Here is a 57,671-nt window from a genome sequence, read left to right as displayed (position 1 = left end):
GCCAAGCCCCATAAAAAAGCTTTTATCTTGCTCTTCATAAACCAGTATATCATCAGCTTGCGAGGTGCCTAAAACATGGCGGTAAACCTGAAAACCCAATAAGGTTTGTAGGTCTTTTTTTACATAAAAAACGGTTTTACTGTCATTAGCCCACACTACTTGGCCTTCGGTGTTTTCCAGCACATCGCTAAACATCTCACCGCTGGCAATATTTTTAAAACGCACAGTGTAAATACGGCGCCCTTCGGTGTCTTCAGAGTAAGCAAGTAGCTGCTCGTCAGGGCTAATTGCAACTTCGCCTAATTCATAAAATTCGTAGTCGCCAGCTAATTGGTTTACATCTAACAACAGGTGCTTGTCGTGCGCTTCTATTGAGCTGCTGCGATAATGGCGTGCATATTCATCGTCGCCACGTACTTCTGAGTGATACCAATACTGGCCATCTTTTACTGGTACCGTGTTGTCGTCTTTAACAATACGGTCTTTTAGCTCATTAAATAGTTGTTCGCGCAGTGGTTTTATATCGGCTAGTTGCTTATCACAATAATCGTTTTCGGCATTTAAGTGCGCTAATACATCCTCATTTTCACGCTCATCATCACGCATCCAATAATAGTGATCGGTGCGAGTCTGTTGGTGAGTCGTTAATGGATGAGGGTGTTTTTTGGCAACAGGAGGATGCGCGAGTAAAGACAAAGAATACGATTTTGATGACACAGGGAAAAACCAAAATAAAAAACGAATTGCTAGCAGTTTATCACAGAATTATACCAATCAGCTTAATTAAGTAGTCTATTTTGAGGCAATGAAACCTCGTTGATAACAAGGCAAAAATTTCGTTATTTAGTTGTTCTAAATGAGAAATTTATAACGCAGTTAGCGACAGGTTTAATCCCTCAAAATGATTAAGTATTATTGCGGGTTGGTATTAAAAAAGCCCACTCAAATTGAGTGGGCTAAGCAATGCTAAAATAGCATTTAGGGGGAAACTGTTAATGCGATACTTGCTGCCAAGCCATAGCCCAGCTTTTTCCTACACCTGGCTCAAACAGCGGGTTGTGTGAATCTTTAACACGACAAAACTCGCTAAATGGCCACGGTTTACACATATAAATATGACCCGTTTTTGGCTGTAGTACTTTAACACCCGCACTGTAATCGCTGCATGCTTGTGGGTAGACATAGTCATAATCTTGCAGACTATCTTGCACTCGCTCTTTACATTTTGCGATGCAATTAAACGCCACTTTTACCTGCGTAATGCCCGACCCTTCTAGGCCATAAATTTGGTTTGAACGGTACGCAACCACTAAACCTTGTTCGGTCATTTTGCCCGCTTTAACCAGCGGAATATGCACGTTAATATGCTCGGCAACAGAACGTGGCCAATTATGAGGCTCACCCTGATCAGAACTGCTGATCGGGTATTCGAATGATAAATCGACTAGCTCTCCTTGCATGTCATAAAAGGTCACAATCACCCTATCACCAACAAACAGTTGGGTATGATGATTTAAGCAACCAATCGGCAACCACTTCCCGGAGGCCATTGACGTATGCATAAACAAAATATCACCCTAAGAACAACTAATAGGCATTATCTAACAACCGAACAAAATAAATACTTTTAGTTTGAGGCAAGAGATCCAAAGCACTAGATTATGTGCTTATCAGCGGCCCCGCTATCATAGTTTAAAACCTTAGACCGGAAACTTTGCGTCCTAACCTTTCAGTTAGTTTGCCAAAAACAAGACTGAGTATAATCGTGACCGAATCACAAATCAAACAAAAGAATGTAACCAAACGTCTTATATAGCAAATAGTTACTAGCAAAAACGAATGATACAAAAAAGCCAACCTTTAGGTTGGCTTTTAAACTGAGGGGGTATTAATCCCTTGCTAGTTTTCTTCTGGTCGTTACTCGGTGCCCCGCACGGAATACTTTCAAGAAGATATTACCCACATCACTCATGATGATGTACAAACAAGGTACAAGTACTAGCGTGATTAGGGTTGCAAACATAACCGCAAAACCAAGGGCTACTGCCATTGGAATGACAAATTTAGCTTGTAAGCTGGTTTCGAACATAATCGGTAGTACACCAGCAAAGGTTGTAATTGAAGTCAGGGTAATTGCTCTAAAGCGTGCACAACCTGCTTCGATAACTGCTTCGCGAGTTGAAATACCTTCACGGCGCGCTTGGTTTACAAAGTCAGTCATAACTAACGAGTCGTTAATTACCACACCCGCTGCCGCAATCAAACCAAAGCCCGACATCAAACTAATGTCTAAACCAAACCAGAAGTGACCCCAAATTGCACCGGTTAAGCTAAATGGAATAACCGACATAACAATAAGAGGCTGTGAATAGCTCTTAAGCGGTACTGCGAGCAAGATATACACTAAAATCATACCGCCGATGAAGAACATGATTTGCTCATTAGCTTGCGCTTGTTGCTCTTCAATAGAACCACCTAACTCAGTTTTAACTGATGGGTATTCTTCTTTAAGTTGCGGTAACAGAGTCTCTTTAACTTGCTTAACAACTTCGCCCGGTTCAATCGCTTCTTCATCGATACTGCCGTAGATATACACAGTACGATAGCCACCTTCACGGCGAATATAACTAATACCTGGCGTTTCATTCAGCTCGACAACATCACCTAGCATGACCTCTTTACCAGCAGGTGTTGTAATAACGGCATGCTTTAATGAGGCAAACGCTTCACGTGTTAGTTTCGGATAACGAACCATGACGCGCACTTCTTCACCACGGCGAATAACACGTTGAGCTTCACCACCGTAGAAACTTGCGCCTACTTGATTAGCAATATTGGCAAGGTCTAAACCTAGATCATATGCCACAGGTTTTAAGCTTAATTGTACTTCTTTGCTCGCCGGATCGATGGTCGAACTAATATCAAACAAGCCTTTTTGCTGTTGTAATAGTTGGATGAAACGACGACCTGCATCATTTAAGGTATCGATATCTGGGCCGTAAAGTAAGTAACCAAACTCACCATCCATACCACCGCCATTCACGTCATCGTAAATTTGCAGTGATTTCACACCCGGGATACTTGGCATTTGTTCACGCCAACGGCGAGATAATTCAAATGCGTTATACGGACGTAACTCTTCATCGACCAGCGGAGCCAGTAGCTGTGCTTCAGTACGGCCTTGGTTAAACACTAAGATATCGCGAATCAGCTTTTGGCCAAACTCACGCTCTGTCTCTTGGTCGACTTTGTGTACCATGGCTTCGATTTCACGGATCGCATTAATTGTTTGCATATCCGAGGCATTTTCATTCATCTCTAAACGAATTTGCGGAAAATCATGAGGTACTTTAGGTGTTGGTACAACACGCACTTGGTTTGAAGCAATCAGACCAAAGGTCATAATTAACAAGCCAACAAACGCAAACAACACAAACCAGCGCCATTCAACACAACGCACAATAAAGCGTTTATACGGACCATTTACAAAGTTAAAGAAACGCTTGTTAAAGCGCGCTCGCCAGCTATTAGGATTAATTGGCGGGAACTTAGTATGGGCAATGTGCGCTGGTAAAATAAGTTTCGATTCAATCAAACTGAATACCAAACACAGAATTACCACCACAGCGATACCAAAGAAGAATGCGCTCTCTGGTCCACTTGATAACGTAAACGGTGCAAATACAGCAATCGTAGTTAAAACACCAAATGTTGCCGGGGTAGCAACGCGTTTTGCGCCATTGACTACGTTAACAACACCACCGCCTTTTTTCTCAATTTCGGTGTAGGCGCTCTCCCCTATGACTATGGCATCGTCGACCACGATCCCCAGTACCATAATAAAGGCAAATAACGACACAATATTAATACTGATACCAAATAATGGCATCATCATCATTGCACCTAAGAAACACACAGGTAAACCAATCATTACCCAAAGTGCTAGCTTAAAGCGCAAGAAGATAGACAACATAATGGCAACCAAGATAGCCCCTTGAAAAAGGTTGGTTTTCATCATGTCTAAACGGGCATTGAGGTAGTAAGTCATGTCCATTAGTGGCACAAGACGAATACCGGCAGGTAATTCTTTATTCTTTAATTCAATAAACGCTTTAACTGAGTCTGCAACCGGGATCATGTTTTGCTCTTTAGTTGCTTTTACAGATAAATAAACGGCATTTTCACCATTAAATTTAAAGTAACGTTCACCTTCTGTGAATTGGTCTTTGATCACCGCGATATCGTTCAGCAGCACTTTCGCGCCATTCGCGCCAATTTTTACAGGGATCTGGCGGAACTCATCACCGTTGTAATACTGGTTTTCAACACGTACCGAGATAATACCTGCGTCAGTACGTAATTGGCCTGCTGAAATATTCGCAGAGTAACGACGTACCGCACTGGCCACATCACTCAGAGTCAGATTGTATTGACGCAGTGAATCTGGATCGATTTCAATCGCAATCTCATCAAGTGGTACATCGTTTTGCACCAATGACACATTAGATAGTTGCAGTAACTCATTTTCGATTTGGTTCGCAACTGGCTTTAGCTCAGTCAGTGGAATATCACCGACTAAGCTCATGCCAATCACGTCTTGGCGAAACTCAACCTGACTAATTGTCACAGGCTCCATGCCTGCTGGGAACGTCGCAATACTGTCTACACGTAGCTTCACTTTATCAAGCACATCCGTGAGCTCTGCGTCTGTATTGATCTCTAAGCTTGCACGACCATTATTTCGAAACGCACGATATACACCACGTTTAATTTCAGTGACATCTTTGAGCGATTCTTCAATTTTGATCAGAATACTTTCTTCAATTTCCTGTGGCGAGGCACCCGGGTAATTGGCTTGTATCTCGATGTAGTTAATTTCAATATTCGGGAACATTTGGCGTTGAATAGTGAAATAACTAATAATCCCCATGATGATGATAAACACCATCATTAAGTTAGCAGCGACCGAGTTATTGGCAAAATAGGCAATAAGGCCAGACTGTTTTTCTGTATTTGCGTCTGTCATAAAGTTACCTTACAGCTTATCAACCGCTGCAGTTTCTGCATCGCTTGTCATTTCTTTCATACCAGCAATCTTCACTTCCATGCCCTCTTGCGGGTACTCAGGTAAGGTAAGTACTAGCTGGTCATTCACTTCAAGGCCATCACTTACATAGAAGAATTCGCCTTCTTCACGCACAACAGTTACTTTACGTGGCTCAAGTTTATTTTCGCCATTCACAATCCATACTGTTTGGTTATTCACTAAAGACTGCGGTAAGCGATAGATGTTTTGTAATGTCGCACCTGCAAAGTTGACTTGTACATAAGCACCAAATTTAATTGGCTGTACGTCGTGCTTTAAGCCGTATGGGTCATCAACACGAACCACTAAGTTGCTCATACGCGTTGCGTTATCAACAACGCCTAGGTCACGGTCAATTTCAGCTTCACGAGTAAAGCTATTTAAGCCTTTATTAATAATGGTTGCTTTAACGCCTTTTAAGCGTTTTGGTAAAAATACACTGTCAAAGCCAGCGATTGGCACGATGATCTCAGCACTTTCAATATTGTTAATTTCAGCAACTTGGCTACCCACATTGATGTATTGACCGACACCAATTTCACGGCTGATCACCAGTGCATCATAAGGCGCTCTGACTTCACAACGAGCAAGGTCACGCTCGGCACGTTTTAATGCAGCCTGCGCTGATTTAACAGCCGCTTGCGCGCTTAAAACTTGAGGTTTACGTAGGAATAAGTCAGTGCGTTCACGCTCTGGGTAGCGTCTTGCTTCATCCTGTGCCACTTTAGCTTGGGCTTGCTCTTCAATCAGTGCCGCTTGTGCACTTGCAAGCGACGCTTCAGCTTGTAGTACAGCCGCTTCGTAGTTATCTTTTTCGATGGTAAATAACACTTCGCCACGAGCTACGATGCCACCCGCAACAAAGTTTGGATGCCAGCTCGTTACTTCACCAGCCACTTGTGAGGCAATCAAAGTACTTTCTAGCGGTTTAACTTCACCGTAACTGTTAATAATCACTTGATGATCATCGCTTGCTACCGGCTCAACCTGTACCAAAGGACGCACATCAACTACATCCTTGTCTTTAGGCTCTTGAGCAATAGCGTTGATTGCCATAAAACCAGCAATACCAACGATTAATGCAACAAATGGTAAGATCCATTTTAATAAACTTGTGCGCATAACTTACACCTATAATATTTTCACTGGCCCTATCATACCAAAGCTGACAGAAACATTAATGTGACATTTGTAAGGAACTGTTACAAAAACAGTTAAATTGGCAATACAAAGCAAAAATTCCACCTAAGAACAATTTGTTACAAACAAAAAATACCTAATATCAAAAGCTTACACATTCACTTTCACACTTGTTAACAAACACTCTTTTATCAAAGGGTTAATTCATTAAACTTGATTGAGAAATAATTAAAGGAACGAGTTAACAATGAAAATAACAAACATTGCGCTGGCACTAAGCCTAGCGTTTGCCATGAATGGCCACGCCGCCGAAGCGAAAAAAGAAGAAAAGAAGCCAAAAACTCTGGCTGAAATGATCAAAGATAAAAGCGAGTTTGCCGGTGTTTTCAGCATTTACCAAGATGCGAAAACGGGCGACAACTTAATGGTGATCGACCAATCTCAACTCGATACGCCGTTTGTGTATTTTGCTCACACCGTTGATGGTGTTACTGATGCAGGTCACTTCAGAGGAGCATACCGCGAGACAAAGCTAATTGAATTCCGTAAATATTTTGACCGCATTGATATTATTAGCAAAACGCCGCGCTATAAATTTGATGAAAACTCAGCCTTAGCACGCTCTGCCGATGCCAACATTAGCGAAGCTGTCCTTGCGAGTATCAAAATCGAAAAAGAAGAAGGCGGCAAAATAGCCTTTAATGTTGATAAGCTATTTTTAAGTGAAGCACTGCATAAAGTCTCACCTTGGGCGAACCCAAAAGATAAAGATGCCAGCAAACGCTTTAAACTTGGTAAATTAGACGACAAAAAGTCGCGTATCATTAAACAGCGCCCTTACCCAAATAACCTAGATGTTGTGGTTGATTATGTATTCAATAATGCCAACCCAACTGTACGAGGCTCTGGTGCCGTAAGCGACCCTCGTAATGTTTCAATTAAAGTCCAACATTCATTCGTTGCGTTACCAAAAAATGATTATCAAGCTCGCCAAGATGACGCGCGTATTGGTTATTTTACTAACGAATTCGACAATATGACATCAGCAGACTGGGCACCTTATGAAGATGTCATCAAACGCTGGGACTTGCAAAAGAAAGACCCATCAGCTGCACTTTCTGAGCCAGTTAAACCGATCACTTGGTGGATTGAAAATACCACGCCTGTTGAGTGGCGAGACACCATTCGTGATGCCGTGCTGGCATGGAATAGCTCATTTGAAAAAGCGGGCTTTAAAAATGCCATCGAAGTAAAAGTACAACCTGATGACGCAAATTGGGATGCGGGCGATATTAACTACAACGTATTACGTTGGACTGCATCACCACGCCCACCATTTGGTGGTTACGGCCCAGCCCTTGCTAACCCGTTGACTGGTGAGATCTTAGGCTCTGACATCATGTTAGAGTATGTTTTCATGAAAAACCGTTGGATGTACGACACCTTATACACGCAAGGTGCAGCAACACTTCAAAGCAGCCCAAGCACCTCAGAACTGCATTGTTCACTGGGTCACAGTATTCAAGAAAACATGTTACTTGCTAAAGGCTTAGGCACAGGTGCGAGCATTGAAGACAAAGAGATTTTACGCCAAGGTTTAACTCAGCTGGTGTTACACGAAGTAGGTCATACCCTTGGTCTTAACCACAATATGAAGTCGTCTATTTTGTGGGATGAAAAAGAAGTTCACGATAAGAGTAAAACACAAGGTATCGTAACTGGCTCGGTGATGGATTATGCACCAGCAAACATTGCCCCTATTGGCATGCAGCAAGGTGATATTTTCCAAACCAAACCTGGCCCTTACGATGATTGGGCGATTGAATACGGCTACAGCCAAGCATTAGCTGATAAAGCGGCTGAGCAACAACGCCTTGAGAAAATTCTCGCTCGCTCATCAGAGCACGGTTTAGCGTTTGGTAATGATGCTGATGACATGCGCGCCCCTGGTCGTCATATCGACCCTCGCGTGATGATTGGCGATATGTCATCGAATCCTGCCGCATATGCTGATGATCGTATGGCACTTATCAATAAGTTATTTACTGAACTTAAAGACAAAGCCACCGTGAATGGCGAGTCATACCAACAACTTGTTACCTCAGCAAACATTCTATTTGGTAGCTACAGAACACAAGCCGGCGTAGTGTCACGTCAAATCGGTGGTGTTTATGTAGAGCGTAATGTTGTAGGCGATGATAAAAATGGCACGCCACTTACACCAGTGCCACTTGAGCGCCAACAACATGCAATGCAAGTGTTAGCCGACAAAGTATTCTCGCCAAATGTGCTTGCTAGTATGCAGCCACTTTATAACTACCTGCTACAGCAACGTCGTGGTTTTAATCATTACGGTAAGAACGAAGACCCTAAACCACATGGCATGATTTTAGGCATGCAAAAGCTGGTACTTGCCCAGTTATTACACCCGGCTGTCATGCTGCGTATTTCAGACAGCGCAATGTATGGTAATGAGTATTCACTTAACCAATTTATGAATGACTTAACAGCAAGCATTTTTGTAGACAGCAAAAAAGCAAATACCTTAAGTCACAACCTACAAATTGAATATGTGAATCAGCTAATCGCGATTGCTGGTTTAGGCAAACCGAGTAAGCACGACAACCTAGCCAAAGCAGCTGCGCTTTATCAGTTAAATCAAATTGCTGATATGAGCGTGCCTTGGGGCGCAGACACCGCAGCTAAAGCGCATAAGCAATATATCGATCGCTTAATTAGTAAAGCCCTCGAAGCTTAAGCTTAGCAACACAAAAAAGGCTGCCACTTAGTAGCCTTTTGTTTTTAAAGTTAACGTCTATCAATACACGACGAAGGTAATATGTCTTTTGGCACAGTCGTTTTATTCTCACCAACCGCTTGCATACCCGTTACAGGTTTATCAAACCCACAAAGCCAAGCGATAGGGCTTGTAGGGCTTCCGACAACAACCGCAGGGCGAAAAGTTAATACTGTATTTTGCAAAGGCATCGATACCTTATTACCCAAACTAATATGAATCGCTCCGTCTTCAACAGTGATCCCCGTAACCCGATTACCAATTAAAAACTTACTTGCAGGGACACCTGCTTGCTCATTGTTTTTTGGAAAGCGGCCGTGCTCCAAATAAAAGGTTGTAACGTCTTCTCGAATGGTTGACGCCATAGCTAAGGGATCCGCTAGTTCACTGCGCTGAATATATTGACTGTATTGTGGTAATGCAACAGAAGCTAAAATGCCGATGATGGCGACTACAACCATTAACTCAATCAGCGTAAATCCTTTATTTTTCATACTATCTCTCCCATTAAGAATAGAGGCTCATATGCTCCCATTAAGAAATGGGCAATTAATATCACCAATAAAATACTAAATATAGTGATGAGTCTGTTGGTATGCGCGGTGATATCGCCGCGTAAGCTTTCAAGCTTATTGACTACAAGGAGCTCTAGCTCTTCGGCAATATCCAAGCCATTACTTTGACATGTTTTTAAATGAGATAACTCACGAGTATCGTTCTGTAGTGTTCCATACAATGGAAACTCAATTAGAGCGACTAAAGCGTCATAATTGTGCCTAATTTGTTTGGGGATTATTAGCCCTAATTGGGCTGATGAAGCATTCAGTAAAGTCAGATTTGCAAACTGTCGAAGTGCATTTACAGTAAATATAATAACCATCAAGAACAAGCCGAGCGCAATACTTGCTACCAGCCAGAACCTAGCTAAATTAGCCATGTGCTCTGTAACTTGCACATCAAATTGGCTAAACACATTTGAGAATGAAGGAATAACAAATTGCTGATAAATAAAGTTAACGAGGATGAAAACTGAGAAAAGTACACCCAGATAAAGCAACTTGGTTTTATAGTCGAAAGAGTGCTCTTTTAGTGTTGATGATAACGCTGCATAACTTAACGCTAACCTTTGCTGCTGTTCACCTTCAGCTTCTTTAAGGTCATTTGCAAGCTTAGTGGCTAATGGACTATTTTTTTGTCCATCATTATAAATTTCTAAGTGTTGCGGGGCACTAAGCGCTTCTTGCTGTGCTTTATTTAGGCCACTTATTGGCGATAATAATCGACATAAATAGCCTAATTGATTCCAATTCATATCTTATCCTTTCGATAGCGATAAGATAATGTGCCATAAAGCAACGAGTTAATAAACGGAATATTACTTAGGCATTTAAGCCATTGCTGGGCGTGATTTATAATACTGAATACATCCTAATTGCGCTGCATTAGTCAGTAATATCATCACAAAGGTTAGTATGTGAGACACACTCGGTGTAGTCATAGCAAGCTCGGCAGCGAGGCCGCAGCTTCCAGCAACAAACTGTAGGCTAAAGTAGCGCGCACTTAAATTACTAATATCACCACTTTTAATGGTTTTATAAGTCTGCGGCATAACACGAATAGAGCTCATGACTAACCCCACATAGGTTAACCAATTAAGCACTGTTGCCGTTTCATAATAAGGGTTCAGCAACAAACTAAAAGGCACGAATGACATGGCTAATAACCCGGCTAGTTGCATACGTTGCTTTCGCTCAGCATTGTAACGAACAAAGTAATAAAGGATCACACCACTTAGCATGCCAGTAACAACGAACGGCAAAACCATGTAAAAGCGCTGAAAGAACAAGTTATAGGTGATGAAATACACACTTTGCGCGACCCCAAAGCTCATCATTAACAGCGACACGCCCGACACACTGCGATTTTTACGGATCTTATTTAAAAGCGGATAAAAGCTAAACGCTAAAATAAAGCATGAAATAATCGGCAAAAAGTGCGCCAAAACAGACCTCTCTCGTTACAATTTAGTTAATAAGTTAGCAGTTTATAAACCGCCTATAAAACTAGAGTAAACCCATGTTTTTTAAGCGATTTAAAGGAGCGCGGCATTGTAATGAGAGCGTTTTAGAATGCAATAAAGAATAAAAAACAAACAACAGTCTATTGGCAAAATAACCATACAGGGTGTTTACAATCCATGACACTCATTAGCTGCTTGAATAGTCTCTGCGATCTGGGTACATTGAGTAATTAGTGTTCAGGAGGGTAATGCTATGAAGTCGATTTTATATGCGCTTGTTTTGAGTGCTTTTTTAGTTGGATGTAAAAGTACAAAACAACAACCAACGCCACCACCGAGTGTAGCCAGCTTACTCAACACCACACATTTTAAACACGTTGAACTTAGCGACCCTGAACTCTTTACACTCCCTGCAGATGAGCAACAGCGTTTTCTTGATTATTTTACCGCGCGTCAAGGGGGTGATTTAAGAGACGACCAAATCCTGTATAGCTACTTAGAAAGTAAACTCACTAATTTTAATTACTTTAGCGCTACGCTCAATGCCCAGCAGACTCTTCAAGGTCATCAGGGTAACTGTATCAGTTTAGCAATCTTAACCCATGCCTATGCCCAACTAGCAGGACTTAAAACCAGCTTTCAAGCAGTGTCGAGTGAACCGGTTTACAGTAAACAAAGTAACATCGTGTATGTGTCAGGCCATTTTCGCACCAAAGTCTACGCGCCTTTAAATGAGGACGGTAATTACTTGGTTCCACCAGGTACAGTCATCGATTACTTTCCAGCACGTGGCAGTTTTTACTCTGGTCGAGCTGAACTAAAAGACTTGATCAGCCGTTATTATAGTAACTTGGCCGCAAAAGCGCTGGCCTTGAAAGAATTCGATTTAAGCTACAGCTATATCTTAAAAGCCAATGAATACACCCCAAATGCGGCATCACTTTATAATTTAGCCGCCGTATTACATCGCCAAGCGGGTGATTTAGCAGGGGCAAAACATATTTATCAAACAGCAATGCAGCATGGCTTTAAAGATACTAATTTACTACATAATTACGCAGTATTGGCCGAGCAACTGAATGATCAGGTTTTGGCAGAGCAGCTCAATTCAGAATTGGCGATGCTTGAGCAAGATCCGTTCGAGTTACTGGCAACGGCAATTAACGCCCGTAACAATGGCCAACTTTACAAGGCGAAACAACAGCTCGAAGATGCCATTGCATTAGCCCCTTATTTATCTGAACCCTATATCGAATTAGCGATTATTAGTTATCAGCAAGGAAATGAAAAAAGCACTAAGGAGTGGCTAGAAAAAGCCATTGAGATAGAAAATAAAGACGAAAAACTGGCGCTGTATCACGCCAAGCTTTTCGCCTTAACTGATCAACACTAGGCTATAACGAGTAATAGAAGCTTAGCCAAGCCCGTAAATCATTTTCGAAGTCGTCGCCTTCTACCCGGGCGACGCCAAAATCAATATTTACATCGTTCAAACCAGCGGGCCCCATACCAAAGCTAAAGTCACCTTGCCACTTGAGACCATAACTTTGTGCATAGACTCGGTTATCAACTTGATGTTGCTGGTAATAAAGCCAAGGTAATGAATCTTTGTAACTAATGCCCCCGCCATACCCTTTATAGCGGTTACCTGCTTGACTAATAAACGGCAGCTCAGGAGCAACAACAAAGCCACTTTGCGTGTCATTATTAATTAAGTTTGACTCATAACCGCCAAGCGCAAGGGTACTGTCATCGCGATATTGCTGTGCAAAATTAACATAAACAGGAATATCAAAAGCATAACCGCTCAATACGGTGGCAAAGTTATAGCCCTGCCAATTATTCGAGTTGGCATCACCGGATAGCCACTGAGCACTCACAGACTGAGCAAAACCGTATCGCTGTCTATCATGTTGCCATTTTTGTTCAAGTCCAAGGGTTAACCATTGATCATCCCCCTTACTAAAATCACTGTAGTTATAGCTCAAACTCGGTGTAATACTAAGCTGCTGAAACTGCAACGGGTAGCTCATGGCTAGATGCGCCCCCGTGTTACTTATGTTCACCGGTATTTGTGAATGGTACTGTTTTGCCGATTCAAGGTCGTAATCAAATAACAGCGCTTTAAATTTTAAATCAAACGCTGAGTACTTAGCGGCCGCGAACACCCCCTCCAATGCTTTGTCATGTAAATCAGCACTGTAGCCTGCTTGTAAATCGAGCTGCTTTAAAAAGTCGTTACTTTTTACTCCAAGGGTAAGCAGCGAAGATGATGCCGAATAATACTGAGATGCCAGCGAAAAGGTGGGTTTTTGCTGCCAAATATCATAATCAGCTGGCTCAGTTGGGCTTTGCGGGTAGATTTTCGCCTCAGGTAATACTTCGCTCGTTACTTGCCCTCGTGGTGGCGCTGCACTTTTAGCAAATTCAACAACCTCTAACCCTTGTGGTTGCTCAGCAAAATGCTTGATATTCGGCCCTTCAGCAGTGATCGATAAATACAAAAGTTCACCATTATTCATTGCCATTGGGTGTGCAATAGCTTCTTGGCCTTGCGTTAATTGGCGGAGTGAATTGCTTTGTAGATCATAATGATATAAATCGAGAGCTTTATTTTTACCCGCGACAAAATATAGCCCTTTGCCATCTGCTTGCCAATTAGGTTGTGACACATACTGATAGCCCTCAGGCATAGGCACAGCTATTGATTGCTGAGAATTCACATCTTGTATATACAACTGCCAATTGGCATTCAATGTCGCTTTTAAATAAGCAAGTTGAGCTTTATTAGGGCTTAGTAATGGATAGTCATAAACCGTTTCTAGGCTTTTCTCAAACAAAGACGTAGCGACACCCGTATTGAGGTCAAGACGTACCAACTCAGAGAAGCCATGCTTAGTTTGCTCAGCATAAACAGTTTGCCCGTTATCAGTGATACTAAAGCGGCGCAGCCCTGCATGATGCGTCAAAGCACTCACTTCACCTGTATCAATATCATAGCGATATAGATCTGAAATACCTTGAATGGAGCCTTTAGCAACGGTTGTGGTGGCGGTGAAAAACAGTGTATTTTCGTCTAACCACTGCGGGTTTTTTATACCTTGCCTATTAATTTGCTGAAGCACATGTTTTTGCTTACGTTTAAAAACACTTGGGGCTTTATCAACAATATCGACGGGATCATCATCAAGTAACGCTTGTTGCTGCTTTGCAAAATCATCGGCAGCCTGTTGATTATCATCCGTGCTATAAATGACTAAACGGGTTTCATCATCTTTGTTGCGCTCAACAATAGCAAGTTTACTGTTATCTAAACTTAAAACAGGGTTCGAGGCGTATAAATCAAGTTCTAACCAAAGCTTACTTGTGAGTGCTTGCTCACTTACCTCTTTAGCCATTGCTTTATAGGTATATTCGGCAATAAAACGACGATAGAGTCGCTCAGGTGAGTCGCCAAATACCCCGCTAAAGGCCTCATCAAAATCACGTGCTTTAACCGCTTGCATACGTGTCCAAACTGCATCAAGAGTTTGCGCGGAATAGTTCTCTTCTAACCATGCTAGAAAGCGAGAACCCATTAAGTACGCCATTGAGCCAGCTAAAAAGCCCCCTTCTGTACTACTCAATTGGCTATATCGTGGCAATGCACCTTGCTGTGCAAATTCAACCAATATTGCCTCTGAAAGATTATCGTATAAACGACCCCGCCCTGTCATTTTCGACTCAAGCAGCGTTGCATACCCTTCGGCAGCCCAGCGCGGCATCTCGCCATCAACTAAATCATAAATATCCCAACTATTGCGAATAGCCTGACGCACGTCGCTTCGAGTAGGCTGAGCAAGATGCACCAAATGAATATATTCGTGCAAAATTAATAACTGCTGCCAACCATCGGTGTTAGAAATCACCGTGTCGGATTGTGGAGGCGTGGTAAACAAAGCCATTAGAGGCTTGTTAGTCACCGGCAAAGCAAAGCCATTGGAGGCGTTAAATGGGTCGAAAACCAGAACATCGACCACTTCATCAAGAGCACGGTTTTGCTGTTTTAGTACCTTATCGCGAACAATTTCAAGCTCTGTTGCCGCTGAGCGGGCCCATTGCTGATTCTCAGTACTAAAATGCACATTAAAGTGTTCGGTATGAATAGTTTGCCAAGTCTCTTGGCTTGAAGCGTGACCAGCGGCAAGTAGTGCCGCAGTTAACAGGGCTTTTTTCATCACAATCCTTGATTAGCATGTTGCTTAATTTAAGAATTAGTATGCGATGCTTTTTTAAAAGCCTGAAGTTAAAAAGTGTAAGAAATTACTCCAGTCTGATCGGTCGTACTAGACCGAGTAATTGATAAATAATAAAAATAGTCACAGCAAACATTAGGCTGCTTCTTAATGCACCGAGTCCCGCGATGACTAAAGCTGCGGTTACGAGTAACGCGATTGCAGTCACAGCGACACTCACACACAAGCCCTTACACTCCTGCTGCGAACGTGCATAACACAATAAGGCAACGACACCCGAAATAGCTAAAATAGGTAGTAAATAAATCATTGCGCACCCGTGGTTATTGACGTTGCGCTAGTATACCTCAATATTAAAACGAATCAATGATATTGAGAATTATTTTCATTTAAAACCAATTCCGCTCAACGCCTTCTATTTCATATAGGGCGAAATCAGCAAGCTGCTCAGCCAGTTCCGCTTTTAAGTAAGGCATTGATACAGAGCCAGAAGCTAGTTGTATATACAAGCTTTTAAGCTGTGAACGACGCATTAAATAAGTGCTTATTGTGGTGACACTTTGCGCTTTATAGATTTCAAAAACACGATACTGCACACCCAGCATGCCAGTCTTAAATACGGCAAAAAAACGGCCGTCATGTTGATACAAAGCTACACCCGTTTTTTGATAATTCAAAAACACACCGATCATCAAAACTAAGCCCACGACAATGCTCCACAGCATCGTAGCTGCATCAAATAAGGCATTGAAAATTAAAGCAGAAAATACAGTAGGTAGGATTACATATAAAAACGTATTTTTATAAAGTAAAGCTCGCTCAGGCTTAATAAAGTTAAGCTCTGTTAAATCAACAAACCATGGAAATAACCAGCCACACACGGCTTGTACTTGCTCTTTAGTGATTACTGGCATCACTAACGTTTGTTTATTTTTATGAGCCGCAACCCCAGCAGCCACACCGCCACTGCTCACTTGCGGGCAAATTAAGGTATAGCGATTAAGGAGCCGAGCAATAATATTTTGTTTGATTTGCACACTTTGAATTTTCGACACACTTATCGATAATTGCTGGCGCTCAAATAAACCTGCCACACGCTTAAACTTATCGTCTTGAAAATACAGTTGAAAGTTAAAAAAGCGCACCAAAGCCATAACAACTGAAAGTAAAATGGCACATAAAACAATAGCAACAACCATGATTAAAACAGCGATTGCAGCGGCACTACCAACGAACGCGGCTTGCTCAATCAGCATTGCCTCTAGGCGGTTTATGATGGTTTTTTCGAGGTACTCAAAAATCATATTCATAAATGGGGCAAGCGCGGCCAATGCCAATATTGCCATGTTCGACATCAAGCCAAATTTAGCAATTTCAGCATTGCTGATCGTTAAGGTTTGCAGCGTGTCTGTTGCTTCGCTTTGCTCAATAGACGGCTGCTCTTGCTGTTGTAACTGAGCCTTAAACGCCATAACTTGTTCGCGCACTTGCTCGGCATAACTAAGCTTTACACCTGGGATCACCGCTTCTTGAGCACTACTACCGGCGGCATCGAAAATACAATTAACCAAATTAACCGGCTGAAAATAAAAAGGTTCGGCTATGTTGACGTTCTGTACTCGAGCAAATTTAAGGGTTAGCCGCTCTTTTTTGAATACCCCTTTATTGAGCAGTATTTCGTGACCATCTGTTATGCAGTATTTAAAATTACGATAATAAGCAAAGGCGTACAGCACTAAAACTAACGAGGCTACAGCAGCGGCTATTTGCCCCCAAAACAGCTTTTGCTCCACTTGCGTGACGAATAACACCAAAATTGGCAGTAAATTAAGCAGCCCATCTTTTATAAAGCGCAGTGCAAAGTGCACAATAAAATACAGTAGCGCCCATGGCGATACCCGTTGCCATTGTTGATCACTCATCGGCAAGCTCATTTTCTGGAATGAGTGCATTATCACCATAACTTTGCACGAACTGGCGGACATCATTGCATTGCTCGTCAGTTAAGCCGCTGATATGTAGATCTGCACTCATGCCACCCGCACTGTAAAGTCTGAGTGTCGCAAGTCCTAACTTTCGCTCAATTGGACCGCGATGAATTTCGGTGTGTTGCACGCGAGAAATAGGCAATAAGGTGGTTTGTTGCCAAATTAAACCCCGCTTAAACGCAATATCATGCTCTCTCACTGCAAAGCCTTTGGCACGTACACTGTAGAGGTTGTAGATCATCGACAGTATTACCAACAACGGCAAAACCAGCAGCCAAGGTGTGGCAATAGCTTGGCTAACGGCAGGATTAAAGTGCCGAACAGCAATAATCACGGCCATTAGAGGTACATAAAACAACAACCAATTTAGTTGTACATGCCATATCGCATTATCTGCAAGTGGTTGGAATTGAATCGTTTGATGCTTTGGAAGGGTTTCTATTTGTTGATTACTAAACACGGTAATTCCTTGTAAAGGCCAGCGGTGCCGGCCTTACGTGCTAACACTAAGTCGTTATAAATTATACCCAGCGTAACTTTGTTGCAAGTGTATGGCTTGCTCCAGGTGCAAGTTCAACACTATCATCAAGGACATTAGCCGCTTCTAAACACAGCATGACGTGGTATTCGTCATCAGCAAAATTAGAAAGGCGTTTTGACTTATCAATCCATGGATTCCAAAGAACACACGAAGTTGAATTTTCACGGCCTACTTCAATAATGCCATCAGGTGTAATGATACGTTGAGTGTCTTTTGCTTCGGTGTAAACCATGTCTGTTTCACGTGCGAACGACACTAACTCATTTTGCTCAAAAGGACCTTCAGCAAATTCAATGTATTTCGCGCCTTGCAGGCCATCTACTTTTGTTTCTTCAATGGCTGGCGTTGGGAAATAGGTGTGCAGTGCTTGAGTGAACTGTACAGTTTGGCTATCTAAGTTTGTGGTTGTTAAACGTAGTTCTAAACCAGAGGTTAAAATGAATTCTGCTAACAGCTTAGTTTTATAAGGCCAATATTTTTCATCAACTTGCGTCATCGGCAATGACAAGCTGATATAAATCGAATCGTCTTGTTCTTTCACTTCTTCTGCGCGCCATAAACTTGTGCGAGCAACACCATGAGCTGGCCAGCCTTCATGTTGACTTACCCCGAACCATGGCCAACAAATCGGAATACCACCTCGCACACCTTTGCCTTCTTGGTAATCTTCTAATTCTGAGACCCATAATAATGGCTTTTTATCGGTTGGCGTGAACTCAGTGATCTGCGCACCTTGCAGAAAAATAGTTGCGCTACAAAACTCACTGGCAACTTTAATAAATTCAAGCCCGGTTTCACTTTGCTCAATCGTAACAGATGGCGATAACTTCATAATTCGTCCCATTTAATGAAAGAAAAATCCACCTTACCCAATGCAGTGGCTTTTAGTAAATAATATTTAGTTATTTGTATTAATTGTTTTACTACAAAGTGATGGTGTCACCTCGTAGTAGCATTTTAAGTGTTAACAACAATTACTCCATCTAATTTTTAAATTTTAGCTTTTAATTTCTACTCTAACTAACTAAAGAACAGAACAACACCCACTATGGCCGGAAATTATAAGCCACATAGTTATTATTTATTTGAACTCAATTTATTAGATGTGTAATATTTTGCGATTGCGGTTGTTCCACACCGCCTTTTTTAAGAGACATCAACATGCAAAAGTATGACGAGCTATTAGTATCGCTGCGCAAAGTGATCAGAGCTATCGACCTTCATTCAAAACAGCTCAACAAAACCTCGGGCTTAACAGGTCCACAACTGCTCATTATGAATGAAGTTGCACAAACCGATGGCATTACCGCCAGTCGCATTGCACAAAATGTAAACTTAAGTCCTGCGACGGTGACCAATATCTTAGATCGAATCGAAAGCCGCGAACTTGTGACTAGAGTGCGTAGCCAGCTTGATAAGCGTCGCGTTAGTTTGCACCTCACTGAGCGGGGTAAACAATTACTCGAACAGGCACCTCAACCGCTACAAGAGCACTTCATTGAAAAGTTCTCTGCACTTGAAGAATGGGAGCAAAGTTTACTGCTGTCCTCTATGCAACGAATTGCTGCCATGATGGACGCAGATCAACTTGATGCGTCACCGTTACTTGAAGTCGGTGCAATCACCAAGACCTTTGAACCATAGAAAAAATTAAAACTGATTGATTAATATTAAATTTCTTTGACTACCCTTGGGTTCACCATGAATATCATCTATGCTAGTTAGTACCCATTCCAAACTAGCGATAATTCATGCTTAAACTATCAAAGTTAGCCCTCGCAATAGCCTTGGGCACAACTTCAAGTCTTAGTCAGGCATCTGAAATTGATGACCTTCAAAAGCAGCTGCAATTACTGAAACAGCAAATGCAGCAACTGCAAACCAAACTTGATGCTGCAGAGAAAAAATCTCAGCAACAAGCCGAGAAACAAGCGCAAATTGATGCCCAAGTTGCTAAGCAACAAAAGCAACTTGAGCAACAAACTGCAGCTGTTGAAGCACCCAAGAAAGAGTCCGGAATTAAAATCGGAGGTGCTGTCCGTACTAATTACAGTTATACATCCTATGACGATGATAATAAAAATCGCGGTGGTGACTTCGATTTTGACATCTTTAGGTTAAATTTTGCGGGCGATGTTGGTGATGTGCAGCTCAACGCTGAAATTCGTTTTTTCGATTACATGACTGCAGTTAAATATGCTTATGCCGCCTATGATTTTGCCGAAGACTGGCAAGTACAGGCAGGTATTACCAAAGTGCCTTTTGGTAACTGGCCATATAATTCGCACAACTACTTCTTTGGCACCACTTACTATGTTGGCCTTGAAGATGATCATGATCTAGGTGTGCTATTTAAACGAAAAATTGCCGATAACTGGCAACTTGACCTTGGCTTTTTCAAAAACGATGAGCTCGGTGGCGTAGATGGTTATGTGGATGACAGAAGCGACCGCTATTCTTATGACGTTGTAGGTTTCCGCTCAGCTGATGAGGGCATTTATGCCGAACCAACTAATGCCATTGGAGAATACAACACCTTCTCTGGTCGTTATGGCTATCACTTTGAACATGACGGCGGTACCACCGAACTCGGTGTATCTGCGTTATCAGGTGGCTTGCATGATGGCGAAGATAAAGCTGGCGATTACTACGCCTGGGCTGTGCACTTAAATAGCACAATAGGTGCATGGAATTTCCAACTACAGCACGGCGAGTATAACTACGATATCGACAACGTTGATCGTATGGCTGTAGGTGCTTATGCGTTTTACGACAGTATTGCCGCAGAAGCGACCATGACTAATGCCAATATTGCTTACAGCCTCCCTGTAGAGTGGGGCCCGGTAACTACCCTGCAATTTTACAATGACTACGGCATTATTTATGACAAGTCAGATGATAGTGCTGATACTTGGATGAATGTAACCGGTGTATCGGTTGCTGCAGGCGGTTTATTCACTTACTTTGATTTTGTACAAGCGAAAAACCAACCATTTGTTGGGGGTTCAGTTGCTGGCGACAGTGACGACACCGAGACCCGCTTCAATATCAACATAGGGTATTATTTCTAATACACTTTTTTTAAAGCAAGGAGTTGGCTCCTTGCTTTTCTTTACTCGAAAACTCACAACAATCTCACACCTTACTTTATTCTTGTTGATTTCATTCATCACTCCCTAACAGCCCTCAATACTAACGAGCAGGTCCAACCTGTACCTTTAGTGAAAACATTTTCTGGCAATAGAAATGAAAATCATTATTATACACTCCCATTCTGAGCCGAGTTTGTTGATAAAAACTGCACAGCAGCTTTATCAAACTATCACTTAGAAAGTATGGGTATTCACCCTATGACAACATCAACTACCCCGTGCATTTACTTTATAGACGTTGCTGAGGACCCTATTCATGCCAATACTCGAGCTACTTTCTCGAGCTGAAAAGCTAAAACAAGCGATAGTAAACATCTCAAAAGAGATTGATCATCATTTAATAGCGCTATCACCCACTACTGATTTAGATAACTATAAAAAATTTCTAACCTTACAGTACAGTTATCAAGTCGAGGTAGAGAACCTTTATCAACACGTTGATTTACATAAATATGTTGATAATTTATTTGATCGTACACGACTCCCCTTCATCGAGCAGGACTTAAACGATTTAAAACACCCTCTGCCAAATCGCACACTGCAACCACGCTGTTTTCAACACACCGACTTTGCCTATGCACTTGGCTGGCTATATGTTATTGAAGGGTCGCAATTTTCAGCGACAACATTAGGCAAACAAGTTGAAGCTGAGCTAAAGTTAAATAACCAACGTGGTGCTCGTTATCTAGCTAAAGCCAGTGAATGTAATAAGGGCTGTCAACTAAGCCATCTTATTGATAACCTTGAACTCAGTGATGAGCAACAGGCCACCTTGATAGAGGGTGCTGAGCAAGCACAACAACGATTTAAGTTTTATCAGGCTCAATTTTATTGATGAATGTGAGAGCGGCGTTTACCGCCTATAAAAATGGCTGCTATCAATTACTCGGGTTATTGATGGTGGGTTTAGGTATCATAGGCATTGCACTGCCTGTGATGCCGACGACTATCTTTTTTATCTTGGCATTGGCCTGTTTCACCCGCTCATCGCCCAAGCTGTCTGCGTGGTTGCTCAACCATCCTAGATACGGCCAGCCTCTGAGGTTCTGGCAAGAGCATAAGGTTGTACCTACCCGAGCCAAATTCTTAGCGGGTTTTGGGATGGCAATCGGGTATGTTTTTTTACTGCAAAGTGCCGCGCCAATTTGGGTGATGTATCTTGTGGCAGTGATTGAGTTAAGCGTGTTAGCGTATTTAATTAATCGCCCTTCTGCACCAAATAAACCAACCCTTATTCAAGTTAATTTAACCACGCAGATGCGCTTAATGTTGCTTGCTTGTTTAGTCAGTTCACAACTCGCAGTAATGGCGTATCTCGCTTTTCATTTCTAGCACAAAGAAATGTAAAGAACGTAAACTCGCTTGTTATCGTTAATACAAATCATTATCATATTTGTATCTTTAACGGAATAAACCGCATTATGTTCTCATTTAACAAGCGCAACTTTTACAGCGTTAGCCGTGCATTACACATTTATTTTTCAACGGCCCTGTTCTTTTTACTTATTTTATTTTGTATCAGCGGCATCATTCTTAACCACGTTAGTTGGCTCGAAAATGATAAACATAATGGTCAAAACCAACAGCTTGTTTCTGCTGCGCTATTCGAAAAAGCACAAGCAAACCTCGACACGTTACCAAGCCTTTATCCTGAAATAGAGCAATACATGCAGCAGCAATTTTCACTCAGTAATGTGAAAAGTATTGAGTGGGAAAAAGAAGATGCCTTGGTAATGCTCGACTACCCACTTCCGGCAGGCTTTGCCTATGCCGAAATCGATTTTCAAACCGGTGAACTGAATATTGATTATCAAACAGGGGGCTTTATGAGTCTGATTGGCGACTTGCACAAAGGCCGTCATACAGGAGAAGCATGGAGCTGGGTCATTGATATTTCAGCTGTTTTGATGATTCTGTTTGCCATCACCGGATTAATTATTCTCTTTCAAAACCGTAAAAAACGTGCCGCAGGTCTTTGGTTAACCCTCCTCGGTGTTGCCACGCCTTTGGTCATTTATCTAGTTTGGGTGCCTCAACTTAAAGGAGTATCTTAATGAAACAAGCCCACTTACTCGTTGCTCTACTAATTAGCTGTTTATTCAGCCCTCTGAGCTTTGCAAAAGACGCCAACCTCACTGTTGAGTTCACTTTACCTGAACTAGATGTTTCCCCTTATCATCGCCCTTATGTGGCGCTATGGCTAGAAACACCTGAGCGTGAACACGTTACTACGATTGCACTTTGGGTTGAGAAAGCAGAGTGGTTTAAAGACTTACGTCAGTGGTGGCGAAAAGCCGGTCGTAGCAACGACAACTTTGATGGTGTTACAGGAGCAACAAAACGCCCTGGTACTTACACCATTGAGTGGCAAGGTAAAGATTTAAAAGGCAACCCAGTTAAACCTGGCAGCTACCTACTTAATGTTGAAGTTGTACGTGAAGAAGGTGGTCGAGATTACACCCGCGTTGAAATCGACTTAACGAAAGACGGCAAAGTCACTATTAAAGGCGAAAAAGAGTTCGCGACTAGCTTTGTTACCATTACCAGTCATTAAGGACAAACAATGAAATTAAAATTATTAAAAACAGCGCTGATCGGCGCTGTGACCTTCACCGCACTTGCATCTGGCTATGCACAAGCACATGCTCGTTGGTTAATGCCATCTCACACTTCTTTATCAGGTGAGAAAACTCACTATGTGATGATCGATGCCAGTATTTCAAATGAGTTGTTTAGCCCAGATAAAGCATACCGCCCGAAAGAAAAAGGCGCTGAGTATGACGACAACCTATTAATTGCTCTTGCTCCAGATGGTAAACCGGTTGAAGAAACAATTCGTGCATACTACTTAAAACGCAAAAATTCTGCGGCAGTAAGTTTAACGCAAGACGGTACTTACCATATTGCTATGCAGCAAAAACCAATGCTGATGACTTTCTATAAAGATAAAGACGGCAATCGCGGTCGTGTGTTCGCAGGTAAAAAAGAAGCAGATCTACCAGCAGGTGCAACTGAGGTACGTACTGTAAAATCAATCGCAACTGTTGATACCTTCGTTAGCCGTAATGGTACTTCTAAGCCAACATTACTTGGTCAAGGCCTAGAAATTTCTGGCCCTACTCACCCGAACGATCTATTTGCTGGTGAAGAAGCTAAGTTCCAATTATTAATGGATGGCAAACCAGCTGCTGACGTTGAGCTTGCTATTGTTCGTGGTAGTGCACGCTACCGCAATGAACGTGATGAAGTGAAAGTAACAACCGACAAAAAAGGCTTCTTTACGGTGACATTCGCTCACGCCGATATGTATCTGATTGAAGCATCTGTTGATCAAAAACCAACAGAAGCCGATATCGATAACGTACGCTACTCATTATTCACAACACTTGAAGTAGCGCCTGAATAAAATGCTGATTAGGCCTTAACAAAGGCCTAATTCGACTTTCGAGGAAGGCTGTAGTCAACCGTATGATCGCAGCTACCGTCTTTCTCGCAATCATTAATCCCATCACCATCGACATCCCAGCTTGGGTGCATGCCTTTTAATGTACTTTTTACGACGCTAATATCGGCAGTAAATTCACTTTGCTCATCACGGCGCGCGGCATTGCGCATCAAAAATACCCGAATCACATAATCGCCATTATCAGGAATTGTAAGCTCAGCATGATCACCTTTTGCTGGGCCAACAAACAAAGCGGTTGGGTTGCCTTTCGGTAAAATATTAAAGTAGTTGCTAGAGTTTGAAGGTGTAAAATCAACCGATAAGATAGCGCCTTTATTAAGGTTAATTTGATATTCCAGCATCTCATAACCTTTAATTGTGTCTTTAACTTGCCAGCTTTGCTGCACCGCAATATCTGATGCTAACAACGCATAATGACGACTATTTGGTAAATTTTGTTCGGCAAACACCAAGCTACTCGTAACCACCGAAAAACAAAACCCTATTAATAACAACAACTTCATATTCAACCTCCTTTTAAATTCTTTTTTAAAGAATGATAAACGCTAATTTCACAATTTTTAATTCTTTTAAAGTGAATCTATAGTTACTCCATCGCAGACACACTGCTTAACTAAACAGGATACCTACTATGAAACTTTTTACTTTAATCTCAGCTCAACCACACTTACAAAATATTAGCACTTTATTGGCACGTATTGGTTTATCGGCCATCTTTTTACTAACCGGCTTTAGCAAAATAGAATTCTTTGATGCAACAGCACAGTACATGGCGTCAGTAGGTTTACCAGAGTTCTTACTGCCGTTTGTGATTGCCTTTGAAATTGTTGGCGGATTATTTATTTTACTGGGCTTTTTAACACAACTAACCGCTGTCGCCTTTGCTGGTTTCAGCCTAGTGAGTGCTTTGTTATTCCACTTTCAACTTGATGATCAAATGCAATTTTTGATGTTCTACAAAAACATTGCAATGGCAGGCGGCTTTTTAGCATTAGCCAGTGTCGGTGCAGGCAAAATCAGCCTAGATCAACTAGTGTTAAAACGTAGTAAGGCATAACATTTATCCCAGCCAATAACCTAGGTTGTTGGCTGAATTTGTTTTTAAGAGGGCGCAAATATGGCAACGTTATTAACAGCAACCAGCCACGATATTGGTGGGCTCGATGTAAAGCGCATCTTGCCGCATTTTGACAAAAAAATGGTTGGCCCATTTATCTTTTTTGACCACATGGGGCCGAATCACTTTCCTCGCGGTGAAGGCATAAATGTGAGGCCCCACCCTCATATTGGCCTGTCAACGCTCACTTATTTATTTACTGGCAGTATTTACCATCGCGATTCACTAGGTAATAGCCTGCAAATAGAGCCCGGCGATGTAAACTGGATGACCGCAGGTCGCGGGATAGTGCACTCAGAAAGAGAAAGCCTTGAAGTACGGGCGAGCGAGCACGACATTAATGGTCTGCAATGCTGGGTTGCTTTACCTGAGAGCATGACCGAAATAGCCCCACGCTTTGAGCATATCAAAAAACATCAGCTGCCTGAGAAAATCGAAAAGGGCGTGCTGATGCGACTCATTGTCGGTGATGCCTATGGTTTAAGCTCCCCGGTGAAAAACTACTCACCGATGTTTTATGTAGATACGGTAGCCGAACAAGGTAGCCATATTACTAAACCGCATCCTCATCATGAAACCGCCGTGTATGTTATTTATGGTGAGATTAGTGTGGGTGATACTCGCTATACCCAAGGCGACTTTGTGCTACTTGATGACAGCGAACACGAAATAACGACACTGGTGCACAGCCGCTTTATTTTACTTGGTGGCAGTAAATTTAATAAAGTCCCGTATTTACACTGGAATTTTGTCGCTTACAGCAAAGAGCGCATCGAGCAAGCAAAACAAGATTGGCAAGCACAGCGCTTTGCAAGCATTCCTGGTGATGAGCTTGAGTATATTGAGTTGCCCACTGCTAAAAAGTAAACTTTTTCAGCATTTACGGGTACTATTAGGTAGTTAAGTAAGCAAAGGAACATCATGCTAAGAATTACGCTAGAACAGTGGCGCATGTTTCGTGCTGTTGTTGAATTTGGAGGCTTTAACCAGGCCTCACAAGGCATTCATAAAAGCCAATCGAGTATTCATAATGCGGTTGGTAAAATTGAATCTGCACTCAATGTAAAATTATTCAGCATTCAAGGCCGCAAAACCGTGCTCACTGAAGCCGGCGAAATGATGCTACGCCGCGCCAATTACTTACTCGATGAAGCCGCTAAGGTTGAGGCTATTGGGCAAACCTTGGGTGAAGGTATCGAAAGTAAGTTACGCATTGCTGTTGATGCTATTTTCCCACAACAATTGCTTTATAAAGTACTTAACGACACGTCATCGCAATACCCACAACTGCGTATTGAGTTGCATGAGTCTGTACTAATGGGGGGCAATGAACTGCTTGAAAACGATCAGGTTGATATTGCCATTACTGGCTTTCCAATTGCGGCAAACTTTCACGAAGAGTTATGTGATATCGAGTTTATTGCCGTCGCCCATCCAGATCACCCTTTGCATGCGATAGAGCGTGAAATCACCCTCGAAGATTTAAAATCACATCGCCAAATTGTGGTTCGCGATTCAGCGAATAAGCACAAACAAGATGGTGGCTGGTTAGGTGCCGATCAGCGCTGGACCGTCACTCATATGCGCACGTCGATTGATATGATCAGTAATGGACTGGGCTTTGCCTGGTTACCAAAAGTCGCGATAGAAAAACAACTTGCGACTGGGCAAATGAAAGCTCTTAATTTAACCCATAACAGCAGTCGCAGCGCTAAATTACATTTGCTCTTTAAAGACGGTGACAAACTGGGCCCGGCAGCACGCGCATTTCTTGGCGAGTTGCGTTATCAAGTGATGGAAAATCTATAGCTTCAAGGGCGTTTCAGCAATACCTTTAACGCCCGGCTCAAGAATAAACACGCCACCACTGTGCGGGTAATCAGCGAGTACTGAGTCTTCTAGCCCTACTGCCGCTGTAGTCACCGCGAGATGCGTGAGCTCTTCACCAACAAATGCGACACTCGTAACACGTGGAGCGGGTAAGCGAATAAACTGCACCTGCTCACCGTTTGGAGCAAAACGATACACGCCATAACCATTCCATGCAGCAACCCAAAGATGATCTTCGCTATCAACGGTCATGCCATCAGGAAAACCCATATTATCAGTAAAGCGAATAAACTCGTGCTTATCAGCAAGCTCGCCATGTTCATTCAGAGTAAAGCGGTAGATTGTTTGTTTATCTGAGTCTGTAGAATATAGAAACTGGCCATTTTTACTTACCGCGGGGCCATTGCTAATCGTGTAGTCATGATCAACTGCTGTTGGAGCCTGACCATGACCAAAACGGTATAACTTGCCACTATTGGTTTGCTCTTGAGAGTCCATTGAGCCGAAAAAGCCAAAGCCTTGGCGAGACGTTTTGCCATCGTTTAAGCGGTTTTGTGAGGGTTCGTGATCAATTGCATAAAGTAGTTCGCGACTAAAGTCTTCGCTATTTAGCTTATAAACGCCTTTGGCAAAACCTGCGACTAACTCTGCTTGCTCGGTTTCCATCACCCAACAAATTGGTTCTGGCATGGTAAACTGGCTAACGCGCATTGATTGGCAATGCAAACGAAACAAACGCTGCCCTAAAATATCGACCCAAAATAAACAGTTATGCGCCTTTGCAAAATAGGCACCTTCACCTAATTGGCATTGACTAGAAATGATTACTTTAATGGTGTCATCGAGCATAGGCTTCATTACACAAACAGCTGAACTATCCTCATTCTATCTGTGTATGAAAATAAGTGCTAGGCCAGATAAACCAGCAACCAGTAAGATGATGCCGCGAATGGCCTTTTCGTTGAGGTTATTGTTGATCACAAACGACAAGCCCCAGCCAATTAAAATTGCGGGTAAGCAGAAAAAGAACAACTTCACATCAGCCATATCGGCAGAGCCTGTCAGCATCAATACAATAATGCCAAACAGGTTTATAAATACAAAAAAGGCACTCAGGTTTGCTTTAATTTTGTCTTTATTTTCAGCTTGATAGAGTAGCCCCATTGGCGCGCCACCAGCAGAAGTAGTGGTGCCTAAAAAACCCGACGACATTGACGCGAGTAAGCTAGTAATGGTGGAGATTTTCGGTTTCATACCTATGATGGATAATGCCACCACTACCAAAATACTCACACCTAGCAAGAGTTGATACTGCTTAGCATTGACATACCACATCACCATAGCGGCAAGGATAACCCCTACGGCCCCACCAATAATGGAAATGCCAGTCTGTTTCATGTCTATCGCGCCACGGTGTTTAATCATTAACACCGACGTTAAAAACAGCGCATTCAAAATCATTGGCCCAGGCACCAGCTCTGGCATTAGCCAGTAAAGTACAGGCACGCATAACATACCTAAACCAAAGCCAATAACACTTTGCAGGCAAGCGCCAATAATCAGAATTAAATAAACAAGTACAAAGTCGGTCAAACTTTCTTACCACCTTCCTAAGTATGGGATCTGTTGATGATATAACCCATATTTTATTATTATAGTATCATTTGAATTATGTAAAAAATTTTATCGCAAGTTAGTCATTTTGCAATCGTTTCGCAAAATTATGTCCAACCGGCATCCACGATCAGTGATTGTGCAGTCATCATGCAGCTATCATCTGCGGCCAAAAACAATGCCGCGTTTACCACATGGTCAGGTTGAATTGTTTCGTTAATACACTGACTTAAACGCACATCTTCAATCATTTCTGGGGTTAGCCAATGAGTAATTTGGCGCTCTGTCATCACCCACCCCGGAACCAGTGAATTTACACGAATATTGTCTTTACCATATGAAGCAGCTAATGAACGGGTTAAACCTTCAATCCCCGCTTTCGCTGTTGTGTAGGCTGGCATGCCTGTTTGCTTAATACGCCAGCTTACCGACCCCATATTGATAATGCTACCACCGCCTAAACGCTGCATGTGTTCAACCACAGCTTGCGATGAGAAAAAACACGGGCGCAAGTTAACTGCAAACTTGTCTTCCCAATATTTCACATCCATATTTTCAGCGGCATGGCGGGTGTCATCGGCTGCATTATTAATTAACACACCAATGTCACCCTGTTGCTGACGCGTTTGCTCTATGGCCGCTTTTAAGGCTTCAACATCACGAATATCACAATGGATAAATTGTGGGTCAAACTCATATTTACCCGCTAATTTTGCGCATAACGCATCGCTTTGCTCGGTTGCAATATCAACAAAGGTGACTTTCGCGCCCTGCTCGCAGAACCGCGTTACCATTACTTCACCAATTCCCGATGCACCGCCAGTAATAAACACACTCTTACCAGCAAGGCTTGGGTAAACTGTTTTTAGCTTGTTTGAATTTGGCATGATAACCTTTTGTTTTAAAGTAATTACAACGTCAAGAAGCGATACTTATTGAGCCGCTTCTTTATCAGCGATTTCTTTTTCAATAAACGCCATTGCTTCATCAATCATGTACGTCATCATGTTTTTAGCACGTTCAGGATCGCCGCTCGCAATCGCGTTATACACTTTAAAGTGCTCTTCAGCGATAGCCTTTTTATTACCCTTAGCAGGTGTAGTATGTTGAATACTTACGTGTAATGCGGTGCGAATAAAATCACGTAATTGATAGAAAAAACGGTTACCACTGGCATGTAAAATTGCCGTGTGGAAGGCAAGGTCTGGCTCATGCATTACGCCTTCTGGCTCTTCTGCTGCCGCTTGCATTTTATCGAGTGCCATTTTAATTTCTGCAATGGCTGCTTGGTCGCCTTTTCTTGCTGCAAGTGCTGCTGCTTGCGGCTCAATCGCCAAGCGCACTTGTAAGAATTCTTTAAGTACGTAAAGCGATGGGCTGCTTTCTAACAACCATTTTAATACGCTTGTATCGTATAAATTCCAGTTATCCGCCGACTCAACACGAATACCTTGTCGTGGACGAGAAGAAATCAGTCCTTTTGCAGCAAGCATTTTCACTGCTTCACGAACAGCTGTGCGGCTAATACCATACACTTCACAAAGTTGTGCTTCGGTTGGTAGCCCCGTTTCAGTGTTATAATCACCAACAATAATTGCTTTACCAAGCTCATTGGTAACTTGTTGTGATAGGTTTAAATTTTCTAAACGCGCCATGTGTGTTCCTCAAAAGATCTGAGTAATATGATACATCTATAAAGCTATTCCGTCATCCTGGAAATAATTGATTAAAATCAACAACAAGCAAAAAACAGCCTAATACAAGTGTCTATATTTCAAACAATACAGTCACCACTTTACCTACAGACTGTCACCTTATTTTAACAAATCTCTTTCACTTACCTTATTTATAATATAATATTTTTATTCAACAACTAAAAAAGCAAAATTCTCTTTCAAAATTAGGTGGAACACACGATGGTCGAACTAAGTACCTTAGACTGGGCAGTGCTAGCAGGATTTTTTGTCCTGTTACTAGGCGTTGTCGTGATGTCTATGCGACAAAAAGAAGAAGACACCGCTGATTACTTTTTAGCGGGTCGTAATGCAAGTTGGTTAGTGATTGGTGCCTCTATTTTCGCATCAAACATTGGCTCGGAACATTTGGTGGGCCTTTCAGGTTCAGGTGCACAATCGGGTATGGCACTGGCTCACTGGGAAATGCAATCGTGGATCATTCTACTACTCGGTTGGATTTTCGTGCCTTTCTATTGGAGTAGTAAAGTCTACACCATGCCAGAGTTCCTAGAGCGCCGCTTTAACTCTAAATCACGTACCTTCTTGTCTGTTATCTCATTGATTAGTTATGTATTAACCAAGGTTGCGGTAACGGTTTATGCCGGCGGTATCGCATTTAAAACAATCTTGGGTATTGAGAGCATTTGGGGTATCGACTTCTTCTGGATTTCAGCGATTGGCCTTGTGGTGATCACCGGTATTTATACGGTACTTGGTGGTATGAAAGCCATTATGTGGACCTCCGTGTTGCAAACTCCGGTGCTCATTATTGGCTCCTTAGTCATATTAGTTGTTGGTTTAGATAAAGTAGGTGGCTGGGAAGAAGTTGAGCGTATTAATGCGGCCAATATGCACCTTATTCGTAGTGCTTCAGATGCTGAATTCCCATGGCCAGGCATTATTTTTGGCTCATTCATTATTGGTTTTTGGTATTGGTGTACAGACCAATACATCGTACAACGTGTTTTATCCGCAAAAGGCATTAAAGAAGCGCGTCGCGGTACCATGTTTGCTGGTTACTTAAAATTACTTCCTGTATTTATCTTCTTAGTACCAGGCATGATTGCATACGCATTGAATGTTAAAGGTATTATTAGCTATGAAAGTGCTGACCAAGCCTTCCCAACTTTAGTTGCTGAGCTATTGCCAGCAGGCGTTAAGGGGATTGTAATCGGTGGTTTAGTTGCAGCACTAATGAGTTCTTTAGCATCATTATTTAACTCATCAGCAACCTTATTCACTATTGATTTTTATAAGAAATTCAAACCTGAATCATCTGAGAAACACCTTCTTAAGGTAGGTCGAATTGCCACTATCGTGATTGTTGTATTAGGCCTTTTATGGATACCCGTCATGAGCTTAATTGCCGATGTGCTTTATGAATATCTGCAAAGTGTGCAGTCTCTTATTGCACCGGGTATTGCTGCGGTATTCTTACTCGGTTTATGTAGTAAACGCATCACTCCAACAGCGGGTTTTGTGGGCTTAGTATCTGGTTTTGTACTGGGTATGATCCGCTTAGTCTTGCTGCCATTTAAAGATGATTTAACAGGTTCATCATTTGCGTGGATCACCACTATGAACTGGTTGTATTACTGTATTCTGCTATTTGTCATCGTGGTCGCCATTATGATTGTGGTGAGTATTTTCACCAAGCAAGCAGACGAAGAACAATTGAAAGGTCTTACTTTCTCAAGTCTAGATAAAGCAACCATGAAAGAAGTGGCTGCCGGCTTAGATAAGTGGGACTACATTCATACTGCGGGTATTATTGGTATTACTGCCTTTATTTACTACCGCTTCTGGTAATCGTTCGTTCCCAAGTTGTAGGGCGCCAATTGGCGCCCTTTTTTAGTCTGCTCGTTCAGGTGAGAACACTGGAAAGCCGTTTTTATCCCACGTAATAATGCGTGCTCGCGCATGGCGATTTGGATCTGTCAGTGGTGTTCCTTTCAGCTCTTTATAATCACGGCTGTGATAAATCATTAAATCGGTTACCCCATCTTCAGCTTTCACAAAACTGTTGTGTCCAGGTCCAAAACGACCCAACTCAGCATTGGTAGTAAACACCGGCTCTGCCTTTTTATGCCAGCTAGCAGGATTAAGTAAATCAGCATTCACATCTGCCCATAGTAAGCCCATTGCATATCGATGATCGGTAGCGCTGGCTGAATAAGTGACAAATATTTTATCGCCATGAGTGATAACAGCAGCACCTTCGTTTACCTTGTAACCTTGTACTTCCCAATCAAGAGTTGGCTCAGTAATCGCGATAATGGGTTCTTTAATTGATGTTGGTGAGTCCATTTCAGCTAACCATAAAGCTGAGTTATAAGTTGCAGGCTGGTTCTGCTGCGCCCAAATCATGTAACGCTTACCCTTATGCGTAAAACTTGTGGCATCAAGCGAAAAACTATCCAGGTGGCTAGTTACTTGACCCATTTCTTGCCACTCACCTTGCATCGGATCAGCACTGTCGTTTTTAAGCGCATACATACGAATACTGAACGGTTTTTCGATATCACCTGCGGCAAAGTAGATATACCAACTGCCATCAATCTGATGCAGCTCTGGAGCCCAAATATTGACACTCATTGGGCCTTTATCTCGCTTTTGCCAAATAACCTTTGGCTCAGCTAATTTTAAATCGTTTAAGCGACAAGCTTGGCGCAGCTCAATTTCATCAAATTTCGGCGAACTACCAATGAACGTGTAACAGCCACTTTTTTCATCACGAACTAACCAAGGATCAGCACGCTTAAGTACGATGGGATTATCAATAGGTGCAAGAGTCTTGCTACTATTAGCATCAGCGAGGGCTGACAATGACGAGGCGCTTAACGCACTAAGAAGCGTTAGCCGAGATAATTTTTTGAGCATAATGTGTCCTGTAATTCGTCTCGATTTTATTGTTAATATTGTATTACATATTATATAGTAGCTGAATGAACACAAGAGTTAAAACAACAAAAGGTATTCAAGCATGAGACCCGTAAGTAAGGTGACACACGCAATGAAGTGGCTTTCAACAGGGCTACTTTTTTCTGCCGCAGCCGTATCTGCAAAACAAGTTGAAGTACACGATCCGGTAATGACCAAAGAAGGCGACACGTACTATGTCTTTAGCACAGGCCCGGGCATTACCTATTATGAATCGAAAGATTTAACCAACTGGAAACTTACCGGGCGCGTTTTTAAAGATGAGCCAAGTTGGGCAAAGCGTATTTCACCAAGTTTTGATGGCCACTTATGGGCACCCGATGTGTACGAGAAAAATGGTAAGTTTTACCTTTATTACTCAGTCTCAGCATTTGGCAAAAATACCTCAGCAATTGGTGTAACGGTTAACGAAACCCTTGACCCATCATCACCTGATTACAAGTGGATTGACTACGGCATAGTGGTTGAATCAGTGCCTGAGCGTGACGATTGGAACGCTATCGACCCAGCCATTATCGAAGATGACAATGGTACACCGTGGATGAGCTTTGGTTCGTTCTGGGGTGGTCTTAAACTAGTACAACTTGATGATGACATGGTGCGCTTAGCAAAACCTGAAAAATGGCATCACATTGCGAGTCGTCCAAATACGGAACATGGCCCGATTGAAGCACCTTATATCTTTAAAAAGAACGGCTATTACTACTTGTTTGTTTCGTTTGATAAATGCTGCCGTGGCGTTGAGAGTACTTACAACGTGCGCGTAGGCCGCAGTAAAAACATCGAAGGCCCATACTTAGATCAGCAAGGTCGCTCTATGGTTGATGGCGGTGGTAGTTTAGTTATTGAAGGTAACAAAGATTGGGCAGCCCTTGGCCATAATGCTGCATACACCTTTGATGGCAAAGACTATTTAGTATTACACGCCTACGAAACAGCCGATAACGGCGTGCAAAAGCTACGTATTTTACCTATGAGTTGGAAAAACGATTGGCCGGTTGTTAACCCCGCCGACCTAACTAAGCTCAAAACCAAGCTTAAGAAGTAATCATCCAAACCAAAAAAACCTGCAAAATTGCAGGTTTTTTATTTACTTAAGTGATCTATTTTGAGATAGCAAGTTGGTATTATTAACGAAAATCAACCAAGGTAATATCAACGAGCATGGGGCTTTGGCAGCCTTGTTGATGCTTTTCTTCAATAAATACGCTGTACACATCGCGTGCCAAATGCGCAGGTATTAGCACCTCAAAGCGACTGCCTTTATTCATTAATTGCAATGCTTCTTGCAAGCCCACTATCGCCTCTGCAATTTCGTACTCTACAGCAGCGCCTTGCTTGCGAGTGTCGAACAACACCCGACCATTTTTAAGGGTAACCCGTTGATGTACAGTCACTGTGGCATCCCAACTAGGTTTATCCCCCTGACCTTGCTCAATCACTCTATAACCAAGCCCTGTCGGCGTTTGGTAAAAACTGTGTTGCTCAGCGCTGTTATCTAAAAGCGACGGTAAAACATGCTCTTTAGTCGTCGCAAATACATTGTTGCTTAACATAGCCAACTCTTTATTGTGCGTTGATTAAACGAATACCATAGATACCACCGGCAACAGAATCTTTGTCGGCAGCAAAACGTAAGGTAAGTGTTTTCGACTTTTTCATTGCCTCTGTTAATGGGTAATCAATGGTGTAGAACTCATCAGTCGGCTTGCCTACAGGCAAACTAACCGCAGCTAATTGCTCACTATTTAAATTAATTGAGAAATGACGATCTACATCGCCAATAAAATAGCGAACACGCAAAGCAACCGCTTTTTGTTCTGGGTTGCTAAGCTGATACTCAAACCAACCTGTTGCATCGCGCCAATGGTGGCCATTATTAACACCTGCGCGGGTTCCTTCACCTTTAAAGCCATGCTCAACTTCTGGTTGTTGCTCACCCGGCGTAATTTGATCCACGGTTAATAAACGAAGCTGCTCTTTCGCTTGCTCAGCCGCTTTTGCATCGGCAACAAATTGCGTGAACTCAGCTTCGCTTTGCTGCGGCCAATACACTTGATAGCGACTATCGTGTAAGCGGAAGAACGGAATTAGCTCTGTGCTCTTAGTGTTATCAATACCTTGCTTGGCAATTGCCACATTTTTATCGGCGATAAATGCGAGCTCTTGGCCCGGTTTACGAGTGAGATCGGCAATAAATTTTTCTGGTTCACTCAGCATTATTGGCAGAGCTTCTGGCGGACAGGTCGGCCCTGCGGCGATGTGGCCCATGCGGCTATTATCAGCAACAAAGTTAAGCTGTTCATTTGCAAATGCTTGTACTTTAGTGGCCATTACAACAGGCCCATACATCACAGAGTAATAATGCTGACCATCAGGTAGCTGCTCAGTATAAAGCTTAGGACTAAGTTCAAAGGCAAGTTTGTCACCGCTTTGCCATGCATGGCTGATGCTGTAGTAACCGTCTTTTTCGGTTGCGCTTACAGCTTGTCCATTTAGAGTAAAGCTCAACTCACCTTGTTGCCAAGACGGTTTACGAATATGAATTACCGACTCAGCACTTTGCCCCTCAGACAAACGATTTACGGTCAGTGAGACCTTGTTATCATCTGGGAATTGGCTTTCTTGCGTGATCTGTAAGCCCTGCTGTTGCCAGTTTAACGTGCTTGGAATAAACAAGTTTACCCATAGCTCTTGACCTGTATTGCTATAAATCAGCTCACCATATTTACTGTGATTTTCAATACCTGAGCCTACGCAACACCACATTGAATCTTGCACTGACGAATACATACGGTAATGACCAGGACGCATTGAGGTAAAGTAAACAAGGCCACCATGCTCTGGGTGTTGTGACGATAAAATATGGTTATATGTGGCGCGCTCATAATAGTCTAAATAGCGCGTATCACCGGTTTTTAAGAACAATAACTTACTCAGTTTCATCATGTTGTAAGTGTTGCAGGTTTCTGGGCCTTCAACATCTTCAACCATAGGCGTGAAGTCACTTTTATCATGAAAATGCTCACGTACTGAGTTACCGCCAATTGATACTGAGCGCTCTTGGCTGACGGTTTTCCAGAAAAAGTCAGCACCTTGCTGCCATGCTTTGTCATCGCTGGCATTTGCAACTTTCAACATGCCAATAATTTTTGGAATTTGCGTATTGGCATGCAGGCCCGTTAACTTATCTTCTTTGTGTAATAAGGGTTCAATGATGATGTTATGAGAGAACTGGCGGGCTAGTTTTAAGTAGCGCTCATCATCACTTATAAAGTACATGTCAGCAAACACATCATTTAAGCCACCATGCTCTGAATACAGCATTTGTTGAACTTGTTCATCAGTTAGCTTGGCAGTGGTCGCTAAGAACCATTCTCCTAGCTTAAATAGCATTTGTTTGGCTTTATCACTACCAGCTACGTCGTATGCATCACGCAAGCCATGGAAGATTTTATCTATGTTATACAGCGGCACCCAGCGGTCGTTTAAGCTGAATAAATCGGCTTTGATTTCACCCTTTTCAATCTGCTGCCACATTTCATCGCTATTTGGGATACCGCCTAAGTAACCACCTGTGGCTTGTTGAGCGCGATCCAGCTCACTCAGCATATAATCTAAACGCTGCTTTAATTCTTCGTCACCCGTAGCTGCCCACGCAAGACTCAAGGCAGAAAGATAATGACCACCAATATGGCCATCAAGTCCTGTGCTTTCCCAGTTGCCATAATTAGGCGCTTTTGGTTCAAGGCCAGCTTCACGCAGGTAAGGAGCAAGCAGCTGATCAGGATGAAGTGCTAATAAATAACGCACATTCGTTTGCTGTGCATGTAAAAACGGGCTGGCGCTTAAACTTACTTGATTGAGGGCAAATAAATGTTGTTCGCTGGTATGTTCAGCATGCTCCACAGAAGCGGCTTGTTTACTGTCTGTTGGCAGCTCACTGCAACCGGTCACAGTTAATATTGCAGCGCAAACGCTTGCCAAATAGCTAACTTTGAATGTGTTCATACTGTTGTCTCCCAGCGAATTGTTATTTTAAAGAGCAAAGCGCACACACTGTTTAGTGTGTGCGTAAAGAGTGGTTATTTTGGTAGGCGTTTATGAATAACCATATCCGTATAGTACTCATCGGTAATTTTGTATTTTTTCAAGATCAGACCTAGCAAGGCGTGGAATACACCAGGAATGATGGTTAGCATCAGTGCTAAGCCCATTAGGGTAAATTCGGTTTGCTCAACGTTAGGCTTGTACTCAAAAAATGCCAGTAATAAACCACCTGCTAAGCCAGCTAAGCCACCCCCTGCTTTTTGGCAGAATGAAATGCCACCAAACGATAGACCCGAGGCACGAACGCCGTCTTTTATTTCACCGTAATCTACAGCTTCAGCAATAGCAGACCAGAATACTGGTGCATGTAAATCAACCACAAATGACAAGATGATATAAAGCACAAACGCCATCATTACATCACCCGGTTGCACCACAAAGTACATTAGCAATGAGATGAATAGCACGGCGATTTGTGATTGACGGAATAACTTCATTTTACAGTAACGCTGGGTGATCCACGTACTTGCCACCATAGAGACAATAGATGCTGCAATACCTGCACTGGTAAAGGCACCCGCTAAATCTGGCACACCTAAATAATAGGTTGCGTAATACATAGCAACACTGCCACGAATCGCATAGCCAAGCGTACCAAGTACACATGCTGCACACAGTAGTAACCATTGGTCGTTTTTAATAAGCACTTTTAATTGCGTAATAACACTTTCTTTTTGCGGCTCGTGAGTAATACGCTCTCGAGTCGTTAAGAAGCAAAATAAGAACAACGCAACGGCACAGGCTGATACCAGCGCCATCGCCAGTTTATAACCGTAAGATAAACTATCGCCACCCCAGTAAGATGCTAATAACGGCACCGAGAATACAATCACCACATTGGCAATTTTAGCGAAGAACATACGGTAGCCATTAGCTGACAAACGCTCTTTAGGATCGGCAGTTAATACGCCGATATAAGAAATATAAGGAATAGCAACACCAGTAAACATCAAGGTCGCGAATAGGTAAGTCGCATAAGCCCAAGCTAACTTCATGTTGTAGTCGAAATCTGGCGTGGTAAAGAGCAGAACGACCGACAAACCATACGGTACAGATAAAAATAAGAACCAGTGACGGAACTGACCCCAACGGGTTTTCACTTTATCGGTGATCACCCCCATTAAAGGGTCGGTAAAGGCATCAACAAAACGCGCCACTAAGAACAACACACCCATATCAACCGGATCAAGTCCGTAGATATCGGTGTAAAAGAAAGACATAAAATAGAATAACGCTGCAACCATGACATTCACTGCCATGTCACCGGCACCAAAGCCGACCTTTTCTACAACGGATAACTTTTGAGATTCCATACAACAACACCCTAATTGGTCAATAATGAGCCGCCGCTCACTATTTCAAGCAATGTCGAAAAGCCTTCAACACTGCGTATCAAATAAATTTACAGCCCTAGATATTACACAGCTTGGCCATTGCGTTCGTTATTTTTGTAAATTTAATGCTAATCTAATTAATAGTATTATCATACTTATTAAATCGCAACTCTTTTCGACCGATGGCAAAGTATCGCGCCAGCAATAAAAAACCCCAGCAAAGCCGGGGTTTTTGGGTCTATTCAAGAAATTTAGAAAGAATAACGTGCACCAAGTGCGAATGTGCGTGAGTAGATACCGTTACCAAAGTTAAATAGGTTGTCGTTACCTTCACCATAGTAGTTTTGATATACGTCATCTAGGATGTTCGTTGCATCAAAAGTAACCACTAAGTCATCATTCACATTGTAGCTAAATTGGAAATCTAAACTTTGCTCAGGACGACTCCAGAATTGGATCGGGTTAGCAAAGATTGCCGCTTCGTTACCTGTGTAGAACTCAGAACGCCACACATAAGATAAACGCATGTCGAATGAATCACGCTCGTAGATACCTACGATACTGTATGATTCATCAGAAACACCGGCCATTTGTGAATCAACATAACCAGAGATTTCACCCGTCTCATCGAATTCAGGTGTATCTTGTGATGAATCAAGCATGGTGTAGCTTGCTTGCACACCAAAACCGTTTAAGTACTCTGGTAAGTTTTCTGGGAAGTAAACTAAACCAACTTCTAAACCAGATAGTTCACCGTTTGAAGCATTCACAGGTGCACTTAATACATATGGACGTGTTACGCCATCATCGCCTTCGCGCACAACTTGCTTACGACCCGCAACAACTAAGCCTTCAATTTCACGCTTAAAGTAAGCTGCGTAAAGTGAGCTTGTATCTGCGAAATACCATTCAAGTGATACGTCGTAGTTCTTTGATTCTGTTGGTTTAAGATCTGGGTTACCACCATTACCTGTACCGTAGGTAGCACCTTCTGTTAAAGGATCATACCAGTATTGCAGTGCGTTTAAGTCAGCAAAGTTAGGCATACGTAATGTTTCTGTGTACGCAACACGACCCACTACATCATCAGTGATATTCCAGTTAAGCACAAAACTTGGAAGTAATGCGCTGCTATCAGCACTTGCTGAGCTTTCTTCAAATACATTTGAGTTCATGCCGCCAGACTCAGCAACAAAGTCCATGTCTTGCTCGTAGCTTACATAACGTAAACCAAACTCACCGCTGATATCTTCTGTTAAGAAGAAATTAGTTGTTGCATATAGCGCGTATGAGTTTTCTTCGATATCAAATGTTTTGTAAACGTCTTCAGCTTCAATGCCGTATACGCTACGAACCGCATCGCCATTATCTAGCATGTAACCACCGTCTGCAGTTACAAAGCTGTTGAATACATCAGCACGGCCATCGAAATAATCATCAACTTGGAACACAATGCCAGTACCATCGCCAGATGCACCCGCCGCTGCTAGCTGTTCAATTAAGCTTGCTACAGAGGTGTTAGCAATACCTGCATCTTGACCACGGGTGTATTCTTGCGCAGTACGTTTTTCGTAACGACCACCAAACTTCACTTTATCGAAGATAGCTCCGCCAATTAGGTATTCAGCATCAAACGTGAAAGTTAATGCGTCACCTGCGTTACCGCCGCCATTGTCATAAATTGTACCTGCATTCCAGTTTTCGATAGCAGCCATATCTGCTTCGTTTACCGCTGTATTTGGGTTATCCCAAAACGCGATACCTGGTACGCCGTCTTTATCGTTAAAGTCTACATCTAAACCATATGCAGTGCGGTCAAATCGCATTGCGAAGAAATCTGTTTCGTACTCACTGTCTTGGTAAACAACTTCTGTATTAATGGTTAGGTAATCGCTTGCTTGCCACTCTGCACCTAATGCATATAAGTAGCTATCTGTTTTACCGTATGAGTAGTCACCACTTTGGAAGCCGCCAGCGCCAATCGCTTGCTTTTCCTTAATAACGTTAGTGCCATCAAACACCGTTGGTGTTTCAATGAAGCCGTTACCGTTTTCAAACGTATTTGAGAACCACATCGCGTTTTGCGATTCGTTTTCGTAACCTGTGTAGAAACCTTCAGCTGTGATTTCGAGTGTTTCATTAGGTGCCCACTGTAAAGAGACAGACGCAGCTGGACGCTTACGAAGACCAGTGAATGAAGTACCAAAAATAGCATCGCGTGCAAGTAGGTATTCAGTTGGCTCACCATTTACGTCTAAAGTAGAACCTGCCGCAGTCGGTAGACCTAACTCAGTACCTTGAGTCCAAAATTCATTTGGTACACGTGAGTACGGTGAGTAGTTGTACTGTGGTTTATCAGTAAAAAATGGGAACGCTGCACCCGCTGTAATGGTGTCATCGCGGTAATGTGTTTCAGCATAAGAAATATTGAAAAGTGCACCAAACTCACCAGCACCGTCGATTTCCCAACGGTTAGAAAGTAACGCACTGATATTTGGATCAACTTCATCTGGTTGATCTGAGTAAATCGCACGTGCCGCTAAAACAACTTTTTCACCTTCGAAGTTGAAAGGACGGTGAGTTTTAATATCAATCGCACCTGCGATACCACGTTCGATTTGATCCGCCGAACGGGTTTTATAAACTGTTACGCCTGAAAGTAAACTTGCAGGAATGTCTTGCAGCGCCACATCACGACCCGCACCTGTAAAGATAGCGCGGCCATTAACTGTGGTATTAACATCAGTAAGACCACGGATTGAAACCGCACTTACTTCACCAGCACCACGGCCTGTTGTTTGTACACCTGTCACACGTTGTAGTGCTTCAACTACGTTGTTATCAGGGAATTTACCAATATCTTCAGCAACAATTGCATCCACGATTTGAACGCTTGCACGTTTTTCATCTAGCGCTTTGTTTAAACTGCCGCGAATACCTGATACTTGAATAACCTCCATCTCATCGACGTTATTCTCAGGAGTTTTTGGTGCTTCCTCCTGTGCAAAAGCAAATTGACAGGTAAATGCCATAACTACAGCACTGGCTATGTGTGTTCTTTTAAACATAAGCGGTGTTCTCCAAATTATAGTTTTATCGGTCCGCTGAACTTTCCCCATTCAGTTACCGAAGAGTGACCACTGCATTGTGCATCGTGTGTTGTCAAAACGGTGCGCGAGTGAATCTACATTTTATTATGTTAATACATTGCTGCCTGAACTTTAATAATATTGTATGATTATTTAACAGTCAACTCAAAAAGCCAAATTAAAATTAGTGCCATTATGTTTACAAAAAACGTTGTAATTATAACACGTTACAAACTCAAAAAGGGCTGCGTTTTTATTTTGGGAATTTATGTAGCCCCATTATTATCAGTCACTTAGCGTTTATTTGTTTGCTTGTTTAATTTGTCTTTAGTTCATCCAGAGCGACAAAAAAGGGCTAACAAGTTATTTACCCGGCGTATTTTGATGCTACTATGATAAAAATACAATAATACAATATAGAGTTATTTTTTGCTGCACTTTTACTGGTTTGTTTCGATGTAAACAATCAGTTACTCAGTATAATCAGGCATACACTGTGTATTATCTGGTCATTTAGAGCGAGCTCTAAATACAAAAGCTGCAGTTTGAACAACAATTATTAGTCACAGAGGACACTCATGAAGAAATTAAAAGCGTTAGCGCTGCCATTGCTTTTTTCGAGCAGCTTAGCCGTTGCACAAAACCCATTATTCACCGATGTATTTACTGCAGACCCAGCAGCACTTGTTCACAATGACACCGTATACCTTTATACAGGTCATGATGAAGCACCTAATAATGATGTGTTTTTTGAAATGCACGACTGGTTAGTCTTTTCATCAACAGACATGGTGAACTGGAAAAAACACGGCCCAATCATGAAAGCAACCGACTTTAAATGGGCTAAAGGCGAAGCATGGGCTTCACACATGATTGAGCGTGATGGCACTTTCTATTTCTTTACAACCGTTCGCCACGACGACACAAAACCAGGTTTTGCAATTGGTGTTGCGACGTCTAAATCACCAACAGGTCCATTTAAAGACGCGATTGGCCATGCATTGGTTACCGATGATATGACCAAGCACACGCCAAATGATTGGGACGACATCGACCCTGCAATTTTTACTGAAGAAAACGGCGATACTTACATGTTCTTTGGTAACTTAATGCCAAAATACGTAAAGCTAAGCGACGACTTACTGTCTCTTGATGGTGAAATTAAAACGCTAGACTTGCCTAACTTTACCGAAGCGTTATGGGTTCATAAGAAAAACGACAACTACTATGTTTCGTACGCATGTGAGTTCCCTGAGAAGATCTGTTATGCCATGAGTAAAAGTATTCACGGACCGTGGGAATATAAAGGTATCTTGAATGAGATCGCAGGTAACAGCGAAACCAACCACCAATCAATCATCGAATACAAAGGTAAAGACTACTTTATTTACCATACTGGTGCTGTACCACCGATTGATGGCAAACCAAGTGGCGGGCGTTTTCGTCGTTCAGTGGCGATTGAGCCACTTTACTACAACGAAGATGGCACACTTAAACGTATTATCATGACCACTGAAGGTCTAAGTAAACAAGACAAGTAATATCAAAAAGGGCTCTTTAAGAGCCCTTTTTAATGCTCAAATGTAATACAAATAATCAAATTTAACAGAAAATCCTCACTTTAAGATAAGTAAAAAACTTCCCTAATAGCGCAAAAACAGCGAAAAAAACGCCAAAAATGGCAACTTGAAAAAATTAAAATCACGCTGTACATATTGTAAACACTGATACTTCATGTTTACATATCAATTACCTTTGCAAAAGTATTTGCACATTTTAAATCGTACTATAAAATTACAATACTACGTTCTTATTAGTTTGATATAGGCACGCGGCAATTTTATTGACAACAATCGAATAAAAAAATGAATCCCAGTTTCAAGAGGACACATAAAATGAAATTAAATAAATTAGCCATGGTCATAGCCTGCTCTTTGGCTGTTACAGGTTGTGGCAAAGAAGATGGTACTAAGCTTGACACAGCACCAGCGGTTGCCGACCCGCAAAGTGCAAAACCGACAGTAAGCAGCAGTGTTGAATACACTGAATCTGGTAGCGTAATGGTTACCAATGTAAGCGTGCACGACCCTTCTGTCGTTAAAGTTGACGACACTTATTATATTTTTGGTTCACACCTTGCTGCCGCTAAATCAACTGATCTCTTGAACTGGGAAATGATTTCGAGCCTTTCAGCTAACGCAGCCGTTAATGAAAGCCCATTATTCGATTACAACTACACAGGTGAAATTGCCGAAGGTATTGAATGGACAGATGGTTTTACAGGAAACTGGGCGGCCGATGTAATCAAAGCGCCAAATGGCAAATTTTGGTTTTACTATAACCACTGTGCACAAGATAACCCAGATACCGCAGATGTGGTTGATGAAGTGTGCTGGAACCGCTCTTACCTTGGTTTAGCTGAAGCTGACAATATTGAAGGCCCATACAAAAACAAAGGTATTTTCTTACGCAGTGGTTATCGCTCAGAAGCTGAATTTACAGCTTACCCACTTGATAACGGCCAAACGACATGGAATGGTGCCGTTGATCCTAACGTAATCGATCCAGCGGCATTCTATGATGCTGACGGTAAACTTTGGATGGTTTACGGTTCATACTCTGGCGGTATTTTCGTACTAGCAATGGACGAAGAAACGGGTATGCCTGAAGCTGGTCAAGGCTATGGTAAAAAGCTAGTAGGCGGCGACTTCCGTGCAATGGAAGGTGCATTTGTTATGTACAGCCCAGAAAGTGAATACTACTACTTATTCTACTCAGTAGCTGGTTTTGCGCTAAATGATGGTTACAACATTCGTGTTGCTCGTTCTAAAACACCAGATGGTCCTTACCTAGATAACGCAGGTAACGATATTTCAACATTAGGTGGCTTAGAAGTTGGTGAAAAACTAATGGGCGGCTTTGAGTATACACAAGAGCTTGGCGAAACAGCACCAGCATGGGGCTACCAATCACCAGGTCATAACTCTGCTTACTACGATGAAGCGACAGGTCGCCATATTTTAGTAACGCATACGCGTTTCCCGCAAACATCGACTGAGTTCCCAACCATTTCAGAAGCGCACCAAGTTCGCGTACATGAAATGTTCATTAACTCATTAGGTTGGCCTATGGCTTCACCGCAGCGCTATGTGCCGCTTGAAGGCGACAACATGGTTGTGGCAGATGAACTTTATGGTTATTACAAATTTATCAACCATGGTAACGATGTAAATACAGATGCTATTCGTTCAATGCATATTGCTTTAAACGAAGATCACTCAGTAACCGGTGATGATCCAGGTATCTGGTACATGATTGATGACTCAAATATTAAGCTTGAGTTAGATTCTGGTACGTACTTTGGTGTGGCTAAATGGCAATGGGATGATGCAACTAAAGCGATGGCGGTCACTGTATCTGCAACATCAAGCGAAGGTGCAACCATTTGGGCAAGTAAACGTGATGAAATCACAGATACAGCTAACGTACTAGGTACTGTTCAAGAAGCGCTAGATATTAAAACTGAATTATCAATTGCAGACGAAGGCTACTCATTACCAACAAAAGGTAAAGACGGTGCTGCAATTAACTGGGAAAGTAGTGATGAGTACTACATCACCAGTGAAGGTTCGGTATTTATTCCAACGCCAGATCGCGGTGATAAAGCAGTTACGTTAACGGCTAATATTTCATTAAACGGTGAAAGCACAACCAAAACATTCAATGTAAATATTGAAGCGCGCCCTGAGTTTAAAAATGCGATTGCACACTATGCATTTGAAGATTCACTCAGTGATGGCTTAGGAAACCTTGATGATGCGGGTGTAACAGACAACAGCATGCTAAATGTGGGTGCTGGTACAGCAGCCTACGCTGAAGGTCAAACAGGTAAAGCATTTAACTTTGATGGTGCAACGGGTGTTCGTTTACCTGATGATCTTGTTACTGGCGATGAGTACACTATTTCATACTGGTTTAAGCCAACTGTACTGACTAACTTCACGCCTACATTCTTCGCGGCAACCTCTGATGCACGTTGGATGAGCTTGATCCCAGGTAGTACCCACTTTACAACAACACCAATGCTTTGGAGTCGTTACTTAGCTGATGATGGCACAGATATGTGGAACCAAATCATCTCTGACTCACCAGCGGTAATGGATTGGAATCATATTGCCATCACTTATGCTAATGGCACAGCGACACTTTATCGTGATGGTGTACGCTCAGGTACGATGCCACGTCCTGATTTCTTTAGCACACAAGCAGGTAACTTTGCGCTGGGTGTGAACTACGGTTGGGACTTACCTTTCCAAGGTCAAATTGATGAATTTATCGTCTATGACTATGCGCTAAACGGCTTAGATATCAATGGTGCGGCTATCAATAACCTGACAGATCCGACTAAATTCGAAGACTTCATTACAGATGCGCTTGATTTAGGTGATGTTTCTGCAGTACGTGATAGCTTTGAATTACCACGAGTAGGTCCATTTGTATCTGGTATTAGCTGGACGTCAAACAACGAAGAGTACTTAAAACCAGTTAACGGCACGGCTGTTGTGACACAACCAAGTGCGTCTGCTGGCGACCAAGTTGTAACATTAACTGCAACCATTAAGTACAAAGACTTTACTGATACTAAGTCATTCGATGTAACCTTAAAATCACTTGCACCTGCTGAATACAGCTTTGAAGGTGACCTAACTGCATTAAACGGCGCATACGCGGCGGGTAAATCAACGGGTGGTTTCATCAATAATACTGGCGGTAGCGTAAGCTATGTTGACGGTGTAATTGGTCAAGCAGTATTCCTAGAAGGTTCAGGTGTTCGTTTACCGGATAACCTAATCACGACTAATGACTACTCTGTATCTATGTGGCTTAAACCAGAAAGCTTCACAGATTACACAACAACGTTCTTTGCCGGTGCAAGTGCAAACGCATGGTTAAGTTATGTACCATCGATGGCAGGCTCAGCGCTAACGCGTTTATGGGCAAATAACGGTGCCTTCTTCGATAATGCAGAACTAGATAGCCGTATTCCTGCAAAAGAGTGGACACATGTTGCTTTCACTGTTGATGGTACAAACGGTGATGTGCTGAAGATGTACGTTAACGGTGAACTACAGCTAGAAACCGATGGCTTCCCACGTGTATTCACGGTTCCTGGTGAAACAAATGAGTTTGCTCTAGGTGTTAACTACTGGGATACGCCATACCACGGTGCTATCGATGAACTGAAAATTTTCAACGGTGCGATTAGCGCTGAAGAAATAAAAGCACTCTTTGATGCAGCTGCTGCACAAGAGTAACAAAGTGAGGTGAGCTGCCTCACCTCAACTATTTGTTGTCTGGAAAAGCCGGGTGAAAACCCGGCTTTTTTCTAAAGCTTTAGTACCTTTTGCCGATACATACATATCATTCACTTTCATCGCTCTTATTATGGCTATTAACTCATTAGCAAGTGCGCTAACTATCTCAAACGCAAGCACAGCAAGCAGTCATACCCACTCAAAAGTAGGCTACAAACTTAGCAGCCAAGAGATGAATAAACTCTCTGGTCGTGAAGTAGAGCCCGCTCAAAAAGAAGAAGTATCTAGCGAACTCCCCGCGCATATTCGCAAAATGGTTGAGCAACTTGAAAAGCTCAAAGAACAACTCGAACTCGCCAAAGAGCAATTAGCCAAACTGCAAGCGCTCAAAAACCAAGAAGATGAAGCTGTAAAAGTGCAAGTTGAAACACAGACCAAGATGGTGATGGAAATCCAAACGCAAATAATGTCTCTTAGCCAATCAATTAGCGATGCGCTAAAAGAAGCAGGTATTAGCGACCCTGGAGTGCTAATGAGCGTGCTGGTGTGATAGAAGCTTTAAGCTGTAAGTTTTGAGCTATAAGCTTTAAGTCTCAAGCTTTACTCTTGTCGCTTTCATCTCGCTAACTCCCTTTCATGCTCACTTTACTCTTGCAACTTTACCCTCGCTAACTCCCTCTCATGCTCACTTTACTCTTGCAACTTTACCCTCGCTAACTTTTCTCAAAAAACCCAAAAAAGGGTCAAAACCCAGTGAGTATGCGGGCTCTGAAATATCGAGCACGCAAATACGAAACTTCCTTAGCAGTAAAAATAGGTGTTATTTAGGGTCATTGTCGTTACATTTAGTAGCTGTTAAAACAACTTGTTTTGTTCAATAAATCAACAGCATAAAATTAACGACCTAACCTACATAGCCACTTTACGAACTCAATGACAAAGACCGTTCAAATAAAAAACAACACTTAAATCCCACTAAAAAGCCTTTCCTAGCACTTTTTTAGTATAGAAATTAACCAACTCATTCGTATTATGAATTCACCCTATGAACGAAGTGAGGGCGTCTTATGCGTCAAATTTTATTACTTTCTGTAAATGGATTTACGCTACAAAAACTGTTTTTACTGGCATCGTTATTGGTGTGCTTTTTCACCTCAGCTGAAGAAACAAGCCCTATCTCAACAGCAAGAGCATGGTTAACCTTGGTTGATTCTGGAGAATACCACGAGAGCTGGCAGCAAGCTGATCAGGTTTTTCAAAACAACACGCCCAAAGCTCGCTGGCAAACAGCCTTAGATCAAATACGCGTTCCTTTAGGCCGAGTTATGTCTCGCACCTATTTTGGCACAGCAGAGTATAGCTCATTACCCGGCCTGCCAAATGGTGAGTATTTAGTAGTCAAGTTTCAAACCGAGTTTATGAATAAAGAGGCAGTTGTTGAAACACTCAGCCTTAGCAAAGCCGCCGATGGCTGGCACCCATTAGGCTATCTGATCGATTAGTATAGAGCAGCGCAAAGCGCCCTTAGGCTTTGTGCTGTAAGAGTTATCGGCAGTCAAAATACGTATCTGCGGGAAAATAAACCGCACAATTGATGAATAGTATTTATTGTTCGTCGTCGTAACATAAAAACACTTCAAGACGTACTAAATAAACAACAAGTAAATGGAATTGCTATGAGAAAAACGCTCTTACTAATCATTTTTTTAAGCTGCTTTTGTGCACATGCTGAGGAGCTCGAAGTTATTCATCGCGCTAAAAGCTGGCTTGCGTTAATCGACAACGGTCAGTATCAGCAAAGTTGGCAGCAAGCAGACTCATTATTTAAACAAACAATGCCACAAAGCAACTGGAGTAAAGCGTTAAAACAAGTTCGGGTACCGCTTGGCAAGGTGGTTTTACGTAAGAATTTAAGCCTGATGAATTACGACTCTTTGCCCGGAACACCTGATGGCGAATACGTAATCATTCAGTTTCAAAGCCAATTTATGAATAAAGATCATGCTGTTGAAACAGTTAGCCTCAGCAAACGTAGTGGCCAATGGCAACCTATCGGTTATTTTATTAATTAGGGGTTATATTTAGGTTTTAGGTTTTAGGTTTTAGGTTCTAGGTTCTAGGTTCTAGGTTCTAGGTTCTAGGTTCTAGGCTCTAGGTTCTAGGCTCTAGGTTCTAGGTTCTAGGTTCTAGGAGTGCATTGTAGAACGGCTTTAGTCGTGAAGATTATGTGATGGACAAAATTCGGCACTAAAGTACCTCCTACGTGGGGTTTTATATGCAATGTAGGGCATGAAAAGGTGTAGATGGATTATGTTGGCTTTCGCTTCGCTCAAACCAACCTACCCGAAGAATGAACAGGTAAGTAATGCGGTAGGTGTCACGCTTGCTTGGCGCGTCATGAAATCAACACCCTACGATCAGACAGACATATCACCAACATCCTCCACCGCTCAGCTAAAAACTGACAGCTGAAGGCTGAAGGCTATAAAAAAAGCCACTCATAAATGAAGTGGCTTTGGTTGAGTCGATTTTTTACTTATAACTTAATTTGGTTCACGCAGATGGAACACTTGGCACTTGTTACCTAAATCAGGTTGTTGTGCGAAGTTAGTGTTTTCAGCTAAACCACAGTTACTTAAACCAAGCGCTTGTTTTGTGTAGCGGTTGATCAGCATAACACCACCGCCTTCTACCGGAGCAATACGCCACTGTGCTGTTTTCGCTGCACAAGACGCCATTTCTACGTTGGCACCTGGTACTAAGGCGTTATCAGCTACCGCAGCACAGAACTCGCTATCAGCGCTTTGTTTAAGGCTTACATAGCCTGTATCTGTTGGTGTGAAGAACCATTGCTGTGCATCTTTATGCGTAAAAGCTTGTTGCTCAACATTGGTACCCGCTTTAACCGTACCAGCCACGCTAAGTGCTTTACCACTTTGTTGGCTTAATACGACAACACTGCCCATAGGGCGTAATTGCCAGTCGCCACACGCTGTTGCGTCGCTTTGCTGTAAAACCGCTTGGTTTTGTGCGGCAGAACAACCAGCAACCGCTAATGGCTTGCCTGTGTAACGGTTAGTAATAGAGACATTACCATCTGTACTTGGTGCTACTTTCCATTGCTGACAGAAGTTATTGCGCCATGCTGCAGATTGTACTTTAGCGTTATCTGCGTCATTACAGCTTTCAAGCTCTAAGAACTTGCTGTCTTCACGGTTAGCTAAACGAACAAAACCATCTGTTGTTGCATCAATAACCCATTGACCATTGGTGCTTGCACACTGACGTTGAACTGCACGTGCATCTTGTGGATCAGCTGCAATGTCTAAACATAAGCCGCTTGTTGCATTCACTAATTGGTAACGTTGACCTTGCACTCGCGTTACCAGTGGGCCGTATTCACCTGATGGCGGAGCTACTTCAACGCCTGGTGTTAATGGTTTACCAAAGCTTGGTGTGCCATCGTCGTTCCAAGTGAATTTTTGCGCACGTAATGAACGCGTCGCACTACAACCGTGCTCTACCGAATCATTACCGTGATAAACTAACCAATCTTCTGTGCCGTCTGGCGATGTGAAAAAGCCGTTGTGACCTGGGCCAAACACTTCTTCTGTACGCTCAAATACTGGCTTTTCGTATTTTTTCCAGCTGCTCGCTTTAAGCGGATCGTCACCAACAAGCTCAAGCATACCTAGTTTGTAATCAGGAGTATTACAGAAGCTTGCTGAGTACGTCATAAACGTACGGCCATTGTGCTGTAAAATTTCAGCGCCTTCAGTTACTTTACGACCACTGATTTCCCAATCTAGCTCAGGACGCGTGATCACCGTATGCGGTGAGTTCTTCTTCAGAGTCCATGGGTTTTCCATTTCAGCAATAATGTTTAATTGCTGATCGCCCTGCCATTGAGAGTAAATTACATATAGCTTGTCTTTGTATGTTAGGTAGTTACCGTCGATGTTCCATACGTTAGGCATTAATGCGCCCTTGTATTCGTATGGACCCATAGGATCGTCACCGGCACTTTCTAATACGTTTAAGTGTTGGTTATCTAAAGTGCCATCAGTACCGGCTGTGTACATCATGTACCAACGGTAGCCGTTTGGCCCTTTTAGACGATGGAATTCAAACGCCCAGAAGTTACAGCAACGCTCAGGGTTCGAATCAGACCAAACATTGATAGGTGTTGCATCAGCAAGGCCCGCTAATGTTGGTGATTTACGCATCACTAACTCAGAAGTCCACGTTGTTGTAGTTAGGTAATAGTTACCATCCCAATACTCAAGCCATGGATCGGCGCCATTTGGGAAAAGAGGATTAGTAAAAATACCATCATCTTGAATTGGCGCTTTTGCTGTGGCTGCGACATCTGCTTTGGCTGTGTTGTCTCCAGCCGTAGTCTGACAGCCCGTCAGAGCGCCAAACGACAAGGCAAATAGGCTAGCTAAGCCAGCCTTTTGCATTGCGCTTTTAAGCTTTGTTGTTTTCACGTTTGTGTTCCTTTATTTTGTACCAAATTCGTACACGATGCGTGTTGAATACACGTCACCTGGCAGTAATGTTGTGCTTGGGAACGTTGGCTGATTAGGTGCATCAGGGAAATGCTGTGGCTCTAAACAAAAACCACTTCTAAAATTATGCACTAAGCCAGACGCTTGCTGAGTACTACCGTCTAAGAAGTTACCTGAATAAAACTGTACTGCAGGCTCTTCTGTGTAAACTGTTAACGTACGGCCTGAGTTTGCTTCGTAAACCGTCGCCGCTTCAACAAGTTCATTGCTTGGCGTGTCTTTAAGCACAAAGTTATGGTCATAACCTTTACCAAGTTTCAGTTGTTCATTGCTTGCTTTGATATCTTGACCGATTGCTTTAGCAGTACGGAAGTCAAACGGTGTGCCAGCCACATCCATCAACTCACCAGTTGGGATCAAGCCGCCATCCACAGGCGTAATTGCTTTTGCGTTAATTTGCATTTGGTGATCAAGAATGTCGCCTTTACCCGCTAGGTTAAAGTAGCTGTGTTGCGTCATATTGATTATGGTCGGCTTGCTTGTTGTAGCAATAAACTGCATATCTAGCGTGTTGTTGTTCGTTAGCGTGTAAGTCACTTCTGTCGTCACTTCACCCGGGTAACCTTGGTCACCATCAGGGCTCACTAAACTTAAGGTTACACCTGCGCTGTTTTGCGTCGTGAACGGTGTCATGTTCCACACTTTTTTGTCGAAACCTTGCACACCACCATGTAAATGGTTGTCACCATCGTTAGTCGCTAATTGGTATTCAGTGCCATTTAAGGTGAATTTACCGTTTGCGATACGGTTACCAAAACGACCGATGATTGCACCGTAGTAAGTTGTCGCTTTTGTGTACGCTTCTAGGTTATCTAAACCCAGTACAATATTACCCATTTCGCCTTTTGCATCTGGCGTTTCAATACGCGTGATAATGCCGCCGTAGTTGATCACATCAACGCTAATACCATTGCTGTTAGTCAGCGTTACTTGATTAACTGGCGTTTGATCAGCAAGTACGCCATAGGCCGTCATTGATGCTGAAGGGGAAGTCGTCATATTGTCTCCTTGATGAGCACACGCTGGTGTAAGGGCAATCCCACATGTCACCAACAATGCATAAAGCCCGCGCGACTTTTTCGTGTTCGAACTGGCTGTTTGATGAGTTGTTTTTAAACCTTGGAAAACACATTGCAATGACATATGAATAACCTTTTTGTAATTGTATTTATAGTTTTATAATACAAATACAGGTGTCATTGCAAATTTAATCGCTAAAGTTGGATTTTGCCGTCTTTCACCATGATGCAATCCATCCCCGCACTTTTGGCGGCTTGGTAGCCAATTTGTGTGTCTTCAAACACCACACATTGACTTGGTTCAACACCTAAAAGCGCTGCTACTTTTAAGAATGTTTCTGGGTTCGGCTTGCCTTTACTAACATCACTGGCAGTCACTAAGGCACCAATTTTATTAATTAAATTCGTATCTGTTAGATGATCAATTGCATGCTCGCGGTCAGCCCCCGTGCCCACACCCATTGGCAATACACCATGGTACTTTTCAAGTACTGCGACGGTTTCGTCAATCACTAGTGGATGATGTTGTAAATCAACCCAAAACTGGTGTTTATCTTTTGCCACAACCAAAGGGTCATGATCTAAACCAAATTTTTCGTTAAGCATTTCAATTGTTTTAACGGTCGGAATGCCGCCTAAGCTATACATGTAGTCGTAATCGAATGGATACCCATAGGCTTCGCAAGCTTTCTGCCATGCCTGTAAGTGACTGCCCATTGAGTCAATTAAGGTGCCATCCATATCAAAAATAATGCCTTGGTAGGCGCTTAAATCGATCATATCTACTCCTAAAATGTTTAGCTTCACAATAGCATAAGCCAGCGAAGAGCGTGGCTCATCACTGGCTTAATCGACAACAAAATTTGGGGTGAACGTGCTCACACACAGCACGTTCTAGTACATAAAGTACTAATTCTTACAGGCCACGTTTTAGCATGTAGTAAGCTGCGTTATGACGAAGCTCTGTTTTGAAACCACGGATCGTCGTATCGTTATCGATGATCATCGTTTCAACGCCAGCCATTTCAGCAAAATCGATAATCATATCGGTTGTTACTGCTTGGCTGTATGCAGTGTGGTGTGCACCACCGGCGTGGATCCATGCAGCTGATGCTACAGATAGATTTGGTTTTGGTTCCCAAAGCGCTGAAGCAACAGGTAAGTGAGGTAAATCAGCTGGCGGAGCCACTGTGTCTACTTCGTTAATTAGAATACGGAAACGGTTACCCATATCAATTGGTGATACGTTGATTGCAGCACCTGGTTTTGCAGTAAACAATAAACGACCTACATCACATTTCACACCAATAGTGTGCTGGTGAACTTCAAGACGTGGTTTTTGCGCTGCAATTGAAGGACACACTTCTAACATGTGTGCGCCAAGTACTTGGTCAGTCTCACCCATGTTGTAAGTGTAATCTTCCATGAATGAACAACCACCTTCACGGCCTTCACCCATTACTTTCATGATGCGAACCATAGCAGCTGTTTTCCAGTCACCCTCACCACCGTAACCATAGCCTTTCGACATTAGGCGCTGTGTAGCAAGACCCGGAAGACCAGAAAGACCTGATAAGTCTTCAAAACAGTTTGTGAATGCTTTAAAGCCACCTTTCTCTAAGAAACGCTCCATACCAAGCTCTAAACGTGCTTCGTTGCGTAGCATTTTCACTGCGTAATCGTCTTGTAGAGTTTCGTCAGCAATTACGTAGTCTTGCTTATATAGCTCTAACTGTGCATCGATTTCGTCTTCTGTGATTGTATCAACCACTTTTACAAGCTCAGCGACACCAAACGCGTGTACTTCATAACCAAAAGTAATTTGCGCTGAAACTTTGTTACCTTCAGTCACCGCAACTTGACGCATGTTGTCGCCAAAACGCGCAACTTTAAGTGTTTGGCTTTCTGCCCAACCTTTTGCCGCACGACACCAGTCATCTAACTGCTGTTGTACGTCAGCACGTTGCCAGTGACCTGCAACAACTTTACGCTCTTTACGCATTACAGTACCGATGAAACCGAACTCACGGTCACCGTGTGCACTTTGGTGCGTATTCATGTAGTTCATGTTGATGTCAGACCAAGGAAGGGCTGCGTTGAACTGAGTATGAAGGTGTAACCAAGGCTTACGTAATTCGCTTAGGCCAGCAATCCACATTTTCGCAGGTGAGAAAGTGTGCATCCATAAAACTAAACCAACACAGTTAGGATCCGTATTTGCCGCTTGGCAAACAGCGTGAATTTCTTCAGGTGACTTAACGGTAGGCTTACATACCAAGTTTACTGGTAAGTTCGCTTCGCTGTTTAAGCCCGCTACAATTGCTTCGCTGTCTTTGGCAACCGTTTCTAACACCTTAGGACCATAAAGATGTTGTGAGCCGGTAACAAACCAGACTTCTTTCGTCATCGTCGTCATGTTAATAATCCTCTAAATTCTTGCTATTTGCTCTGACCGTAATACGCGTTTTTACCGTGCTTACGTAGATAATGTTTATCCATCACTGCTTTTTTAAGTTCAGCTGCGTGTGGATCTAAAGTGCGTGTTAAATACGCCATGCGTGCAATCTCTTCGAGTAGCGCGGCATGGTATACAGACTGAGCGGCATCTTTACCCCACGTGAAAGGCGCATGACCCGCAACAATCACCATAGGTGCAGCTTTCGGATCGCGGTCTTGATACGCATCAGTAATTTGAATACCGGTTTCTAATTCATAATCGCCATTCACTTGCTCATCGGTTAGCTCACGAGTACAGGTGATGTCACCGTGTACATAGTCAGCGTGAGTTGTGCCAAGGCAAGGAATGCTTTGTTTTGCTTGCGCCCATGCAGTTGCATAGGTCGAATGCGTGTGTGTTACACCGCCAATTGCATCGAAGTGGCGATATAAATGAACATGTGTTTTAGTGTCAGAAGACGGACGCATAGACCCTTCAACAATGTTGTTTTCAAGGTCGACGATCACCATGTCGTCAGCTTTCATTTGGTCGTACGATACACCACTTGGTTTAATCGCGATTACGCCTTTGTCGCGGTCGATTTGCGATACGTTACCAAAGGTATAAATTACTAAGCCACGACGTTGCAGCTCCATGTTCGCTTCATAGACTTCACGTTTTAGTTCAGTAAAACTCATGCTTTGTCTCCGTTTACATAGCTTGCAAGTGCTTGGTAGTTAGCATAAAGCTCGTCATACACAGCAACGCGCTCAGGGTTTGGTAGGTACTGATGACACACTGACGACGCCATTACTTTTTGAGCATCAGCCACTGTTGCGTGCTCACCTGCAGCAACCGCAGCCATAATTGCCGCACCCAATGCACAGCTTTGCTCACTTTCTAAAACGTCGATTGGACAGTTCCAAACATCAGCACAAGTTTGCATTACGTAGTCTGATTTTTTAGAGATACCGCCGATAACAACCACTGACTCGATTGGTACGCCTTCACTACGGAAGCGCTCAGTGATAGCACGTGCGCCAAACGCAGTTGCTTCAACAAGCGCTTTGAAGAACTTAGGTGCATCGGTGCCCATTTTTAAGCCTGTTAATGCCATGGCAACGCTTTGGTCAGCATCTGGCGTACGACGACCATTTACCCAATCAAGCGCCGTTACATCGTTGCTTGTTACAGGCAATGCAGCTGCCGCTTTTGATAACTCAACTAAGATTGAGTCTTCTAGCTTGTTAACTAACGCTTGCTCAGCGTCAGATAGATTTGTAAGTTGGCGAGTTGGCCAAAGTACTAGGTTCTTGAACCATGCGTATAAATCACCAAACGCAGATTGACCAGCTTCTAAGCCAACCATTCCAGGGATCACTGAGCCGTCAACTTGACCACAAATACCTTTAACGCAAGTATCACCTAGCTGCTCTTGAGACGTTACAGTGATGTCACAGGTTGAAGTACCCATTACTTTAGTTAGAACACCAGGGCGAACATTGGCTGCTACTGCCCCCATGTGACAGTCAAATGCACCGTAACCAACAACAATACCTTGTGGTAAACCAAGCTTCTCGGCCCACTCAGCAGTTAAGTTGCCAGCAACTTGATCGCTTGGCTCTGTAGTTGCATTTAACGTATCAACAACACCATCTAATAGTGGATCGATATTGCTGAAGAAGCTGTTTGGTGGGAAACCGCCCCACTGCTCGTTCCACATTTGTTTGTGGCCCGTTGCACAACGCCCTAGCTTTAATACTTCAGGGTGCGTTGTGCCGCACATTAGCGCGGTCATCCAATCGCAGTGTTCAACCCATGAATAAGTGGCTGCTTTTACACTGCTATCAACGCGGAAAATATGTAATGCTTTGGCCCAGTACCACTCAGAAGAGTAGATACCGCCCATGTGTGAAAGGTAGTTCACATCGTTGTTAGTGGCAGCTGCAGTGATTTCATTTGCTTCTTTAATAGACGTATGGTCTTTCCACAAAATGAACATCGCATTTGGATTTTCTGCAAATTCTTCAGTTAATGCCAGTGGTGTACCTTGGCTATTAATTGCCACAGGCGTTGAGCCAGTTGTATCAAAGCTCATACCCACTACTTTGTCTGCAGTACCCGCTGGAACTTG

General features: G+C 42.7%; 46 protein-coding genes, 1 pseudogene and 1 riboswitch (2 of these 48 cut by a window edge). Of the genes and pseudogenes, 19 read left to right on the top strand and 28 right to left on the bottom strand.

The genetic code is table 11. From position 1 onward, the window contains the following. The 4 genes from NH153_RS03280 to NH153_RS03265 all read right to left on the bottom strand — a co-directional run. A protein-coding gene (locus NH153_RS03280; RefSeq protein WP_063700920.1) for a S9 family peptidase crosses the window boundary here: on the bottom strand, window positions 1-717 show its 5' portion. It extends 1,362 nt beyond the left edge of the window; the window shows 717 of its 2,079 coding nt (coding positions 1-717); the start codon lies at window positions 715-717; the stop codon falls past the left edge of the window. Between the two features lie 275 nt (window positions 718-992). Then, the gene (locus NH153_RS03275; protein WP_063700917.1) at window positions 993-1,562 is read right to left on the bottom strand and encodes a hypothetical protein; all 570 of its coding nucleotides are present in this window, start codon (window positions 1,560-1,562) and stop codon (window positions 993-995) included. Between the two features lie 107 nt (window positions 1,563-1,669). Beyond that, window positions 1,670-1,753: riboswitch (cyclic di-GMP riboswitch) on the bottom strand. A gap of 135 nt (window positions 1,754-1,888) precedes the next feature. Next, the gene (locus NH153_RS03270; RefSeq protein WP_063700915.1) at window positions 1,889-5,026 is read right to left on the bottom strand and encodes an efflux RND transporter permease subunit; all 3,138 of its coding nucleotides are present in this window, start codon (window positions 5,024-5,026) and stop codon (window positions 1,889-1,891) included. 9 nt (window positions 5,027-5,035) lie between these two features. Next, entirely contained in the window at window positions 5,036-6,208 is a 1,173-nt protein-coding gene (locus NH153_RS03265) for an efflux RND transporter periplasmic adaptor subunit (RefSeq protein WP_063700913.1), read from the bottom strand. 265 nt (window positions 6,209-6,473) lie between these two features. Here NH153_RS03265 and NH153_RS03260 point away from each other — a divergent pair, with 265 nt between their 5' ends. After that, complete coding sequence (locus NH153_RS03260) at window positions 6,474-8,984, top strand: zinc-dependent metalloprotease (RefSeq protein ID WP_063700911.1); 2,511 nt, start codon at window positions 6,474-6,476, stop codon at window positions 8,982-8,984. Between the two features lie 50 nt (window positions 8,985-9,034). On the opposite strand, the gene NH153_RS03255 is transcribed toward NH153_RS03260, so the two are convergent. The 3 genes from NH153_RS03255 to NH153_RS03245 form a co-directional block, all read right to left on the bottom strand. Further along, on the bottom strand, window positions 9,035-9,517 hold the full coding sequence (locus NH153_RS03255; RefSeq protein ID WP_063700909.1) for a pilin: 483 nt from the start codon (window positions 9,515-9,517) through the stop codon (window positions 9,035-9,037). Continuing rightward, the gene (locus NH153_RS03250; RefSeq protein WP_063700907.1) at window positions 9,514-10,335 is read right to left on the bottom strand and encodes a hypothetical protein; all 822 of its coding nucleotides are present in this window, start codon (window positions 10,333-10,335) and stop codon (window positions 9,514-9,516) included. Before NH153_RS03250 ends, NH153_RS03255 begins: the two co-directional genes overlap by 4 nt. 75 nt (window positions 10,336-10,410) lie before the next feature. Then, complete coding sequence (locus NH153_RS03245) at window positions 10,411-11,025, bottom strand: PQ-loop domain-containing transporter (protein WP_063700906.1); 615 nt, start codon at window positions 11,023-11,025, stop codon at window positions 10,411-10,413. 271 nt (window positions 11,026-11,296) lie between these two features. On the opposite strand from NH153_RS03245, the gene NH153_RS03240 reads away from it, so the two are divergent. After that, window positions 11,297-12,436, top strand: a complete 1,140-nt coding sequence (locus tag NH153_RS03240) for a tetratricopeptide repeat protein (protein ID WP_063700905.1) — start codon at window positions 11,297-11,299, stop codon at window positions 12,434-12,436. A 1-nt stretch (window position 12,437) separates the two neighbouring features. On the opposite strand, the gene NH153_RS03235 is transcribed toward NH153_RS03240, so the two are convergent. The 5 genes from NH153_RS03235 to NH153_RS03220 all read right to left on the bottom strand — a co-directional run bounded on the left by NH153_RS03235 (window position 12,438) and on the right by NH153_RS03220 (window position 18,639). After that, the gene (locus NH153_RS03235; protein ID WP_063700904.1) at window positions 12,438-15,260 is read right to left on the bottom strand and encodes a TolB family protein; all 2,823 of its coding nucleotides are present in this window, start codon (window positions 15,258-15,260) and stop codon (window positions 12,438-12,440) included. Between the two features lie 85 nt (window positions 15,261-15,345). Next, entirely contained in the window at window positions 15,346-15,588 is a 243-nt protein-coding gene (locus NH153_RS21710; RefSeq protein WP_105181001.1) for a hypothetical protein, read from the bottom strand. Between the two features lie 79 nt (window positions 15,589-15,667). Next, window positions 15,668-17,200: a PH domain-containing protein gene (locus tag NH153_RS03230; protein WP_234003557.1), complete on the bottom strand. Its 1,533-nt coding sequence runs from the start codon at window positions 17,198-17,200 to the stop codon at window positions 15,668-15,670. Beyond that, a complete protein-coding gene (locus NH153_RS03225; RefSeq protein ID WP_063700901.1) occupies window positions 17,193-17,726 on the bottom strand; it encodes a PH domain-containing protein in 534 nt (177 codons plus the stop codon). The genes NH153_RS03230 and NH153_RS03225 overlap by 8 nt, the downstream gene beginning before the upstream one ends. A 61-nt stretch (window positions 17,727-17,787) precedes the next feature. Further along, the gene (locus NH153_RS03220) at window positions 17,788-18,639 is read right to left on the bottom strand and encodes a D-hexose-6-phosphate mutarotase (protein ID WP_063700899.1); all 852 of its coding nucleotides are present in this window, start codon (window positions 18,637-18,639) and stop codon (window positions 17,788-17,790) included. 329 nt (window positions 18,640-18,968) lie between these two features. Between NH153_RS03220 and NH153_RS03215 the strand changes: the two genes are divergently transcribed. The 7 genes and pseudogenes from NH153_RS03215 to NH153_RS03185 all read left to right on the top strand — a co-directional run bounded on the left by NH153_RS03215 (window position 18,969) and on the right by NH153_RS03185 (window position 24,365). Then, window positions 18,969-19,451, top strand: a complete 483-nt coding sequence (locus NH153_RS03215) for a MarR family winged helix-turn-helix transcriptional regulator (RefSeq protein ID WP_063700897.1) — start codon at window positions 18,969-18,971, stop codon at window positions 19,449-19,451. A gap of 107 nt (window positions 19,452-19,558) precedes the next feature. Continuing rightward, window positions 19,559-20,878 (top strand): porin, encoded by a 1,320-nt coding sequence (locus NH153_RS03210; protein WP_063700895.1) that lies wholly within the window; start codon window positions 19,559-19,561, stop codon window positions 20,876-20,878. A gap of 337 nt (window positions 20,879-21,215) precedes the next feature. Continuing rightward, window positions 21,216-21,794 carry a biliverdin-producing heme oxygenase gene (locus tag NH153_RS03205; protein ID WP_063700894.1) on the top strand — a complete coding sequence of 193 codons (579 nt, stop codon included), beginning with the start codon at window positions 21,216-21,218 and terminating at the stop codon, window positions 21,792-21,794. Continuing rightward, window positions 21,794-22,183: pseudogene (locus NH153_RS03200) on the top strand (YbaN family protein); the annotation flags it as partial. The gene NH153_RS03205 and the pseudogene NH153_RS03200, both read left to right, overlap by 1 nt. 197 nt (window positions 22,184-22,380) lie before the next feature. Next, entirely contained in the window at window positions 22,381-23,013 is a 633-nt protein-coding gene (locus NH153_RS03195) for a PepSY-associated TM helix domain-containing protein (protein ID WP_063700892.1), read from the top strand. After that, entirely contained in the window at window positions 23,013-23,513 is a 501-nt protein-coding gene (locus tag NH153_RS03190) for a DUF2271 domain-containing protein (protein ID WP_063700890.1), read from the top strand. Before NH153_RS03195 ends, NH153_RS03190 begins: the two co-directional genes overlap by 1 nt. Before the next feature lie 9 nt (window positions 23,514-23,522). Continuing rightward, complete coding sequence (locus NH153_RS03185) at window positions 23,523-24,365, top strand: DUF4198 domain-containing protein (protein WP_063700888.1); 843 nt, start codon at window positions 23,523-23,525, stop codon at window positions 24,363-24,365. Window positions 24,366-24,391: 26 nt separating this feature from the next. Here NH153_RS03185 and NH153_RS03180 read toward each other — a convergent pair whose 3' ends face one another. Next, window positions 24,392-24,928 carry a hypothetical protein gene (locus NH153_RS03180; protein ID WP_063700881.1) on the bottom strand — a complete coding sequence of 179 codons (537 nt, stop codon included), beginning with the start codon at window positions 24,926-24,928 and terminating at the stop codon, window positions 24,392-24,394. Window positions 24,929-25,056: 128 nt separating this feature from the next. Here NH153_RS03180 and NH153_RS03175 point away from each other — a divergent pair, with 128 nt between their 5' ends. The 3 genes from NH153_RS03175 to NH153_RS03165 are packed head-to-tail and all read left to right on the top strand — an operon-like array spanning window position 25,057 to window position 27,351. Then, complete coding sequence (locus NH153_RS03175) at window positions 25,057-25,482, top strand: DoxX family protein (RefSeq protein ID WP_063700878.1); 426 nt, start codon at window positions 25,057-25,059, stop codon at window positions 25,480-25,482. A gap of 60 nt (window positions 25,483-25,542) precedes the next feature. Beyond that, window positions 25,543-26,409 carry a pirin family protein gene (locus NH153_RS03170; RefSeq protein WP_063700876.1) on the top strand — a complete coding sequence of 289 codons (867 nt, stop codon included), beginning with the start codon at window positions 25,543-25,545 and terminating at the stop codon, window positions 26,407-26,409. 54 nt (window positions 26,410-26,463) lie between these two features. Next, window positions 26,464-27,351: a LysR family transcriptional regulator gene (locus NH153_RS03165; protein WP_063700873.1), complete on the top strand. Its 888-nt coding sequence runs from the start codon at window positions 26,464-26,466 to the stop codon at window positions 27,349-27,351. On the opposite strand, the gene NH153_RS03160 is transcribed toward NH153_RS03165, so the two are convergent. The 4 genes from NH153_RS03160 to NH153_RS03145 all read right to left on the bottom strand — a co-directional run bounded on the left by NH153_RS03160 (window position 27,346) and on the right by NH153_RS03145 (window position 30,641). Further along, window positions 27,346-28,230 (bottom strand): SMP-30/gluconolactonase/LRE family protein, encoded by an 885-nt coding sequence (locus NH153_RS03160; protein ID WP_233999109.1) that lies wholly within the window; start codon window positions 28,228-28,230, stop codon window positions 27,346-27,348. The two genes, NH153_RS03165 and NH153_RS03160, sit on opposite strands and share 6 nt — an antisense overlap. A gap of 27 nt (window positions 28,231-28,257) precedes the next feature. Further along, a complete protein-coding gene (locus NH153_RS03155; RefSeq protein ID WP_063700871.1) occupies window positions 28,258-28,965 on the bottom strand; it encodes a sulfite exporter TauE/SafE family protein in 708 nt (235 codons plus the stop codon). A gap of 128 nt (window positions 28,966-29,093) precedes the next feature. After that, on the bottom strand, window positions 29,094-29,873 hold the full coding sequence (locus tag NH153_RS03150; protein WP_063700869.1) for an SDR family NAD(P)-dependent oxidoreductase: 780 nt from the start codon (window positions 29,871-29,873) through the stop codon (window positions 29,094-29,096). A 45-nt stretch (window positions 29,874-29,918) separates the two neighbouring features. Continuing rightward, the gene (locus tag NH153_RS03145; protein WP_063700866.1) at window positions 29,919-30,641 is read right to left on the bottom strand and encodes a FadR/GntR family transcriptional regulator; all 723 of its coding nucleotides are present in this window, start codon (window positions 30,639-30,641) and stop codon (window positions 29,919-29,921) included. A 261-nt stretch (window positions 30,642-30,902) separates the two neighbouring features. On the opposite strand from NH153_RS03145, the gene NH153_RS03140 reads away from it, so the two are divergent. Next, entirely contained in the window at window positions 30,903-32,531 is a 1,629-nt protein-coding gene (locus tag NH153_RS03140; protein ID WP_063700864.1) for a sodium:solute symporter, read from the top strand. 42 nt (window positions 32,532-32,573) lie between these two features. On the opposite strand, the gene NH153_RS03135 is transcribed toward NH153_RS03140, so the two are convergent. Next, a complete protein-coding gene (locus NH153_RS03135) occupies window positions 32,574-33,602 on the bottom strand; it encodes a glycoside hydrolase family 43 protein (RefSeq protein ID WP_063700862.1) in 1,029 nt (342 codons plus the stop codon). A 133-nt stretch (window positions 33,603-33,735) separates the two neighbouring features. On the opposite strand from NH153_RS03135, the gene NH153_RS03130 reads away from it, so the two are divergent. Then, the gene (locus NH153_RS03130; protein WP_240494348.1) at window positions 33,736-34,710 is read left to right on the top strand and encodes an arabinan endo-1,5-alpha-L-arabinosidase; all 975 of its coding nucleotides are present in this window, start codon (window positions 33,736-33,738) and stop codon (window positions 34,708-34,710) included. Window positions 34,711-34,792: 82 nt separating this feature from the next. Here the strand turns inward: NH153_RS03130 and NH153_RS03125 are convergent, their stop codons facing one another. The 4 genes from NH153_RS03125 to NH153_RS03105 form a co-directional block, all read right to left on the bottom strand. Beyond that, the gene (locus NH153_RS03125; RefSeq protein WP_063700859.1) at window positions 34,793-35,218 is read right to left on the bottom strand and encodes an FKBP-type peptidyl-prolyl cis-trans isomerase; all 426 of its coding nucleotides are present in this window, start codon (window positions 35,216-35,218) and stop codon (window positions 34,793-34,795) included. 10 nt (window positions 35,219-35,228) lie between these two features. Continuing rightward, entirely contained in the window at window positions 35,229-37,673 is a 2,445-nt protein-coding gene (locus NH153_RS03120; RefSeq protein WP_063700857.1) for a glycoside hydrolase family 127 protein, read from the bottom strand. A gap of 74 nt (window positions 37,674-37,747) precedes the next feature. Beyond that, window positions 37,748-39,085 (bottom strand): MFS transporter, encoded by a 1,338-nt coding sequence (locus NH153_RS03115; protein WP_063700855.1) that lies wholly within the window; start codon window positions 39,083-39,085, stop codon window positions 37,748-37,750. Window positions 39,086-39,357: 272 nt separating this feature from the next. Next, window positions 39,358-42,174 (bottom strand): TonB-dependent receptor, encoded by a 2,817-nt coding sequence (locus tag NH153_RS03105; protein WP_063700851.1) that lies wholly within the window; start codon window positions 42,172-42,174, stop codon window positions 39,358-39,360. A gap of 599 nt (window positions 42,175-42,773) precedes the next feature. Here NH153_RS03105 and NH153_RS03100 point away from each other — a divergent pair. The 5 genes from NH153_RS03100 to NH153_RS03080 all read left to right on the top strand — a co-directional run bounded on the left by NH153_RS03100 (window position 42,774) and on the right by NH153_RS03080 (window position 49,582). Continuing rightward, window positions 42,774-43,736, top strand: a complete 963-nt coding sequence (locus NH153_RS03100; RefSeq protein ID WP_063700849.1) for a glycoside hydrolase family 43 protein — start codon at window positions 42,774-42,776, stop codon at window positions 43,734-43,736. Window positions 43,737-44,090: 354 nt separating this feature from the next. Further along, window positions 44,091-47,510: a LamG-like jellyroll fold domain-containing protein gene (locus NH153_RS03095; protein WP_063700847.1), complete on the top strand. Its 3,420-nt coding sequence runs from the start codon at window positions 44,091-44,093 to the stop codon at window positions 47,508-47,510. A gap of 52 nt (window positions 47,511-47,562) precedes the next feature. After that, window positions 47,563-48,060, top strand: coding sequence for a type IV pilus assembly protein FimV (locus tag NH153_RS03090; protein WP_234003555.1), 498 nt, complete (start codon window positions 47,563-47,565; stop codon window positions 48,058-48,060). Between the two features lie 517 nt (window positions 48,061-48,577). Then, a complete protein-coding gene (locus NH153_RS03085; RefSeq protein WP_063700845.1) occupies window positions 48,578-49,012 on the top strand; it encodes a DUF4019 domain-containing protein in 435 nt (144 codons plus the stop codon). A gap of 174 nt (window positions 49,013-49,186) precedes the next feature. Beyond that, window positions 49,187-49,582 carry a DUF4019 domain-containing protein gene (locus NH153_RS03080; protein WP_063700843.1) on the top strand — a complete coding sequence of 132 codons (396 nt, stop codon included), beginning with the start codon at window positions 49,187-49,189 and terminating at the stop codon, window positions 49,580-49,582. 471 nt (window positions 49,583-50,053) lie between these two features. On the opposite strand, the gene NH153_RS03075 is transcribed toward NH153_RS03080, so the two are convergent. The 6 genes from NH153_RS03075 to NH153_RS03050 all read right to left on the bottom strand — a co-directional run. Then, entirely contained in the window at window positions 50,054-52,000 is a 1,947-nt protein-coding gene (locus NH153_RS03075) for a family 43 glycosylhydrolase (RefSeq protein ID WP_240494347.1), read from the bottom strand. 12 nt (window positions 52,001-52,012) lie between these two features. Further along, window positions 52,013-53,080 (bottom strand): aldose epimerase family protein, encoded by a 1,068-nt coding sequence (locus tag NH153_RS03070; protein WP_234003553.1) that lies wholly within the window; start codon window positions 53,078-53,080, stop codon window positions 52,013-52,015. 215 nt (window positions 53,081-53,295) lie between these two features. After that, a complete protein-coding gene (locus NH153_RS03065; protein ID WP_063700833.1) occupies window positions 53,296-53,880 on the bottom strand; it encodes an HAD family hydrolase in 585 nt (194 codons plus the stop codon). Between the two features lie 136 nt (window positions 53,881-54,016). Next, a complete protein-coding gene (gene araA, locus NH153_RS03060) occupies window positions 54,017-55,516 on the bottom strand; it encodes an L-arabinose isomerase (RefSeq protein WP_054552271.1) in 1,500 nt (499 codons plus the stop codon). A 23-nt stretch (window positions 55,517-55,539) separates the two neighbouring features. Further along, window positions 55,540-56,235 (bottom strand): L-ribulose-5-phosphate 4-epimerase, encoded by a 696-nt coding sequence (locus NH153_RS03055; protein WP_054552270.1) that lies wholly within the window; start codon window positions 56,233-56,235, stop codon window positions 55,540-55,542. Then, window positions 56,232-57,671, bottom strand: partial view of a ribulokinase gene (locus tag NH153_RS03050; RefSeq protein WP_063700831.1) — the 3' portion only. The gene runs 213 nt beyond the window's last position; the window shows 1,440 of its 1,653 coding nt (coding positions 214-1,653); the start codon falls outside the window, past its right edge; its stop codon occupies window positions 56,232-56,234. Before NH153_RS03050 ends, NH153_RS03055 begins: the two co-directional genes overlap by 4 nt.

Source organism: Pseudoalteromonas gelatinilytica (assembly GCF_001641615.1).
Classification (GTDB): domain Bacteria; phylum Pseudomonadota; class Gammaproteobacteria; order Enterobacterales; family Alteromonadaceae; genus Pseudoalteromonas; species Pseudoalteromonas gelatinilytica.
The sequence above is the reverse complement of the archived record's forward strand: the minus strand, read 5'-3'. Positions and strand labels throughout refer to the sequence as shown.

Excerpts from the sequence above, each read along its gene's own strand:
- NH153_RS03275 (WP_063700917.1), bottom strand. The coding sequence starts at position 1,562 with ATGCATACGTCAATGGCCTCCGGGAAGTGGTTGCCGATTGGTTGCTTA.
- NH153_RS03270 (WP_063700915.1), bottom strand. The coding sequence starts at position 5,026 with ATGACAGACGCAAATACAGAAAAACAGTCTGGCCTTATTGCCTATTTT.
- NH153_RS03265 (WP_063700913.1), bottom strand. The coding sequence starts at position 6,208 with ATGCGCACAAGTTTATTAAAATGGATCTTACCATTTGTTGCATTAATC.
- NH153_RS03260 (WP_063700911.1), top strand. The coding sequence starts at position 6,474 with ATGAAAATAACAAACATTGCGCTGGCACTAAGCCTAGCGTTTGCCATG.
- NH153_RS03255 (WP_063700909.1), bottom strand. The coding sequence starts at position 9,517 with ATGAAAAATAAAGGATTTACGCTGATTGAGTTAATGGTTGTAGTCGCC.
- NH153_RS03250 (WP_063700907.1), bottom strand. The coding sequence starts at position 10,335 with ATGAATTGGAATCAATTAGGCTATTTATGTCGATTATTATCGCCAATA.
- NH153_RS03240 (WP_063700905.1), top strand. The coding sequence starts at position 11,297 with ATGAAGTCGATTTTATATGCGCTTGTTTTGAGTGCTTTTTTAGTTGGA.
- NH153_RS03235 (WP_063700904.1), bottom strand. The coding sequence starts at position 15,260 with ATGAAAAAAGCCCTGTTAACTGCGGCACTACTTGCCGCTGGTCACGCT.
- NH153_RS21710 (WP_105181001.1), bottom strand. The coding sequence starts at position 15,588 with ATGATTTATTTACTACCTATTTTAGCTATTTCGGGTGTCGTTGCCTTA.
- NH153_RS03230 (WP_234003557.1), bottom strand. The coding sequence starts at position 17,200 with ATGAGTGATCAACAATGGCAACGGGTATCGCCATGGGCGCTACTGTAT.
- NH153_RS03220 (WP_063700899.1), bottom strand. The coding sequence starts at position 18,639 with ATGAAGTTATCGCCATCTGTTACGATTGAGCAAAGTGAAACCGGGCTT.
- NH153_RS03215 (WP_063700897.1), top strand. The coding sequence starts at position 18,969 with ATGCAAAAGTATGACGAGCTATTAGTATCGCTGCGCAAAGTGATCAGA.
- NH153_RS03210 (WP_063700895.1), top strand. The coding sequence starts at position 19,559 with ATGCTTAAACTATCAAAGTTAGCCCTCGCAATAGCCTTGGGCACAACT.
- NH153_RS03205 (WP_063700894.1), top strand. The coding sequence starts at position 21,216 with ATGCCAATACTCGAGCTACTTTCTCGAGCTGAAAAGCTAAAACAAGCG.
- NH153_RS03195 (WP_063700892.1), top strand. The coding sequence starts at position 22,381 with ATGTTCTCATTTAACAAGCGCAACTTTTACAGCGTTAGCCGTGCATTA.
- NH153_RS03190 (WP_063700890.1), top strand. The coding sequence starts at position 23,013 with ATGAAACAAGCCCACTTACTCGTTGCTCTACTAATTAGCTGTTTATTC.
- NH153_RS03185 (WP_063700888.1), top strand. The coding sequence starts at position 23,523 with ATGAAATTAAAATTATTAAAAACAGCGCTGATCGGCGCTGTGACCTTC.
- NH153_RS03180 (WP_063700881.1), bottom strand. The coding sequence starts at position 24,928 with ATGAAGTTGTTGTTATTAATAGGGTTTTGTTTTTCGGTGGTTACGAGT.
- NH153_RS03175 (WP_063700878.1), top strand. The coding sequence starts at position 25,057 with ATGAAACTTTTTACTTTAATCTCAGCTCAACCACACTTACAAAATATT.
- NH153_RS03170 (WP_063700876.1), top strand. The coding sequence starts at position 25,543 with ATGGCAACGTTATTAACAGCAACCAGCCACGATATTGGTGGGCTCGAT.
- NH153_RS03165 (WP_063700873.1), top strand. The coding sequence starts at position 26,464 with ATGCTAAGAATTACGCTAGAACAGTGGCGCATGTTTCGTGCTGTTGTT.
- NH153_RS03160 (WP_233999109.1), bottom strand. The coding sequence starts at position 28,230 with ATGAAGCCTATGCTCGATGACACCATTAAAGTAATCATTTCTAGTCAA.
- NH153_RS03150 (WP_063700869.1), bottom strand. The coding sequence starts at position 29,873 with ATGCCAAATTCAAACAAGCTAAAAACAGTTTACCCAAGCCTTGCTGGT.
- NH153_RS03145 (WP_063700866.1), bottom strand. The coding sequence starts at position 30,641 with ATGGCGCGTTTAGAAAATTTAAACCTATCACAACAAGTTACCAATGAG.
- NH153_RS03140 (WP_063700864.1), top strand. The coding sequence starts at position 30,903 with ATGGTCGAACTAAGTACCTTAGACTGGGCAGTGCTAGCAGGATTTTTT.
- NH153_RS03135 (WP_063700862.1), bottom strand. The coding sequence starts at position 33,602 with ATGCTCAAAAAATTATCTCGGCTAACGCTTCTTAGTGCGTTAAGCGCC.
- NH153_RS03130 (WP_240494348.1), top strand. The coding sequence starts at position 33,736 with ATGAAGTGGCTTTCAACAGGGCTACTTTTTTCTGCCGCAGCCGTATCT.
- NH153_RS03125 (WP_063700859.1), bottom strand. The coding sequence starts at position 35,218 with ATGTTAAGCAACAATGTATTTGCGACGACTAAAGAGCATGTTTTACCG.
- NH153_RS03120 (WP_063700857.1), bottom strand. The coding sequence starts at position 37,673 with ATGAACACATTCAAAGTTAGCTATTTGGCAAGCGTTTGCGCTGCAATA.
- NH153_RS03115 (WP_063700855.1), bottom strand. The coding sequence starts at position 39,085 with ATGGAATCTCAAAAGTTATCCGTTGTAGAAAAGGTCGGCTTTGGTGCC.
- NH153_RS03105 (WP_063700851.1), bottom strand. The coding sequence starts at position 42,174 with ATGTTTAAAAGAACACACATAGCCAGTGCTGTAGTTATGGCATTTACC.
- NH153_RS03100 (WP_063700849.1), top strand. The coding sequence starts at position 42,774 with ATGAAGAAATTAAAAGCGTTAGCGCTGCCATTGCTTTTTTCGAGCAGC.
- NH153_RS03095 (WP_063700847.1), top strand. The coding sequence starts at position 44,091 with ATGAAATTAAATAAATTAGCCATGGTCATAGCCTGCTCTTTGGCTGTT.
- NH153_RS03085 (WP_063700845.1), top strand. The coding sequence starts at position 48,578 with ATGCGTCAAATTTTATTACTTTCTGTAAATGGATTTACGCTACAAAAA.
- NH153_RS03080 (WP_063700843.1), top strand. The coding sequence starts at position 49,187 with ATGAGAAAAACGCTCTTACTAATCATTTTTTTAAGCTGCTTTTGTGCA.
- NH153_RS03070 (WP_234003553.1), bottom strand. The coding sequence starts at position 53,080 with ATGACGACTTCCCCTTCAGCATCAATGACGGCCTATGGCGTACTTGCT.
- NH153_RS03065 (WP_063700833.1), bottom strand. The coding sequence starts at position 53,880 with ATGATCGATTTAAGCGCCTACCAAGGCATTATTTTTGATATGGATGGC.
- araA (WP_054552271.1), bottom strand. The coding sequence starts at position 55,516 with ATGACGACGATGACGAAAGAAGTCTGGTTTGTTACCGGCTCACAACAT.
- NH153_RS03055 (WP_054552270.1), bottom strand. The coding sequence starts at position 56,235 with ATGAGTTTTACTGAACTAAAACGTGAAGTCTATGAAGCGAACATGGAG.